This window comes from Dactylosporangium sp. NPDC000244 (assembly GCF_040300725.1).
In the GTDB taxonomy this organism is placed as follows: domain Bacteria; phylum Actinomycetota; class Actinomycetes; order Mycobacteriales; family Micromonosporaceae; genus Dactylosporangium.
In genome coordinates, this window is the sequence record NZ_JBEPEH010000011.1 from 1 (window position 1) to 56,739 (window position 56,739).

The window sequence follows — 56,739 nt, forward strand, 5'->3', positions numbered from 1 at the left end:
AGCGTTGGTGACTCGGCGGGGACGGTCGGCCGGCGGACGTAGTCGGCGGGTGAGTGCGGCAGGATGCCGTCGATGACGCAGGTCCTGTAGAAGCCCGTCACGATCGACAGGCGGCGTGAGACGGTAGACGGCTGGTAGCAGCGCACGTCCTGCAGCCAGCGCACATACCGTTCGATGTCGATCCGGACCGTGGCGAGCGGATCGAGGTCGTGGTCGGCGCACCAGCGTCGGAAGACCCGCAGGTCGGACTCGCTGTGCTGCCGGGTCAGGCCGCGGTAGCGACCGAGGTAGGCCGCCACCGTGGCACGCAGGACAAGCTCACCCGAAGGCTCGAGATGAGAGCTGAGGACAGGAAACACAGCCATGTACTACGGTGCGTCACCGGCCTTGATGAACGCCAGCGCTCCCGCCGCGGCAGATCCGGATGGCTCAACTGGGCTGTGTCACGCGTCGCGGTTGGTGCGCCAGGCGCCGAGGACGAGCGCGGCCACCAGGTAGATGAGGAGATCGAGGTACGCCAGGCCGAGCGAGGGGAGGCGGGGTTTGACGGCCAGCGCGTGTACCTGGCCGAGGACGTCGGCGGCGTTGCTCAGGACCAGCTTGTCGGGCAGGTACGACCAGGTCTCCATGGCCCGGGCGGCCGGCCAGGCCAGGAAGATGACCCCGAACATGACGGCGATACCCGCGGCGGTGTGTCGCAGGAGCGCTCCGACACCGTAGCCCACCATGGCCACCACCCACAGGTAGAGGCCGGCGCTGGACACGGCACGCAGCACGCTCGGATCGGTCAGGCTTACGTCGAGGTGGTTGGTGGTGAGCACCGCCTGGCCGAGGAGGAAGGTGCCGAATGCGAACGTCTCGCCGAGTAGCAGGGCCACGGTGCCGACAACGACGGCCTTGGCGATGTAGAGGATGCCGCGGCGGGGTGTCGCAGCCAGCGTGGTCTGGATCATGCCGGTGCCGTACTCGGTGCTGATCGCGAGCACGCCGAGCACTCCAAACGCGAGCTGGGCGAAGGCCAGTCCGGTGAACGAGTTACCAACCGGGTCGAACGCGGCCCGGTCCTGGGCGCTCATGGTGGTCCAGTGGTGTGCGACCGAGGTGGTGTCCAGGAAGCCGAGCCCGGTACCGAGCGCAAGAGCGCACAGCATCGTGAGGTAGGTGGACCGCAGCGAGCGCAACTTGATCCACTCTGCGTGTAGGGCGGCGGTCACCGGTTCACCTCCGTGCTGCGGTACTGCACGGCGTCCTGGGTGAGCCGCAGGTACGCGTCTTCCAAGGTGGACGCGCCGGCCGAACGGACGAACTCGTCGATGCCGGCGTCGGCCAGGAGCCGACCCTTGCCGATCACCAGCAGGTGGTCGGCGGTCAATGCCATCTCGCTCATCAGGTGGCTGGAGACAAGGATCGTACGGCCCTCGGCCGCCAAGGCCCGCATGAGCCCACGGATCCACGCGATGCCTTCCGGATCGAGGCCGTTGACCGGTTCGTCGAAGATCAGGATCTGCGGATCGCCGAGCAGCGCGGCGGCGATGCCGAGGCGCTGGCGCATGCCGAGCGAGAATCCGCGGATCCGTTTGCCGGCCACGGCATCCAGGCCAGTACGGTCGAGGACAGCGGCGACCCGGGCGTGCGGCAGACGGTTACTGGCGGCCAGCCACGCCAGATGCTGCCCGGCCCGCAAACCGCCATGCACCGCACCGGCATCCAGCAGCGCACCGACTTCCCGCAGGGGGTACGGCAGGCGGTGGTACGGCCGGCCAGCGATCAGCGCGCGGCCGCCGGTGGGGGTGTCCAACCCGAGGATCATCCGGATCGTGGTGGACTTGCCGGCGCCGTTGGGGCCGAGGAATCCGGTCACCCGGCCAGGTCGGACCTGGAAGGACAACCGGTCGACGGCGACCGTCGCTCCGTACCGCTTTGTCAGTTCCTGTGCCTCAATCATGGGCAATACCGTGCCGGCCCAGGCCATCCCCCGTCATCGGTCCGCAGGCGTGGGCCGCTCGGACTATGCCTTGCGGCAGATGACGCACCCGGGCCGTGTTCGTAGGCTGGGCGCATGCAACCCCGTCCGCCGCTGTCGCAGCGGCTGCGACCCGGCCAGAGATTCGTCGTCGAGGTCGCCGCCGGTCTCGGGTACGGCCTGGTGGCTTGGGTGCTGTTCGCTCACAAGATCGTTCCGTGGCCGTTGGCGTTCGGTGGTACCGCTCTGGTTGCCCTGCCTGTAGCGATCGGGCAGCGCCGGCTGCTGCTCGGCTTTGCCTGCGCGCTGGTGGGGTTCTGGCTGGCTCCGTGGGCGCCGCTGCTGCCCTTCCTCGCCGTGGCTCCCCTGGGGTACGTGCTCTACCTGGTCGCTGGCCGATACCCGGCGCGGACCGGGCTGCCCGTGCTGGTCGTCGCGCTGACCGGCCCGGCGGCCACCGCGCTGACCGGGCGCGCCGGCGGCGTGCTGCCGTTCGCGGTCGTGCTCGTGCTGTGCTGGACGGTCGGGTACGCCCGGGGTGAGCATCGCCGGTACGGCGACGAGCTGGTACGCCACCATGCCCGGATGGCACAGGTCGAGCGGGAACGGGCCAGGCGCGGGGCCGCGGAAGAGCGCATGCGCATCGCCCGCGAGTTACACGACGTGGTGGCGCACAGCATGAGCGTGATCACCGTACAGGCCGGGTTCGGGCGGCTGATGGTGCGGGAGCGGCCGGACGAGGCCGGTGCGGCGCTGGCCGCCATCGAGACCACCGGCCGGCAGACCCTCGCCGAGATGCGCCGGCTGCTCAACGTACTGCGCGCGGACGGCGCCCCGGACACCCCCGCCGACTTGACGCCCACGCCCGGACTGGCCGACCTGGAGCAGCTCGTCACGCGGACCGGCCAGGCCGGCATCCGGGTCGAGCTGACTATCACCGGCCAGCACCGGCAGCTGCCCGCCGGGGTCGAACTGTCCGCGTACCGCATCGTCCAGGAGGCGTTGACCAACGTCGCCAAGCACGCCGCCGCGACGACCGCCAACGTCGCTGTCGACTACCTCCCGCACGAGCTTGTCATCGAGGTGACCGACCACGGCAGGGGCGGTCCCGTCGCATCGACCGGTCTCGGGCTCACCGGCATGCGCGAACGGGTCCAGCTCTACGGCGGCCATCTCGACGCCGCACCCTTACCCGGTGGCGGGTTCCGCGTTGCGGCCCGGCTGCCGACGCCTGCCCTCGACGCCGTCGAGGAGCCGGCGACGTGACCCTGCGAGTCCTGGTCGCCGACGACCAACCCCTTGTCCGTGCGGGCCTTTCCGGCATTATCGGTACCGCACCCGACCTCGCTGTCGTGGCTCAGGCCGGCACCGGCCGGGAAGCCGTCGACCAGGCCCATCGGCACCGACCCGAGGTCGTGCTCATGGACATCCGGATGCCCGACCTCGACGGCATCCAGGCCACCCAGCTGATCACCACATCGGGTATCGCACGGGTGCTGGTACTCACCACGTTCGACCTCGACGAGTACGTCTACGCCGCACTGCATGCCGGAGCCAGCGGCTTCCTCCTCAAGGACACTCCACCAGCTGACCTGCTCGCCGCGATCCGCACCATCGCCGCCGGCGACGCGCTGCTGGCCCCCAGCGTGACCCGCCGCCTGATCGCCCGGTTCACCGCTTCACCCGCACACCTGCCCGGGCATGAAGCAATCGACGCCGACCCGACCGCCGCCATCACCCGCCAGGTGCACAGCGACACGCCGATGCCCGACGGTACCGGCCCAGTGCCCGCGGACCGCGTACGGCTCGCGCCGGGCCGGCTGGAGCGGATCACCGACCGCGAACGCGAAGTGCTATTGCTTGTCGCGGAGGGCCTCTCCAACCCGGAAATCGCCGCCCGGCTACACATCACCCCCGGTACCGCCAAGACCCACATCGCTCACCTACTCACCAAGCTGGACGTCCGCGACCGAATACACCTCGTGATCCTCGCCCACCGCAGCGGGCTGATCACGTAGTCATCTGCACGGCAAACAACTGCGCACCATGATGCGCGGTCATCGCCAGTACGCAGATAGTCCGTACGGAGTCGATCATGGCGTCGTTTCGTCGGCAACGAACAGCCAGCCCACGGAATCCAAGATCGGCTGCACGCACATCGGCAAGACAGGAAGCGTCTGCCTCGCCGAGCCGGTCACCTTCTGTGACGAACACTGGCCGGCCGCCGCGCAACACCAGCGGCATGTGCGGAAGCCAAGATCGGTTGCGGTCGTATACCGCCACGACCGCACCGTTCCGTTCGCCCTCGGCCATAGGCCGCATTGCCGGACATGAAAGCGCGTTGCGCTGTCGGGATCGGGCTGCAGCAGAATCTGGGCCGAAGCTCCCTGGTCAGCACCGGGCTCGTGCGGGCCGGCGAGATCCTCGACGGGGAGGCGCTGCGGGTGCTGACCTCGGCCGCCACGGGAGGGCGATGAAGTGGCTTATGAGATGAGGTTCTACTGCCAGCAGCCGGACGCGGCGTCCGCGGTCGCGGCGATGGTGCAAGGTGGCGTGCTGGCGCGCTATCCGGGCGCGAGCTTCCGGCAGTACCCGCCGCAGGCCGACATTCGTGAGTTCGACATCGATGCGTCCACCGGGGCGACGCTGTACGTATTTATTGACGTCGACGAAGCGAGAGTTGCCACGGCCACGGCCGACATGCCCGATGCTCCGGCCGGGTTGTCGGCGACGACGTCGATCGCTACGGTCGTCGCATCAGGCGCCGCCGACCCCGCGTTACTGATGGCGTGCGCCACAACATTCGTGGTTGATCTCTATGCAGTGCTGTGGGACGAGATGGACGGGTTCGACGTCTCACTCTCCTGATGCGTTGTTCCGTGCTCGTAGGTCGTCGGCAGGGACGCCGCGGCCTTGCCGAGGACATTCACCCGCGGTGACGAGGACCTGCCGACCGTCGTGCAACAACGGCGGCTATGTGCGCGCACATGATCGAGGCAGCGGTTCGGTTGGGGCTCCGAACTCGTTCGGAAGCATGAACGGACGCCAAGGTCGGCGCCGTGGGCAGTGGGATGAGGATGCTCAGTCGGGGTGCCCGCCCAGTGGGTCGATGGTCATCGTCTGGCGCTGTGGATCGAGCGACAGCCAACCTGCCCACCGCTCGCCGGGCAGTAAGGCCGACCAGTCGATAGTGTTACGCGCACGGGTGTCGGGATCGACCAGCAGCCTGAACTCCCACGGTTGCTGTCCGTCGGGCCCGAACCAGGCGCGGCCGCGGATAACGGGCTTCGGCTGCACCAGCTCGTATTCCTCGGCGACGAGACCGTCGCACCAGTTCCCCCGCAGCTGGAGGTCGTCGAGGCCGCGAACCTCGGCACAGATGCGGAACTCCAGCGCGCCCAGTACTCGTCTTCTTCCACCTGAGGGTCCTCCACAGCAACCGCGCTCAGCTCAAAATGCCACAGAACGCACGCCTCCGAAATCCGCGACGCCATCCACAGCCGAGCATCCGATCGGCGGCACGAGTGTGCATCCGCATCCTGCCGCCATCGTGACCGACCTGCATCGAGTTCTGCACGTCGGCGCTCTTTATCCTTCGGGGCGTGACTGGACCTTCGCCGGTGCCCGAGTTCGAAAGCCTGCGGTTCCTGTGGAACTGCGCCGCCGACTACGGGGCGGACGGCGAAGTACCCGAGGACGCACCGCTCGGAGTTGAGCACCTTTCGCATCTGCTACGTGTCTACAACTCTGCGATGGGCGGTGGTTTGGGCTTCGCCATCGAGGTCAACGAGGAGTTCCGGCTGCGACGCGCCGTCGACGCCGCGCGGTACCTCGGCCTGGTCGGCTTGGCCGAACTGCTGGAGGACCTCATCGCCCGCTACGGAGACGACGCGTATGCCGAATCCAGGGATTCCGATCTGGTGACCATCCTCGGCCAGCGGGACGAGCACCTCGAGGCCGCGTTCCGCGCGAAGGCTGCTGAGTCGCCTGCCGACTTCGGCCTTAGCTGACGACCCGAAGAACCCGCAGCCGGCAATGACCGCCGCCTTCCGCCGCGCGACATCCGCGGCAGGAGCGGACGGGTTAACGAAAGATCAGTAGAGCCACCGGTCGAGCATCGCGGGCCAGAACTGCTGCTCATGATCGCCGTCTCCGATGGCGGCCGGATCAATCGCTTCGATCCGACGGAGGAGATCGGCAAGTTCGGCGAGTGCCTGCTCCTCCGCCTCGGCGCTCTCCCGCCAGCAGCCGATGACCGCCGACGCAGCGAGCCAACTCCCGACCATGTGCAGGGAGCAGAGCCACTGGTTAATCGAGGAGTTTACGAAGGAACTGTCGCCTTGGCCGCCCGCCGACCACAGGCGTACCTCGCCGGTCTCCGGCACGGCGCCGTATTCCCAGCCCGGGTGCGCCGACCCGCCATCGGATAGGAGCGCCAGCCGGTACATAGTCGATGCGGCGCGGAATGCAACCTCGTGAACGACTTCGTCGAGCAATGGCACGCCGCTGGAAAGCAGCGCAGCCTTCGCCGGTTGCGGGAGTCGCCATGCCGCCACATCTGACCCGGTCGCGCACAGTACTCTTCCGCGGCCAGCCCATGACTCGAGCTCTTCCATCGTTGGAAGCGCCAGAGCCTGATCGGAATTCATCGCCAGACGATAGCCCGGGCACTATGCCGCAATGCGTCTGCTGGATCCGCTCATCGGCCAGATCCGCGCGCCGAGCCGCCAGCTGGACCGTCACGGCCTGTAGCGCGCGGATCGCGGCATGTGCGGATGCCGCTCACGGCGGCCGCGCAACTGCGTGCCCGTCATGCTGCGGCGAACTGTCCGGCAAGAGGTCCGGTCAGCCGGCGAGGGCGGGGGCGGCGGCGAGCTCGCGGGCGAAGCGCATCCGGGGCGCGGCAGCCTCGGGGTGTTCGCCGTACTCGCGGGCGAGGATGTGGACGCAGCCCTGCGCGCCGTGGCGGGTGATGGCGTCGGCGACCGCGGCCCAGACCTCGGCGGGGTGACGCTCTGCGACGGCTGCAGGGTGGAAGCGAAGATCGCTTCGGCGGTGAAGCCGGTGACGGTGCCGATCATGTCTGCCCCCTGCTGTGCAGTCCCATGTGCTACTGGTCACCAGTCAACGCCGGTCACGCCCAGGGCGGCGTCACCGAGAACTTCAGCAGCGGTTCCACTGTGTTGGGGTGTGCCCGTCCGCCGGCGAGCAGCGCGGTCACGACGCGGACCGCCGGAAAGGTGGCCGTGTCCGGAAACCTTGGTGCAGCACGACATGGTCCAGGTGATGCAGCGGCGCCCGGCGGGCCTTGGCGTCTCCGAACTCCAACGTACGCAGGTGCCCTGGCGTGTCGCTTGCCCGGCTGTACGCGTGTTCCAGCTGCCACCAGTCAACCGTCACCATGATGCTCGCTCCCGCCAGGCAGACACCGATGATCTCAGCGCTCGCCCAGCCGCCGAGCGCGACACGATCGCGGTCCCGCTCGACGTCGAGTCCTTCGAGGACGTCGATGCCTTACTGGCCTTGGGTTTTCCGGTCGACCCGAGCGAGCGGATCGGTGACGGCGACGACCGGGTGCAGTGCTTCGAACGCGGCCTGCGGAACGTCCGCGACGGCGTCGTCCAGCACTGGATCGCATCGTCAGGGGACTTGCGGTTGGAACGGGATGGAACACCTTCTGGGACATGAGCACCTTGCGCACGAGCGGCGCCGCCGCACTGGCCGCCCTGACCACGATCGGCACCCTCCTGGTGAGCGCCGGGCCGGCCCACGCCGACATCACCGTCGACTCAGCCATCTGCCTGCAGAACGCGACCGGCGCCCTGACGTCGTCGAACCCGGTCGTCGCGGCGCCCGGGCATCCCACCTTCCAGTGGACCGCGTCGCTGCCGTACACGCAGTGCGCCCAGTCCAACGGCCACCTGTACCTGGTCGACAACGGCGTGGCGACGCTGTTGCCGGCCAACTCCGGCAACGGTGTCGAAGGCGGCCCTGGGCGGCACGTGCTGATTCTGCGCGTGAAGACGTCGCTGGGCCAGCGGGACCTGTCGTCGGTCACGCTGACCACGGTGTAGCGATCGCGGCGGAGGGCGGCCGGTCAACGGGGCCGCCCTCCGCCAGTTCGTCGGCCAGTCCGTCGGAGGCGACACCGGTGCCCGGGCTGGCCTAGTGATCTTCCCAGCGTCAACTCCTCCGAGCTGGACGCGACGAGCTCGGCGTTCGCCGCGATCGCCTCGGCGAGTCGGCCGTGCTGCACGAGCCGTACGACCACGTTCCGCCAGGTCTCGGTGGTGATGGGGTCGGCGTCGCCAAACACGTTACGCCTGTTGGGCGAGAATCCGGCGCAGGTCACTCAGGGCAGCGGCTCCGCGCTGCGGATGGTCACAGAGGATGTCGGCGATCGCGCCGCGCGCCTGCAGCATCAGCCGATCGGAGGGCCCGAGCCGGTCGTACAGCGGCCACAGCATCATCGATATGCGCGTGTCGTCGCGCCAACGCTCGCTCAACCGCATCACCTCATAGAGGTACAGGCAAACGTTGGCGACGATGCTAAGAACATGCTCGGACGGATCTTGATGCGCACCCGCACCCAGTTACGCGCCGACCTTACCCAGAACGCCATGGCCCAGGGCCGCCGACAGCGACGACAACACTGAGCGCAACCATCGCGAACGCGCTGTCCGCGGCATGAGTGCGCGCGTGACCTTGAGGGCTGGCGTTGGCACAGGTGGGTCAGTCGCGCGCCACGGCGTAGCCAAGGATCACTGCGGCGGACACGACGATATGGCCTGGGGCGAGGTCCTGGGCCGTCGTCGCGGCAGCTTCGGCGTGGCTGCGGTAGCGGGCAGCGCCCGGCTGCTCCGGATCCACGTCCTCAATGTGCAGAACCATGCCGACACGAACGCCCGCGGCCTCGGCGTACAGGTCGGCCTTTGTACGGGCCGCGGCCACTGCCTTGCGCCGGGCCTCGGCCCGCAGTTCACGCTTGCCGATGACATCGAAGTCGACGCCCTCGATCTCATTGGCGCCGGCCGCGACGACGTCGACCAGCAGCGGCTCGACATCGTCCAGCGCACCGGACTCGACCGCAAAGCGGCCTGACACTGGTAGCCGACGAACTTACGCGACCCCCACCAGGGTTCTCCTGGGGAGGCCCGGCAACGGGTTCCTCCCGGCGTACCCGGGCGTGCGTCAGGCGTTCGGGTCGCGGTTCCGGCGGTTGCACGACCTCGGTGAGGGCTGGCAGCGGGTCAACGTGCTCCCGTTCTACCGTGAGCGGCCGCGGTTCAGCGCCGGTATTCAGGAACTGGCCGCCGCGAGCGGCGCCCCGGCGCTGGCCGCATACGTCTCGGAAAGCTGGTGCGCCCACATCGAGGCGCGCACCCCGCAGGGCGTGGCCATCTCCGCCCATCTCCCCAACATCCAGGATGCGTGCCCGTATCAGCACCGGGAGGGCCAGCCCGAACCGTTCGCGCCCCACCTCGTCGTGGAAGCGTTCGAGGCCTGGGCGACCGAGGCCGCGCGGTCACCGGACCCGGCGACCGTCGCGGCCATCGTCGGCGGCGCCTGGAACGACAGGCCATTCATGGAGGGTCGCGTGCTGGCGTTGATCGCCGCGCTCGGCTTCCCGCCCGGCACGGAGATCCCGCCGCTGTTCGACCCGGACGACAACGCTTTCTGGCAATCCCGCCAGTTCACCTTCCTGGCCGATGCCCGCGCGGCCAACCTGGTCTCCATCGCCGAGCGCGGAGAGCTGCCCGAGCCCGGATGGGATCTGTCCCCGCGTGACATTGACTACCTGCGGTTCAGCGAGACACTCGAGGCCTCGCTCTACGGCGAGGGACTCAGCCGCGACCAGCTGATCGCACAACGCGCACAGCTGGCATCACGCTGGCCCGCCGAGCCGCCCCCATCGCTGGACGAGCTGCGGCGCCAGCGGGCCGAGGCCCGGAAAACGGACTCGTAGAGGATCGAACATATCGCCAGCACGCAATATCAGCGGCAGATCCGGACGTTCGGCATGCGCATGCTGTGCTTACCGGGTCGTTGCGACGACAAAGGCCGTCAAGGGCGGCAGCTCCGCACGAGCGGCATCCATCACCGCTGCCAGGCTGCGGAAGACGCGGCCGGTGTACCGCTGCGCCAGCGCGACGAGTGGCGCGACCGGCTCTGGAAGGCGATGGACGCCGTCGACCGGCTCCAGTGGCCCGACACCGTGTGCCAGGAGCCAGAGGTAGTCGCCCAGGTCCCGAGCGAGGACGCACAGCTCACCTTCAGAACCGAGGAACACGATGGGCTGCGTCTCGATCTCCATGCCACCCGTACGGTCCCAGAAGGCCATCTTCCCGCCACTGCCGTCAACCCCAAACACGCGCAGGGGCGGCTCTCCGGCCGCCGGGTCGCCCGTCCACAGGCGCCACCACTCGGCCGTCTCACCGGGCCACTCGAACTCGGCCTCCGGCTGGAAGTCGTGCCCGTCGTGATCCTCGAAGAACCCCAAGCGGTGCGCCTCCGCCAGCACGACCGGCAGCGCCCGGCTCTCGTCAGCCATCGACGGATCGTATGTGACCAGCGATAGACAGCCCCCGCAGAACGGCACAATCGGAACCTCCGGCTTCCTCAGGCAGCTCACCTGCCGTGACGAGCGCCGACCGGCACCGCGCTCCCGCAGCGGCATGTTCGCGCACCTGATCTTTGGTGGTTGATCACTTTCGTTACGGTGATTGGGTGTTGGAGACTGTGGCCGAGGCGTTGTTCGAGTGCTTGATGTTCCTGGAGCTCAGTGACGACGAGGCGGTGAATCCCGATGATGCGGTGCGGGTGATGGAGACAGTGATGCATCTGCTCGGTCGGTTGTCCATCGCTGACCGGTCCGAGCTGATCCGGCTTGCTCAGGCGCAGGCGGACAGGGAAGTCTCGGCAGTCCGCCGCGAGTTTCTGCTGGCGCTTCCACAGGCGTTCGGCCTCGTCGGCGAGGACTGACTGCAGACGTTCGAGGCGACCGAGGTTGCGCGTAGGTCGGGTGCTCATACCAGCGCTGAGGTCGGGTAAGGCTGGAAACAGAAGGCGGCGTGGGTATCGATCGGTTCGGACGGACTGTCGCTCTCGGCGCGGCAGATTCGCGCACGGGACCTTGGACTACCTGCCGTCGAAGCCGCAAAGGGTGCCCGGCTCGTCCACGGCGTCGGCAAACTCGTGAAAGTCCATGTTCGCGATGCTGAGATTGGCCGAAACGTCGGCATACCATCGGGGCCGAAAGCCGGAACGTCCGACCGGGCTCGTCGTACAGATCGACAGCAAGCAGCGTGCGCTCGGCGTCGGCCATAGTCGTCGCGTCGGCGAGGAACCGCTACGTCAGCTTGTCATCGTCAACCGCGGCGGCATTCGCATCGATGAGGGCGTGAATGGTTACGCCGGCGTGGCGGACGTCGCTGACGTAGGTGGCTCCGCCTACGCCGATGGCGGCCTGGAGATCGGCCCAGGCGGCGTCATCGTTGAAGTCGGTTCGTAGGACGAGCGAGCTCAGTTTCCGGGGGCTGGGGCAGCGACAGCACGTCGACGATCATTTCACTCCAGAGCATCCCCGACGCGACCATGTCGAAGCACACCGTGGTCTGACGTGGCGCGAACTTCAGAGACGACCGCGTCGCGGCTATGTGTGCGCACCTGATCAAGGCCGTCAATCGCCAGCAGCGGCGATGCGTCGCGATGCCGGTGATGCCCAAGGTGAAGTGGGGCACCGACGTGGCCGCTCGTCACGGTACGGTCGTTGGCGTGGTGCGGGTGATGGACGATCCGGGCGAGGTTGCCGTGGCACTGCGGGGAACAGCACTCGATGGGCATCCGGTGGAGCAGGGACTGGGCGACACGATGCTGGTGGAGGGTGTTGTGCCGGCGCGGGTCCTGGAGTCCTGGCGGGCGGCCCGATCGGTGGTGGCGCTGACTGGCCGGTGGCCGGTGCTGACGGGTGTTGGGGAGTTGTACCACGAGCCGGAGCCGCACGAGATCGCCTTGCTGGAGCGGGCAGCTCGCGCCGTCGACCCCTGGTCGATCTACCGTAACTGGGGCGACGATGACCCGGTCGGTCCGAACGACCTGTACCTGCACATGGGCAGCCTCGGCTACGTCAACCTCGCCGCGCGGGCCGAGCGGGAGTTGCCGTTGCCCACGACCCGGCTGGCCGTCGAGGGGTGGCTCTGGGAGACGATTATCGCGGATCCGGATCTCATCGAGCTGGGGCATGGCGTCGCGGCGCACTACGTCGGCACGCGGACCTGGTACACGCCGCGGGACGTGCAGCTCGTCCTCCTGCCAACACCGCATCAGTGGCTGGCACCGGTCTGGGTCAGCTACTACGCCGCTGCTCGGCCCGGCGGGCCGGCGGGGCTGGCGGCGGCGATCCGGCAGTGGGAACGACACTGCGGTGCCGAGTTGGTGGCCTGCTGGACGACGATGTTGCAGTTCGTCGTCGCCCGGCCGCCGACGCTCGGTCCAGACGCATGGCGGCTTGCCAAGCAGCTCAAGGCGGTCGGTGGCAGTCTCCAGATGCCGCCGTGGGCGCTCGCGCTCGCCGTGACCCGCAGCGACGCGTGGTTTCTGCACGACCGTCCGTGAACGCGCTCGACATTCTGCTCTCGGCAAGCCCGTAGACGACACCTCGCCCGACGAGCAGTCCCACGACAGTCCAGCGGACTGATCGCGGCAGATGAGGATGCCGTCGCTCGATGAAGTCGGTCCGTGCGAGGATCGACGGCGTGTCCGAGGAGCAAATGCCGCCCGTGGTCCGAGAGGTGCTGCTCGACGAGGATGCCGTGACGATCGATCCGGCGCTGCCTGCGTTCCTGGCGCCGCCAGAGGACGCGCCCGCGTACCACGGGTTTCCGGTCATCGCGGAGTCCGAGGTCGACGGGTGGCGGCTCGGCATGATCACCGGTTTCGGGGTCGAGGGCGACGGATACGTCATCGCACCCGACGACGGGCGTGCGGGGCTGGTCTGGACGGCCGAGGGCGCGGGGTACTTCCGGGCCGGGCGTCCGCAGTTCTGCGATGAAGTGTGCGGGCCGGACGAGTACACGTGGGGGGTGTTCTCGGTGGGCGTGAGGCTGCCGCTACGCGGCCCCGGCGACGCGCGTGCCTACCTGGCGGCGTTGGTACCGCGGCTGCGCCCGTTCTGGGCGGCGCGGACGGCGCGCCCGCTGGAGGCCGGTCAACTCGACCCGGCGTCCGACCCCCGGCCGAACGGGTTGCAGGCGGGGAAGCAGCCGTAGCCCTGCAGCGGCCGCGGCACGTTGAGGATGACCTCCTCCAGAGACGCCCGGACGCTCCGATCGGATGCGCCGTTCAGCTATGAACACGTGTGCCCACATCGGCTAGATCCGCGCACCGAACCGCCAGCCGGCCACTCACGGTCTGTAGCGCCCGGTCACCTATTAGATCAGGACGACTGACGGGTTAGGACTCGAGAAATGCCTCGTCGTACCAGACGTCCTCGTATCCGGGAGCAAGTACCACTCCCCATCCGGCTGGCAGGGCCAGATATGCAGCAGGTCCGGAAACCGGTCCGTCGCATGTTCGACGTGAACCGGGCTGAAGAATTCGTCATCGTCCTGCGGGATGGGACCGCCTCGCCACACATACCAGCCATTGGTCTGGCCTACCGGCGGGTGGCGGATGGCGTTCAGCGGAAGCAGCTCCGGACCTCGCGCCTGTGCAACGCCGATCATCGTGCCTCTGCCGGGAATCAGAGGCTCAACTCCGAAACGACGGCAAACTCGACGTTGCGCCTGAGAGATCCGCACCCCGCACCTCCCATCGTGTCCACGTGATTCGTTCGGAAGAGTACGGCTCAGCGATGCCCGCCCGCCGGACTCTTCGCGCATTCGGCGCATGACCACGTGCGCGCTCATCGGCTATGTTCGCTCACCCGATCATGGTTACTCGGCCCCGGGCGGAGCATCGTTGAAGCCGATGCGGCGCGCGTCGAACGCGAATCAACTCGACCCCTTCAGCCGAATCTCGTTTCGCCCACGGATCGCGGCTATGAGCGTGCACCTGCGGGGCGCGTCTCCGATACGGTTGCGGGATGCGGCGGGTCACCGATGAAGCGGTTCTGGCAGTCGGCAGGCTGACGTTGGCCGCGACAGAGCTCGAGTATGTCCTGGCGTGGATCGGAGCTGATCAGGCGGGCGGCGACCAGGCGGCGGTGTTCGCTGTTACCGGGGAGCCGTTGCGAGCCGCGCGCGGGTCGGTCCAGTTCGCGCCACCGCAGAACAGGGACGAGTTCATCGGACTGGTCGACGCTGCGGGATCGTACTTGGCGCAGAGTCAGGCCGCGGTGCGGGCGATGTGGTTCGACAACAGCACGGTCAACGCGGCGACCTTCGATGAGATCGCCGGGCTGTTGCTGCGCTGCCGGGATCGGCTGCAGGTGCTCCTCGACGAAGCGGGGCGCGCATCCACCGTGTAGGTCATGGCACGGAAACGCGGTCGGGCAGCCGCGCCTCGCAGGCGCACGGACATCGGCATGTCCGCAAGTTCGGCATGGGGCGGCCGGTGACGGTTCGTGTGCGCACCCGGCCCCGGAGCACTACGACGTCAGTGCCGGGGGTCCGGCCGGAGTATGGGTGGTCCGGAGCCGGCTGACCCGCACCGCTCGTCGCGGCGCCGCCGCACTCGAGAACCGATCACCATCGGTACGGTCGGCCGCGTACTCGGCCGAGCCGGACCGCATCCACGTCTGCGGCAGTCCAGGAGACCGGCGCCCCCTGGCAGGGCGGGATGACGGGCGCCAGGCCAGACCTCGACGGTGTCGTGTCCCGCCGTGCCACCGGCGCGTGCGGCAACACCGACGGCGGCCACCACGGCAACGAGTCGCGTCCGAGGACTCGCCGAGCGCCGTCCGAACTTCTTGCTGTTCTCCCCAAATTTATGATTTTCCCATGCCTGGACCCGAGCGATCCCGGCGACCGAACCGCACCGCGGCAACGCCCCGAACACGAGCGTCGCAGGACGCCGACGCGGGCGCGGGCGGTCATACCCCGTGCCGCGCCGGGCTCACGGCAGGGCGCCGGCCAGCCGTCGGGCCTCCGTGACCAGGCGGGACGATCCCTTCCGGGCGGCCAGCTCGCGCAGGCCCTCGATCCGCGTCCCCGCCGGAGCCGCCGCGGCGGTCTCGGCGGCCAGGGTCAGCAGGTCCGGCGTGCCGCGCGGCGGAGGCTCGGCTGCCAGGAGCGCCGGCAGGGCCGCGGCCAGGAGCCGGAACACGGTGCGCGGGGCCCCCGCGGCGGCCGCGTCGCGTAGCGGCTGGACGGTCCGGTTCACGGTCACCGCGCCGCCCGCCGACAGCAGCCCGAGGTGGTGCCCGGTCGTCTCGGCGTCGAAGGCGTCGCCGGCGGCCAGGAGCAGCAGGGCGTCCACGGCGGCCAGGCGGTCGGACTCGTGCCGGGCGGCGAGGGCGTAGGCGACGGCGATCGCGAGCGCTGGGCCGCCGTCGCCCTCGGTCTCGGCCAGCAGGGGCAGGATCACGGCGCCGCCGCGCTCGTCCATGTCGGCGGCCGCTGCCGTGGCCGGCAGGGCGAAGACGGCGACCAGGCCCCGGTGACGGGGCAGGACGCCGGGCCAGAGCACGTGCCAGCCCTGGCCGCCGGGCATGATCGGGGGCGGGGGCGCGCCGAGCAGGCCGAACGTCTCGCCGCCGCCGTCCGCCTCGGCCGGCGACGTCGTCACCTCGACGCGCAGGGCGGGGAAGCCGGCGTGTGAGTGGTCGTATCTGTGCTTCTGGGGCGGGCGGGGCCGCACGTCGACCCGCCACTGCGGTGCCGGCAGGCCGCCGCCGCGCAGCCACGTCGCGAGGCGGGCGCCGGCCGGGGTGCCGAGGGCCTCGGCCCGCCCGGCCGCGGCCGGGTCGGGACCGGGCGGCAGGCGCAGCATCGCCTGGGCGAGGTCCCAGGGCCACGGGTCGCGGCCGGGGGACTCCCGGTCCGGCGGCTCGTGGGCGGCGCGGGCGGCGAGGCGGTCGAGGAGCACGTCGGTGTCCAGGGCGCCGCTGGTCCACCCCGGGGCGCTCAGCAGGCCGTCGCCCGGGAGGGTCTGCGCGTTGAGGTGCAGGCCGATCTCGGCCAGCCGGGCGCGCAGGAGGCGCTGCGGCGGCGGGATGCGGCGGTCCGGCGGCGCCTCGCCCAGCGACAGGAACCGGCGGGCGGCGGTCAGGATCGCGGCCCAGCCGGAGGGGGACGCCGGCTGCGCGTGCGGGTCCACGGCGGCCTGGAGGACTCCGGTGAAGGCGCCGCACAGGCAGTTGGGGTCCCAGCGGTGCTCGCCCATGCCCTCGCGGTGGCGCTCCAGCACCGGCCGCAGGGCGGCGGCGAGGGCCGGTCGGTCGGCGGCGGCCAGGCGGACGGTGCCGTCGAGGATGCGCTCCATCGGCAGCAGCGCGCTGAAGGGGCGGCCGCTGTAGAAGGCGGCCACCTCCTCGGCCAGCTCGTCGGGGTCGGTGATGGGCGGCGGGGCGGGGACCGGCGGTGGCGGCGGCGGGAGGTCGTCGCCGCGGGTGGGCGGGGCGGCCGGGTGGGCGGGCGACGCGGCCGGGGCCGCCGCCGGGGCGTGCTTGGCCAGCAGCGCGGCGGCTCGCTCGCGCAGGTCGATGGCCGGGTGGTCCAGGGCCTCGGTCAGGGCCGCGGCGATGTCGGCCCCGCGGTCCGGGTGGTGGCGGATCAGCTGCTCCAGCCACGTCAGCTGGGTGCGGACCAGGGTCTTGTCGGGGCGGCGCAGGACGGCCCGGGAGGACTCCAGGACCGCATCGAGGTCCAGGTCGCCGGCGGCGCGCAGGGACTTCTGGGCGGCCGTCGCCACCGGGACCGGGGCGTCGGACAGCAGGCGCAGGTAGTCCCCGGCGTGGCCGGCCACCTCCGCCGGGGCTGGGGCCAGGGCGGTCAGCAGGGCCAGGTAGGCGCGGGTGGCCGGGCGGCGGTCGGTGCCGCGCAGGAGCCGGGAGAGGGTCGAGGACAGCAGTGCCGCGCGGTCGAGGCGGCCCTCCCGGGACAGCTCGGACAGGGCCTCGACCAGGGCCAGGGTGCCGCCGGGGCGGCCCTGCAGCTGCCAGATCAGGAGGCGTTCGCCGGCGCCGTCGGCGGTGAACAGGCGCGGGACGATGTCGTCCAGGAAGGGGTCGGCGCGCAGGCGCTCGGCGACCGGGACCGAGCGCAGGCGGTCCTTGCGCGGATAGCCCACGTCCATCAGCCAGCCGAGCACGAACCAGTCGCCGGGCGGGGCGGGGGCGCCGGTGGCGGTCAGCAGTGCGGCGACGAAGTCCCACGTGCCGTCCCACAGGTTGTCGTCGGTGCGGTCGCTCAGGCGGACGGCGAGGTCGGGCAGCCAGGTGATGCCACGGTCCCGGGCCGTGGCCACCACCGCGGCGGCGGTGGTGGGGATGGGGGAGAAGTCGCGGCGGCGCAGGATGCGGGCGGCGGCCGCGGCCGACGGGGCGGTGCCGACCGCGGCCACGGCCACGGCGGTATACGCGGGGCCGCGCCAGGGGGCGCGGGAGCGGCTCTTGACGTGCGCCTCCAGGGCCTTGAAGGCGGCCGGGCGGCCGGGCTCGTCGAGCGCCGCGACGGCCGCGGCCACGTCCTCGACCTTGCCGTCGGCGATCAGGCCGAGGTCGATCATGCGGTGCTCCCGGCGCTGCTCCCGGCGATGGTGACGGCGAGGGCGTGCTTGCAGGGGCCGCGGGTGCCGCGGTGCTTGCCCCACCAGGGGCAGGTGCAGGTCGTGGTGCCGTCGCGCAGGACGCGGACGCGGTAGGTCTCGGTGCCGCTGCGCACCGTCGCGGCCGTGACGCCCTCGGCGGAAGCCGGGCCGTCGAAGGTGACGGCGCCGGACTCGGCCAGCGTGCGGGCGCCGACCAGGCGCGGGTTGTCGCGCTCGGCCCGGGCCGCGTCGTAGGGCATCACGCGGTGGAAATACGCGGCCTCGGTGACGTCGTAGCCGACCCGCCCCGCGGTGCCGAGCTGGGCCAGGGCGGCCCGGACGCGGCCGGGGTCCAGGGCGGCGGCGTCGGCCAGGGCGGCCACGTCGATCGCCGGGTCCCAGGCGAGGAGGGCGCCGACGAGCTCGGCGTCGTCGGTGACCTCGTCGGTGGCCAGGGACGTCAGGGCGGCGCCCTCGCCGGAGAAGCCGCGGTGGACCTCCGGGGAGAGGGTGAGGGTCAGGCGCAGCGCACCCGTGCGCAGCTCCCAGGCGCTCGCCACCGGCGGGGAGCCGGCCGCGACCGGCGGGCCGTAGACGCGCAGGCTGTGGCCGTGGCGCAGCAGCGGCCGCAACGCGGCGAGCCGTCCGGCGCCGGCCAGGCAGACCGCGCCCGGGACCGGGCGGGAGGTCAGGCGCAGCGAGCGGCCGGCCGGGACCGCCCACAGGGCCGAGCGGTCGCCGGCGGCGGGCAGGCGGCGCAGGAACGCGGCCGCCTCGGCCGCGGGCAGCTCGGCGCGCAGGTCGAAGCCGGCCGAGAGCACGTGGACCTCGGCGAAGCCGCGCAGCCAGCGGGCCGGGAGCGGCACCTTCTTCTCCACGATGGTGCCGTCGAGGGTCGAGGCGGTGAGGGCATCGGGGCCGACGGACAGGTGCAGCGGGTCGAGGCCGGCGATGCGGGCGAGGGCCTCGCGCAGCGGCGGGTTGACGTCGACGTTGGTGGTGCCGTGGCCGAGGACCTCGCCGTCGAGGCCGGGCGGGATGATGTCGAGGCGGGCGTAGACGCCGCAGCAGCCGGAGAACGACTCGAAGCGCAGCCGGTCGTCGCTGCCGGTGACGACCGGGTCGAGGCTGGCCGGGTCGCGGGGCTGGTAGTAGCGGGTGCGGGCGACGTCGGCGACGGCGAGCAGTCCGGCGGCGGCCGCGGGGGGCGTGGTCAGGAAGCCGGAGAAGAAGCGCGGGTTGGCCGCCGGGCCGCCGCTGGTCTGCAGGGCCACCCCATCGGCGCCCGCGGTCGAGGGGGCGAGATACCGGAACTGCTGTACGACGCTCACGTGGCCGACCCTAGCCGCCGGGTGTGACAATTTTTCCCGATGACCGACTTCGGATGCTTGCGTGACAGCCTGGACGGGCTGAGTGTGGGAGACGCCCTTGGGGCACAGTTCTTCGTTCCCGGTACGACCTTCGACGACCTCCTCGACGGCACGGCCCCCGCGGGATCGTGGCCGTGGACCGACGACACCGAGATGGCGAGCGTGCTCGCGGCGCAGCTGATCCAGGACGGCGCCGTCGACCAGGACCGCCTGGCGCGGGCCTTCGCGGACCGGTTCGAGCCCTACCGCGGCTACGGCGGCGGCGCCGTGGTGATCCTGCGCCGCATCCGCGAGGGCGAGCCGTGGCGGGACGTGGCCAGAGACGCGTTCGGCGGGCAGGGCTCGATGGGCAACGGGGCGGCGATGCGGGTCGCGCCGCTCGGGGCGTTGCACGCCGGGGACGCGCGCACGGCGGCGCTGGAGGCGATGCGCTCGGCCGAGGTCACGCACGCGCACGCCGAGGGGATCCTCGGCGCGGTCGCCGTCGCCGTCGCGGCCGCCGAGGCGGGCTGGGCCCGGCTCGTGCGCAACCGGCCCGAGCCGCGGGAGCTGCTCGACGCCGTGGCCGGGTACCTCGTCGACGGCGCCGTCCTCACCGGCGTGCGCCGGGCGCGGCGGCTGCTCGGGGCGAGCGTGGCCGAGGCGGCCTACGAGCTCGGCAACGGCTCGCAGGTGCTCGCGCAGGACACGGTGCCGTTCGCGCTGTGGGTGGCCGCGACCCGGCTCGACGACTATCCGGCGGCGATCCGGGCGTGCGTCGAGGCCGGCGGCGACGTCGACACCACGGGCGCGATCGTCGGCGGGATCGTGGCCGCGTACACGGGCCGGGCCGGGATCCCGCCGCTGTGGCTGGCCCAGCGTGAGCCTTTGCCGCACATCGAGAACGCGGCCTGACTCCGGTTGTGAGCCGTCAGACCACCGACTCCATCTCCCGGGCGAGCGCCGCGACGGTACCGGGTGCGAAACAGGCCGTGTCCACGTCGAAGAGCAGCCGCACGGCCCCGGGCACGCTGTCCACGTGCAGGAACAGGGGCTCGGTCGGGCCCGCAGGAGCCGCGGACGGCGGGTCGGTGAGCGCGAGCGCGCGGCGGTCGTTGAAGCAGGGGGTCTGCGGAGAGGGCACCCGGTCCGGGTCGTAGTAGGCGTACTTGCGGGCCGGGAGGGCGGCCCGGGCCACCGCCGCCACCGCGTCCGGGAACGACGGGGGCACGTCCAGCGCGCACAGGCCGAACTGGGTCAGGGGTGTGACCACATCGGACAGTCCACTTCGGAACCGGTTGGACACCACCTGCCGGACCGCGATCGTCGCGCGGCCCGTCACCCGGGCCAGGGCCGCGAAGTATGCCGCGAGCAGGACCGTCGACTCGTCGGTGCCCAGGCGGGCGGCGGCCCCGGGCAGGCGGGCCGACAGACGGGCGGAGTCGTGCAGGCATCGCTGGTACCGCTGCAGCATTGCGCGGCTCGTGAACGGCACCAGGCCGCCGGCGTGGCGGTCCCAGTGGCGCCGGGCCGCCGCGTGCTGCCGTTCGCCCGGCGGCGACGCCTGCCACGCCGCGATGTCCAGCGGCTGCGGGCCCGCCGGCGGCGACGCGACGCGGCGGGCCGACTCGCCGAGCATGACGGCCGCGCCCAGCCCGTCCGTGACCAGGTGCGGCATCACCGCGACCAGGTGCGCCGGCCGGCCCCGGTCGCAGATCACCGCCATGCGCAGGGGCCAGTCGGCGGCGAGGTCGGGCGCGGCCGCGCGGTATGCGGCCTCGACGGCCGCGGCAGCCTCCATCCCGCCGTCGGGGAAGACCTCGAGCACGGCGACCCCGTCCGCGGCGACCTGCTGGCGGCCGTCGGCGATGCGGGTGCGCATCGACTGCCATCGTTCCATCGTGTACCGCAGCTGCGCCGCCACGTCCGCGACGGTCGTACCGGCCGCGACGGGCCGGTGCCCGCCCATCGGCAGCCACGAGTGCTCCCGCGCCATGGCCTGCAGCATCGCCTGCTGCCCCCAGGTCAGGGCGGACGAACCGGATCCGGCGCCCGAGAACGGCACCGCGATGCGAGAAGACATCCGCACAGGGTCGGGATCGCGGACCCCCGCGACAAGCCTTGCGGCGAGCGAATGCGGTCGATATGTTCGAGGGTTCTCAGGTGGCCGGGCGCACCAGGCCGGACTCGTAGGCGAGGACCACGGCCTGGACGCGGTCGCGCAGGCCGGGGTCCGCGCCGCCGGCGACCACGCCACGGCTGCCACCCCGACGCGACGGCGAAGGGATGAGCGGCATCCCCACCTCGTTTCCCACGCGGACCACCCCCGCCAGGGCGGACCGGCGAGCCCGCCCGGTTCGCCACCCGCAAGGCCGCGGCCTGACGCAACTGCCAGGGCCGGGCCGGTCCTCGGCGCGTCTCCTTGTCCGCGGTGCGTTCGCGCGTGCCCGGTGGGCGACATGCGGGGCTGCTGGAGGTGTCTGCGGACGGCGTCGAGCGGGCCGGCCAGGAGATCGGCGAAGCCGAGTTCGCCTGCGCCGATGAGGGTCGCGTTGTCCGCCGGCGCGGCGCCGACTTCGTCGTCCGGTGCGCGGCGGTGACGGTGACCCGGGAGGGCGCGGACCCGCCGCGGCGGAGCGCGCTCGGCTTACGGCTCGCCTTCGGCCACGACATGCACCGCCACGCCCGTTCAATGCGACAGGGTCGCCATAAGAAGCGGAACGCACGGCATCTGCGTTACCCGCCTGAGGCATTCTTCCGAGCCTGGCCACGCCGATTTTCGGCAAGCCGGACGAAATGCCGTGCGCGGACTCACACCCTTTCCCGAAAAGCCGTGTCACCTGGCGTTTCGCCACCCGGCTATTTCTCTCAATGCTGGGTACAGGAAACAATTCCGTGCCCTTCGGTAACCGTTCCGTAGCATCGATGGCGGCATTCTGGAACACCGCATTCGTACGTTCCTTCGCGCACTGAAGCATTTCAGTGCGTGAAGGAGAGCGCATATGTTTCGTTTCGCCCCGTCACCGGGTCGACGCCGACTGGCGGCCGCGGTCCCGGTCGCGATCCTCGCCGGCTGCATCGCCGCATCCGGCCTCATGGTCACGCCCGCCGGCGCCGAACCCGGCGACGAGACCGTGAACACCAACGGCTTCACCGTCGAGAATCTCGCGGACGGCGGCGCACGGGTGTCGCTGCGCCTCGACGAGCCGCTGCCGGTCCGCGACGCGGTGCCGGAGCTCGCCGTCGACGGACGCGTCATCGGTGCCGCCAAGGAGTCCGCCGACGGTCTCACCCTCACCGTGGAGACCACCGACAGCAGCGTGGCCGACGCCAAGCGCGTCGACGTCGCCTGGAACGGCGTGGTGCCCGGCTCCCAGGCGGCGCCGCCGAAGTCCGCCGCCGCGCCCACCACCCCGAAGGGGCTGGCCCGCAAGCAGCTGTACACCGACCCCGCCCAGCCGGGGCCGTTCCAGGTGGAGCGGCTCGACTACGACCTCGGCGACACCGCCACGACCCTGTCGGGCCTCAGTGACCTGCCCGTCGAGCTCCGCGCCGCGGTCTACGCGCCGGCCGGGGCGAAGGGCGCCCGTCCGGTCGTGATCTTCCTGCACGGCCGGCACTCGGCGTGCTACAACCCGGCCACCCGGCAGACCAACAACACCAACTGGCCGTGCGCGACGGGCTTCCAGCCCATCGACAGCTACCTCGGTTACACGGAGACCGCGCAGGCCCTGGCGACGCACGGGTACGTCGTCGTGTCCGTCAGCGCCGACGGCATCAACGCCAAGGACGCGAGCTTCACCGACGACAACGGCGCCCTGGCCCGCGGTCAGCTGGTCATGGACCACCTCGACCTGCTCGCGAAGTGGAACGCCGAAACCGGCCCGGCCAAGCACCCGCTGGCCGGCCGGCTGGACCTGACCAACGTCGGCCTGATGGGGCACTCGCGGGGCGGTGAGGGCGTGGTCGAGGCCGCGCTGCTCAACGCCGACCGGGCGCACCCCTACGGCATCCGCGCCGTCCTGCCGCTCGCCCCGGTCGACTTCGGCCGGCCGACGCTGCCCGACGTGCCGATGCTGGTGATGCTGCCGTACTGCGACGGCGACGTCTCCAACCAGCAGGGGCAGCACTTCTACGACGACACCCGCTACTCGGTGCGGGACGACGTGCTGCGCTCCTCCCTCATGGTCATGGGAGCCGACCACAACTTCTTCAACACCGAGTGGACGCCGGGCGTTTCCGTCGCGCCTTCGAGCGACGACTGGTCGGCCTCCACCGACGGGGTCTGCGGCAGCAGCGCCCCGACCCGGCTGACGAGCGCCGAGCAGCGCGCCGTCGGCACCGCGTACATGGCCGGCTTCTTCCGGCTCGTGCAGGGCGGGGAGACGGCGTTCCTGCCGCTCTTCGACGGCACGAACGGCACCGTCCCCTCGACCGGTCGCGCCGTGGTGTACGCGCAGGCACAGCAGCCCGGTTCGCGCCGGCTGGACCTCGCGCCGCTGGAGCACGCGGCCGGCAACGTATCGATCTCCGGCTTCGACCTGGGCGCGTACTGCTACAGCGTGGCGGCGCGCGTGCGGCCCGGCGACACGCCGTGCTCGTCGACCACCGCGACGTCCAAGGTCCCGCACTGGACGCCGGCGACGTTCGCCCCGTCGGTGCCGATCAGCCCGCTGCTGCGGCTGCAGTGGAGCGCGTCCTCGGTGAACCCCGAGGTGCGGGTGGCCCTCGGGCCGGCCGACGCGAACATCACGAAGTACGACGCGCTGACCTTCCGGGTCGCCCGAGACGACTCGGCGGACGGCGACGTCGACCTCGACGTCACGCTGGTGGACCGCGACGGCGGCTCGGCGACCGTGCGCGTCGGGGACGTCAGCCCGGCGCTCACCCGCTTCCCGTCGTCGACGAACACCACGAACGGCATCAACCTGCTGGGCAAGACCTGGTTGCGTACCGTCCGGGTGCCGCTCGCCTCGCTGTCCGGCGTGAACCTGCGCAACGTCCGCTCCCTCAGCGTGCGCCCGGCCACCGCGACGGGTGGCGCGTACCTGTCCGACATCGCGTTCGACACGCCCGGCGTCGGCGGCGGCGTCGCCACTCCGGCCGTGCAGGTCAGCATCGCCGACGCGACGGTGCAGGAGGGCAACGGCCCGGGCGTCGCGACGATGCGGCTGACCCTGAGCGGCAAGCTCAAGCAGGACGCGACGATCCAGGTGCAGACGGCGGCGAGCGGCTCCGCCACGGCGGGGCAGGTGGCGCTCGGGTCGTTCCCGGTCACGCTGCCCAAGGGCGCGACCGCCGCGACGGTCGAGGTGCCGATCGTCGGCAACACGGTCGTCAACACCGCATCGCTGCGGTACAAGATCACCATCTCGGCACCCACCGGCGCCGTGATCGGTGACGGCTTCGCGTGGCTGACGGTGCTCGACGACGACACAGCCTGAACCACAAGAGGGGGCGTGGCCGGCGACACCGCCGGTCGCGCCCCCGTGCGTGGCTCGAACCCGGCACCGGCGTCGTGCCCCATCCAAGCCCGGGCGGCACACCGGACTGCATCACCGACGTCGACCCCAACGGCGGGCTGCACCGGGACTCCGACAAGGCCGCCGACGTGACGGGCGCCGTCGGGGCCGGGGTCATCACCGCCGGCGCGTCGGCGGTGGCCCGGGCGATGACCGAGGCCGAGATCCGCGCCGCGTCGGCGAGGTGGTGTGCCGCGGCAGCTTCGACTGGAGCCTGCGCCGCCGCTGAGATCCGGCCCGTCACCTGACCGCGCTACGGTCGTCGCCAGCGCATACGACAGGGAGTGCCATGGCGAGCATCGCGGTCATCGGTGACGTCGGCGGCTGCGCGAAGCAGCTCGCGGACGCCGTCGAGGGGCTCGAGGACCCCGACACGGTGGTGATCCAGGTCGGCGACCTCGTCGACCGCGGCCCGGACAGCCCCGGCGTGCTGTCCTACGTGGCCGGCCGCCTCGACCGCGGCTCGTGGGTGCAGCTGGTGGGCAACCACGACGCGCAATACCTCGGCCTCCCGCCGTTCTGGCCCGAGCGGCTCGCCGACGCCGACGCGGCCCGCCTGCGCGAGTGGTGGCTGCGCGAGCGGCTGCGGGTCGCGGCCGCGGTGCGCACCGCCGACGGCGAGGAGCTGCTCGTCACCCACGCCGGGCTCACGCCGTGGGCGTGGCGGGAGCTGGGCGCGCCGGTCACCGCCGCCACCGCCGCCGCGCTGCTCAACACCCGGCCGGAGCCGCTGCTGTGGCACGACGACGGGCCGCTGTGGGCCGAGGCACCGACGAAGCTGTACCCGGCGTGGCTGGAGTCCGGCCCGCCGATGCCCTTCTCGCAGGTCCACGGCCACTCCACGGTCGTGGACTACGACCGGCGGACCTGGCTTTGCCGCGAGCGCGTCCGGGACCGCACGAGCGTGGACTGGGACGCCCGGCATACCGTCACGCGGGCCGGCGGCGCCCGGTTCATCGCCGTCGACCCGCGTCACGGCCGGCACGGCGCCCCGTCGTGGTCCCCGCTGATCCTGCGCGACGCCGCGCTGCTGGACTGAGATCGCCGGCCGTCTACACCCGGCTGGTCTCGCGGGCCGCTCCAACCCGCACCGGGCGGTGGCCAGGACCGGTGCGCAACAGCGTGTGTGGCGAACGACCGAAGCGAGTGCGACTGAGGCGAAGTTGAACGTCCTGGCGCCAGTCGGCCGGATTGCGTACCTGGTCAGTGAACTCATGACGTTGGGTCTGCATGCTGTGCCCACTTCGGCATCCACACCTTCTCGTCGGGTGTGCCGACTCGTCTGGAGCTGAGGTGGTCGCGAAGTTCGCTGAGCGCGGGATGCGGGTTGTCGTCGCGCCAGATCAGTGACATCGGGTAGATCGGTGCCGGGTCGCGCACCGGTATGCGGCGTAGGTCGTAGCTGTCCGGCCACAGATATCGCGTGCGTTCCCCGGCCAACGTCGCCAGTTCCGCGGAGTCGGCGATCTCGGCCAGCAGTACCTCGTTTCCGAAGACCGGCCCGACCCGGTCGATGGTGAGGCCGAACGCGACGGCGAGTTCGTCGTAGTAGGCGGCCCATTCGGTGCCGGGAGCCATGCCGGGCATCCAGATGCGGTGTTCGGCGAGTTGTGCGGGCGTGACGGCGCGGGCGTTGGCGAGCGCATGGCGTGGCCCGACGAGGATCTCGTGGTGTTCGTCGATCACGCGGGCGGTCCTGATCGCGCCCGGCAGTTGGTGCGCGGGAACGGTGACGGCGTGGAAGGTGGCGTCGATCGTCCCTGCCTCGACGGCGGCGGTCGCGGCCTGGACGTCGGCGTCGAGGGTCACGACATCCAGCTCGATCCGCGGATGCGCACGGTGGAAGTCCTGCAGCAGTACCGCCGGTGCAGTCCGTCGACTGTGGACGTCGACGCGCAGGGCGCGCCGACCGGGGCGCACGGATGCGTCGGCGCGCGCTTCCACCCGGAGCAGTTCACGGGCGTGGGGCAGGAATGCCTGGCCGTCGATCGTGAGCCGGGCGCCGCGGGCCGTGCGGGTGAACAGCCGTACCTCCAAGTCTTTCTCCAGTGCGGCGATGCGCTTGGACACGGCCTGCTGGGTGATCGACAGCGCGGCGGCGGCGTCCTGGAACTGGCCGGCATCCGCGGCGGCGACGAAGGTACGCACGGCGTCGAGATCCACGCACCGAACCCTACTCCTACAACATTTGATTGTGGCTCACCGGAGGTGCGGTTGTTTGATCTGCCCTTTCAGGTCTTGCTTTGATCGCAGCGGTCAACGACGAGTTGTTCATAGCGGGAGGTGTGGGGCTTGGCGGCGAGACGATCCCTCGGTCGGCAGTTCGGATGGTTGTGGGCGGCGTACGCGGTCAGCGCCTATGGCTCTGGACTGGGATTCGGTGCCCTGCCGCTGGTCGCCGTGCTGGTACTGCATGCCAGCCCCGCTCAGGTGTCCGCACTCTCCGCGGTGGGGCCGGCAGTTGGCGCACTCATCGCGTTGCCGCTCGGGCCGTGGGTGGAGTTTCACCGCAAGCGGCCGGTGATGATCGCGATGGACCTGGCCCGGTTCGCGGTCATGCTGACGATCCCGGTCGCCTACGCCCTCGGCCGGCTCACCTTCGTCCAGTTGCTCGTCGTCTCGGCCGTGGTCGCCGCGGCCAAGATCGCCTTCAACGCGGCGAGCGGCACCTACCTCAAGGCCCTGGTCCGGCCGGACGATCTGCTCGTGGCCAACGCGCGGTTCGAGTCGACGACGTGGAGCTCCATCGCGATCGGGCCGCCGCTGGGCGGCGCGGCGGTCGGCCTGTTCGGGCCGGTGACCACCGTGGTGGCCGACGCGCTCAGCTACCTGTTCTCCGCGCTGGGCATCACGGCGATCCCCGGCCGAGAAGAACACCCGCGGCGCACCGGCAAGCACCGGGTCCGGACCGGCGAGTTGCTGGACGGCTGGCGGCACCTCCTGACCCATCCCGGCCTGCGGGCGCTCTACCTCAACCAGCTGCTCGTCGGCGGACTGATCATGGCCACCGAGCCGCTGTTGGCCGTGCTGATGCTCGGCGAGCTCGACTTCCCACCCTGGCAGTACGGCCTCGCCTTCGCCGCGCCCTGCGTCGGCGGACTCATCGGCTCACGCCTGGCCCCTCGTGTCGTGGCCCGGTACGGCCAACACCGGATCCTCCGTACCGTCGGCACGCTGCGCGCGGTCTGGTTGATCGGCCTCGCCTTCGTCCAGCCCGGAATCGCCGGCCTTACGACGGTGATCGCGGTCGAACTGGCGATCATCATCAGCATGAGCCTGTACAACCCGGTGCTCGCCACCTACCGACTTGAGCACACCCCCAAAGACCGCACGGCCCGCACCCTGTCGGCCTGGTCGATCAGCAGCAGCGCCTCTATCGCCATCCTCAGCGCGCTCGGCGGCCTGCTCGCCGAAGCCACCAGCCCGCGTACCGCCCTCACGATCGCGGGACTGCTCATCCTCGCCAGCCCTCTGCTGCTACCTCGCCGCCCGGGTCCCGGAGCTGTACCAGACCCTGAGCCGGCAACAGCCCATGCCGCCGATGCAGAAAAAGGAACAACTCATGACTATCACCGCACTTGACCCGTCCAGCGCACTGGTCATCATCGACCTGCAGAACGCCGTCGTCGGCGCTCCCGTGGTCCCCTACACCGGCCCCGAGGTGGTAGCCCGAGCGGTCGATCTGGCCCGCGCCTTCCACGAACACCGCGCCCCGGTCGTCCTGGTCCGGGTCACGGCCCGCGCGGACGGATCAGATGCTGCTCCGGGCCGCACCGAGACCCCCAGCCGGCCCGGCTCCTTGCCCGGAGGCTGGGATGCCATCGTCGATGACCTCGCCGGCCACTCCGACGACATCACGGTGACCAAGCGCACCTGGGGCGCCTTCTACGGCACCGATCTCGACCTGCAACTGCGCCGCCGCGGCGTCACACAGATCGTGCTGGCCGGGCTCACCACCAGCATCGGCGTGGAGTCCACCGCCCGCGCCGCCTACGAACACGGTTACCACGTCACACTCGCGACGGACGCCATGGCCGACCTGGACCTGGAGGCCCACCGCAACAGCATTCAACGGATCTTCCCTCTCCTCGGCCAGACCGGCTCCACCACCGAGATCGTTGAAATGCTCGCCAAGGCCCGCACCACGTGACTTCACCAACGATCAGCAAGCCGCGTACTCGAACAGGTGGAACCCCGTCGCCGAGAACCCCATAGACATGGCGCCAGCATGCAGGGTTGACGCTGCGTCAAGGTCAAGCCCTCGGGAGTGGGCAGTCTGGTCACGCTCCCGGAAACGGCGTCAATGTGCGGGGCCTGGCGTCAGCCTGGCCCTTCCTGCGTGCAGCTCAGCTGGCCGTGGGGCGGGGGAACAGGCGCAGGAAGGCCGCCGCCGTGGAAGGGTCGCCGCGCACCTCGTCGTCGTCGAGCGCGGCGCCGGTGAAGAGTGCCGCGCGCAGCCGCGAGGCCGTGCTGCTGATCGCCGCGCCGGCTTCCGCAGCGGTACGCCGAGCGATCGTCAGCCGTCCGCCGCGGACCTCGGCGGTGAGCTCGTCGCCGTCGATGGTGAGGGCGATCGTGAGGTCGCCGTCGTGGCCGGCGAACGTGCTGCGCATCGCCATGACGAGTGCGTCGACGCTGAGCTCCTCGTCCGACGTGAGCGGGCGGCGGCTGCCCCAGTTCGACAGGGCGAGCAGGACCGGGTCCAGCGCCCGGCCCTGCTCGGTCAGCTCGTAGACGGCCGCGCCCACCGGCGGGCCGAGCCGCCGCCGGGTCAGCACGCCGGCCTCCTCGAGCTCCCCGAGCCGCTGCGTGAGCACGCTCTGGCTGGCCCCGGGCAGGCCGCGGCGCAGGTCGGTGAAGCGCTTCGGGCCGAGCATCAGCTCTCGCACGACGAGCAGCGCCCAGCGCTCGCCGACCAGGTTGAGCGCGCGGGCGATGCCGCACGGATCGTCGTAGACGCGTCGCATGCCGACCATAGTACGGTAGCTAATCCGCACTGCATGGTGCTAAATTCACGCCATGAGCACTTACGCGCTGATCCCGGGGGCTGGCGGCGACGCCTGGTACTGGCATCGCGTCCAGCCCATCCTCGAGGCGGCCGGGCACCGGGCCGTCGCGGTCGAGATCCCCGGCGACGACCCGGCGGCCGGCTGGGAGGAGTACGCGAAGGCCGTCACCGACACGCTCCCGCCCGATCCCGGCGAGCTGGTGGTCGTCGGCCAGTCGATGGGCGGCTTCACCGCGCCGGTCGTGGCCCAGCGCCTCGGTGCCCGGCACATCGTCCTGGTCAACGCGATGATCCCGCGGCCCGGCGAGACCGGCGGCGCCTGGTGGGACAACGTCGGTCAGGGCGACGCGGCCCGCGCCTACGCGATCGAGCAGGGCCGTGACCCCGACGCCGAGTTCGACCTGCGGGAGATCTTCTTGCACGACGTGCCCGCGGACGTCACCGAGCAGGCCATGGCCGGCGGCAAGGAGCAGGCCGACACCCCGTTCGGCCAGCCCTGGCTGCTGAACGCCTGGCCGGACGTCCCGACCACGGTGCTCACCGGCGCCGACGACCGCCTGTTCCCCGCCGACCTGCAGGTGCGGGTGGCCCGCGAGCGGCTGGACCTGCCGGCGACCGTGCTGCCGGGCGGGCACCTGATCGCCCTCGGCCACCCCGAAACCGTGGCCGCCGCACTCCTCGCGGCCTAGCACGGGCAATTCGCTGTACGAGAGCAGCCCGATGAGCGCCGCCAGGTCACGAGCCTGGCAGCTGCGCGGCGCCGGCCACGGAGGGGCTGCGGGAAGCAGCCCCTCCGTGTGCGTCAGTGCGGTGTCACCGGAGCTTGAACAGGGCGGTGATGCTCGACCCGTCCTGGGCCGTGGCGGTCACCGCGTAGCAGGCGCCGGGGGTGGCCGGGGTCTTCCAGTTGTACTGGAACTGGCCGTCGGCGTAGTTCAGCGTCGTGTCACCGGTGGCGAGCGTCTCGATCTCGGCCGTCGGCGCGCCGTCGTCGCAGGTCACCTTCCGGGCGCTCATCGTGACCATGGCCGGGTCGGTCAGCTCGGTGGTGCCGGAGTACACCTGGAACTTCATCGGCACCGTGCTGCCGCCCTTGACCGTGTTGACCACGCCCATCTCGACCGGGCGGTAGAAGCCCCGCACCGTCCACGGCAGCACCGTGTACGTGTGCTCGATCGCGGTCACGTTGCCCGCCGAGTCGGTCGCCGTCGCGGTCAGGGTGTGCGTGCCGACGGCGGTGCTGTAGCCGGTGACGGCGCAGCCGGCCGGGCCGGAGGTGAGGTCGATCGCGGTGCATGCCGGGGCGGCGGGGACCGCGCCGAAGTACACCTCGCCGATGGTGGCGGAGAACGTCACCGCCGGCGCGACCGTGTCGACCTTGACCGTGGCCGACTTCGTCGCCTCGACGTTGCCCGCGGTGTCGGTCGAGCGGTAGTCGACCTGATGGGTCCCCTGGGCGTCGATCGTGACCGGCGAGCCCGGGTAGGCCATCCAGTCGCCGCCGTCGATCCGATACTGCGTGCCGGCCGTGGCGACGTCGTCCTTGGCGTCGAGCGTGAAGGACGGGGCCGTCGTGTACCAGCCGTTGTTGCCGTTCGGCTGCCCGGGCGACCAGGCCAGGGCGGTCGTCGGGGGCACCTCGTCCTTCGAGACCGGGGTTACCGTCCACCGGTCGAAGTCGTAGACGACGCCTTCGCCGCCCACCGACGCGGTGAAGGTGGCGCCCAGCTTGTCCTGCTGCAGCCACGGGGTGTCGAACAGCTTGAACGAGTCGTAACCGATCGGGGTGCCGTTGATCAGGTGCTTGGCCCCCGGGGCCTGGGCGGGGCTGTCGTAGGTGATGTCGAGCGTGTCGCCGTGGATGCTGTGGTATACCAGGCGCGGGTTCTCGTCGCCGACATGGCTGGTGTCCAGGCTCGTCTTCGTGGTGACCGCGGTCGCGAAGGCGTCGAGGTCGGCGTACTCGGACTTGTCCGCGGTATCCAGCACCCAGCCGTTGCGGTCGGCCTGGCTGCGCAGGATGTCGTAGCTGTAGGTGAGCGTCGCCGTCGGGTGGTTCTGCGCCGTCGTCTTCACCTTGTTCGACGGGTCGCTCGGCGTCTGGTGGTACCAGGTCCCGGGCTGCGCCATCTTGAAGGCGAAGTAGGAGGTTCCGGTGTTGACGATCGACCATCCGCCGATGTCGCGCCGCTCGACGATCGAGCCGGTGTCGGGGAACAGCGCGTTGAGGTAGTTCTCGGTCGGGTCCCCGGCCGACTTGAAGACGCCCACGGCCGCGGGACCGTCCTGCATCACCCGGTGCTGGGCCGGATCGTCGTAGGTCCCGATCGGGGCGTTGCCCACGTCGATCGACACGCGGAACACCGATTGCGGGGCGCCGGAGTGCCAGCGCAGCACCATCGGCATGTCTTCGAGCCAGTTGTCGACCCTGCGGTACTGTACCTCGGTGCCCAGCCCCCAGGTGGGGCGGACGTAGGTCGTCCGGTAGATGTCCATCGCGCGACCGCTCGAGTTCTGCAGGTTCGCCTTGTACGAGGTGTAGGACTTGTCGGTCGTCTGGCCGAGCTGCACGGCCAGCGGCGGCGGCGTGTACTTCATCCCCGGCCAGGCCACCAGGCCGGTGTACTCCAGATCCGGGCGGTAGGCCGACGGAGCCAGGTTGTCCGACTCGCCGACGCCCTGCTGCGCCCGGAAGGCGCCGAAGTACGTCCAGGCGAGGACCGAATGGCTGGCGGCGCGCCAGGTCGGGTCGTCGGCGAGGGTCGAGTCGCCCTTGGCCCGGCTCTCCGTGGAGACCCGGTAGCCGTCGATCCAGTCGTTGGCCCACTCGAACCACATGACGTCCATGGCCATCTTGGCCTTCTGCACCAGCTCGGGGTCGTCGGCCCACTGGTAGACGGCGTTGAGCCCGAAGTACGTCATGAAGGTGTACTCGCTGCTCTCGTACTCTGCCCAGCCACGGTGCACGCCGGCGTCGATCATCGCGAGGATGGCGGCCTTGTTGATGGACTTCAGCTGGTCGCCGGAGTTGCCCTTGAGATCGGACACGTCGGGGAGGTACTGGCCGACGAGGTATCCGGTGACGTAGTTGCTCATCCGCAGGTTCTCGGTCTGCGGGAGCGGCCCGTAGGCGTACTGGGCGAAGTAGCTCCGTACGTGGGTGACCATCGCCGGGCTGTACTGGTCGCCGACCATGAGATACCCGTACATCTTTGACAGGGTCTTGTACTGCTCGGCGTCGTAGAGCTGGTACAGCCTGTCGAGCTTGCCGAGGTTCGTGGCTACGTTCTCGTGGTCCCCGAGCTGCGCCACATACGACGCGGTGTTGATGGCTCCTTCCTCCTCCAACATCGCCTTCGTCTTGTCCCACAGCCACTGCGACCGGCTCTGCTGGTCGCCGGGGTACGGTGCGGGCGCGGTGGGTACGTGCGGGCTGGTGGTCACGGCCAGCGGGGCGCTGGGCGCGCTGACATTCCCGCTGGCGTCCTTGGCCCGCACCGTGAACTGATAGGTCGTGGACGGCACGAGGTTGCCGACGACCGCCAGCGTGGTGCCACCTGTGGTGGACGTGACCGGATAGCCGTCGCGGTAGACGTCATAGCCCGTCACGCCGAAGTTGTCGGTTGACGGCGTCCACGTCAAGGAGGCGCTGGTTTCGGACACCTGCCCCTTGGCCAACCCGGTCGGTACGGTCGGCGGCTGATTGTCGATGACCGGATCGGGCAGTTCGACGACCGAGGGGTTGTCGACCACGATCGCCTCGTCGGTGCCGGTGGTGTTGACTCGGACCTGCCAGCCGAGCTCGACCGTGGTGACGAGACGCTGCCCCCCGTTGGGCACGACGGTGAACGTGTACTGCGGGATGTCGGTGTCGCTGACCCGGGACAAGGCACCGGAGGTGTTCTTGTACGCGGCGGTGGTGGTGAGGGTCAGCTGCGGCGGCACCGGGAACCGGGGCACCAGCTTGTTGTCATAGTTGCCGAACGCGATCTGCGCGAAGATGTCCTTCGCGACGGGCTGGTCGCTTGCCGCACTGCGCTTGAGGTCGAACGACAGGCTGAACTGCCTGGCGGGACTGCCGACCGGCTGCTTGTACACGGCGTTGACCGCGTCGATGAGAGCACCGGTGGAGAAGCGGCGGTAGAAGTAGCTGGGGTTTGCCGCCCCCAGGGCTGCGTCACGCAGCTCGAGGGCGCTGTTGCCGTTGACGCTGACGATCTGCTGCCCGGCTCCGCTGGTCGCGCTGGCGATCGAAAGCGGGCTGGTCGGGCCGTTGAACTCGGTGTCCATGTCGCCCGCGAGGAGATTGGCGGGCGGGGAATCGATTGCGGGTGATGCGAACGCGACGCAGGCCGGTGCCGCACGACCAGCGCGGCGGCACACAGGGACGACACCATCCCTCTCAGGATGTTCATGGCTCATCCTTCTCTTTGGGGTGTGCGCATGTGCGGGGGTGTGCTACTTGACCGCCCCCGTGGCCAGTCCTTTGCTCCAGAACGACTGCAGCGACAGGAACATGGCGACGACCGGAATCACCGAGACGAGCGCGCCGGTGACGACGGTGGTGTAGCTGATCGGATAGCCCTGCAGTTCACGCCAGCTGACGAGCCCCACCGTCACCGGTTGGAGCGAGGTGTCGGCCAGCATGAGCGAGGGCAGCAGGAAGTTCGTCCAGATCGCGACGAACTGGAACAGGAAGATCGTGACCATCGCCGGTGCCATCAGCCGCACGCCGATCGTGAAGATGCGAAACTCGCCGGCGCCGTCGAGGCGGCCGGCCTCGATCAGCTGGTCGGGTACCGACGATGCGGCGTAGATCCGGCTGAGATACACGCCGAAGGGGCTGACGATGCTGGGGATGAAGACGGACCAGAAGGTGTTGACGGTTCCGGTGTAGCTGAATACGAGATACAGCGGGATGGCCAGGACGGGCGCGGGCAGCAGGACCGCGGCGAGCACGGTGCCGAAGACCGCCTCGCGCCCCGGGAACGAGAACTTGGCCAGCGCGTACCCGCACATGGACGCCAGCAGCGTGGAGACGAGGCCACCGCCGACGGCGTACAGCAGCGAGTTGAGCAGCCAGCGCGAGTAGATGCCACCCTGGGCTCGGAACAGCGTCTGGACGTTGTCCACCAGCGCAAAGTGGCCGCCGAACCAGAAGCCGTTGCCGGAGAACAGCTCGCCCTGGCCCTTGGTGGCCGAGACGACCAGCCACCAGACGGGGACCAGGAAGTAGACGGCGAACAGCGACATGATCAGCAGCACCAGCAGGCGCGTGGCGGGGTTGACCGTCGTGAGTGGACTCGTCCGGGGCCGTCGCCGCCGCGTTGCTGTGACGACGGGCTCGGTGGGTGCCGGGGTCTGCAGGGTGGTGGTCATGAGTCGACGCTCCGGGCCGATGCGCGGAAGACGAGCACGGACAGCACGCAGATGACGGCGCCGAGCACCACGGACTGCGCGGCCGCGTAGTTGAAGTCGTTGGCCGACAGGGACCGCAGCGCGGCCATGATGGGGGTATAGGTGGACGCCAGGTTCGGCGCCACGGCCTTCATGGTCACCGGCTCGTTGTAGAGCTGGGCCGTGCCGATGATGGAGAAGACCAGTGTCAGCAGCAGGGCCGGCCGGATCAGCGGGACCTTGATCAGCAGCGCGGCCTTCCAGCCGGAGCAGCCGTCGAGGGCGGCGGCCTCCATCGTCTCCTCGGGGATGGCCTGCAGGGCAGAGAAGATCAGGATCGTGTTGTATCCGGTCCAGGCCCAGGTCAGGATGTTCGCGATCGAGAACGGCAGGGCGCCGTCGGTGACGAAGCTGACGTGGATGCCCATCGAGGCGAACAGCCGGGTGATGGGGCTCAGCGTGGGGGCGTACAGGAACGACCACACCAGGGCCGCGATCACGCCGGGCAGCCCGTACGGCAGAAAGTAGGCGACCCGGAAGAACTTGCGCCCCGTAGCCACCGAGGAGTCGATGAGCAGGGCCAGGATGAGCGCGATGCCGAGCATCACGGGCACCTGGATGACGCCGATGAAGGCCACTCGCCCCAGGGAGCCGAGGAACTCCCCGTCGCCGAACACCCGCGTGTAGTTGTCGAGGCCCGCGAAGACGGTCTCGGCGCCGCCGAGGCCGAGGCCCGAGCGTTTCACCGCGAAGAAGCTCTGCGCGATGGAGTAGCCGGCGGGTATCAGGTACACCACCACGAAGAGCACCAGGAACGGCAGGACGAACGGCGCGGCTCGCCGCAGCTCGCGCGCGCGGCCGCGCCGCCGAATCGTCACGTGGGACACGATCAGCCTATCTGTGAAGGACCGGAGGTGCGGGTCGCGGGGACGCCGGGGCGGCGCCCCCGCGAGGCGCTACTTACTGACGGAGAACCCCTGCGCCTGCAGCGCGGAGAGCGTGGACTTCTGCGCCCCGCTCAGTGCGTCCTGGTAGGTGCCGCCCTTGGTGGGCACCTTGCCGAGACCGTCGCCCAGCGACGCCGCCGTGGCGCTCATGACCGGGCCCCACTGCCAGTTGGGATTCACCTTGGGGGCCTCGTCCCGGAACAGCTGGTAGATGGCCTGGCCGCCGTAGTAGCTCTCCGGCTTGTCGAGTGCGGCGTTGGCGAGGCCGGACTTCGAGGCCGGAAGGATGGCCGCGGAGGCGATCAGGTTGGACACGGACTGGTCGTTGGTCGACATCCACAGGGCGAACTCGGTGGCCTGCTTCGGATACTTGCAGCCCTTCATGACGGCCGTGGACGACCCGCCCGAGTTGCCAACGGCGTCGGTGGTGCCCCAGCGGGGCATGGGCGCGACGGACCACTTGCCCGCGGAGTCGCCGGCGTTGTCTCGGATGAGCGAGGCCGACCAGACCGGACCGACCTCGGACCAGACCTCGCCCTTGCTCCACGCGGAGTAGAGCGCCGCATCGAAGGCCGGGTAGGAGGTGACGAGACCCTGGGTGAAGAGTCCCTGCCAGTACTGGCCGACCTCGGCGTTGGCCGCGCTGTCGATGGAGACGGTCCACGAGTCGCCCTTGACCCCGAACCAGGAGGCGCCGTGCTGCCAGGCGAATCCGGAGTACAGGTAGGGGTCGGTGGGCAGGTTCATGATGCGGGCCTGCGGATTGGCGGCCTTCACCGCCGCGGCGGCGGTGGCGAACTCATCCCAGGTCTTCGGGATCGCGATGTTCGCGCTCTTGAACAGGTCGGCCCGGTAGAACATGGCCATCGGCGCGGTGTCGACGGGCACGCCGTACGCGGCGCCGTTGACGCCGACGTTGTTCCACACCCAGTCGGGGAACTCGGACCGCTGCGGCTTGACGTACTGGCTGACGTCCTGCAGTACGCCGGCGGCGAGGAAGGTCGAGAACGTCTCGTAGCCGACCTGGGCCAGGCACGGGGCCGTGCCCGCCTTCGCGGCCGTGAGCATCTTGTCGTAGCCGGTCTGCCCGCCGCTGGGCAGGGCCTCGTACTTCACGTGGATGTCGGGGTGGGACTCGTTCCACAGCGCGACGGACTTGTCGTATCCCGCGGCCCAGCCCCAGAAGGTGACGTCCACCGGGCCGCTGGCCTGCGTCCCCGCGTCGCCGCTGCCGCATCCAGCCAGGGCAACGCCGGCGGCGACCGCGGCCGCGATGAGTCTCGCCGTTCGCTTCACCATGTGTCTCTCGATTCCTATGTAGTCCTGTGTGGACAGTTGAGCGTCACGCCGGGCCGCCCGGGGGTGTCTGAACGGGACGGCCTGCACGCGTGCACGGCTGTTCGCGCCGGATGCGCGTGCCTCCTGAGGCACGGCTTCCCGCGAGGCGTGGGATCGGCTGAGGGTCCGGGCGGCGCTCGGTGAACGTCCCGGGTGTCAGGTGGTTTCCAGGATCGGAGCCGACGCCGAACGCATGTGCGGGCCGGCGGGCACGTGTCGTTTCCCATCTACGTCGATCACGTTAACGTTCGGATACTTGCATACAAGTACACTGGCATGCAACGATCAATTTCATGAGCCCCCGACCCGCGCTCGCTCCCGAGCCGACACCCGCCCCGATCGGCCCGGCGTTGTCGCCGGTCGTCCGCGAGCGTGCGTCGGCCCGGACGTCCGATCGCGTCTACGACGAGTTGGTTTCCGCGATCCGTGAGCTCCGGCTCGCCCCGGGCACGTCGTTGTCCGAGACCGAGCTCGCCGAGCGGCTGCATGTCAGCCGCACGCCGGTGCGCGAGGCGATCGCCCGGCTGGTCGACGCGGGGCTCGTGCGCGTCGTGCCGCAGGTCGGCACCCGGGTCGGACTGATCAGCCTGCGCGAGGTGGAAGAGGCGCGATTCGTCCGCGAGAGCCTGGAGGTCTCGGCGTTCGAGGCCGCCTGCGCGGGCCTCGCGCCGGACGTCAGCGGGCTGCGCGAACTGCTGGAGCAGCAGGAGCGCAGCTACCGCACCGAGGACTACAACGCGTTCTTCGTCGCCGATGAGGCGCTACATGCCGGGATCTTCGCGCTCAGTGGCTATCCCGGTGCCTGGCAGGTCGTGCAGCGCACGAAGCTCCAGCTGGACCGGCTGCGGCGGCTCACCCTGCCGAACAAGGCCGGCGTGCGGGTGCTGATCGATGAGCATCGCGCAATTGTGGACGTCCTGGAGAAGGCCGACGTCGCGGCCGGGCGGGCACTGATCAGCCGGCACGCTCGGCGCGCTATGGAGCTTGCCCCGTCGTTGCGCGACAAGTACCCGGACTACTTCACCGAGTGACCCGACGACGGCCGCCGGGCCGTGGCCGACGCGCCACGGCCCGCGCCGGCGTGCGGCTTGAAAGGAATACCGGCAACGTGATGCGATTCGATGGAAAGACGGTCCTGGTGACCGGGGCGGGCTCCGGGATCGGCCGCGAGATGGCGCGCCGCTTCCTCGACGAAGGTGCGGCGGTGTACGCGGCGGACCTGGACCCCGCGGGTGTGCCGCAGGGCGCCGTCCCGCTCGTGGTCGACGTGACCGATCACGGCTCGGTCGCCGCGGCGGTCTCCCGGGCGGTGGCCGAGACCGGCGCGCTGCATGTCCTGTGCAACAACGCGGGGGCGTCCTCGACCACCGACCCGGTCGCGTGCACCGTCGAGGACTGGGACCGTACCTTCGCGGTCAACAGCCGCGGCGTGTTCCTCGGCACCAAGTTCGCGCTGCCGCACATGCTTGCCCAGCGGTACGGTGCCATCGTCAACACCGCGTCCGTGGCCGGCCTGGTCGGGCTGCCCGACCGCGCCGCCTACTGTGCGAGCAAGGGTGCGGTCATCGCCTTCACCCGCCAGGTCGCGGTGCAATACGCGGGGACCGGGGTCCGATGCAACAGCATCTGCCCCGGCACGGTCGACTCACCGTGGGTGGGGCGGCTGCTCGCGGCGGCCGGCGATCCGGACCGCGCCCGCGACCAACTCGTCGCCCGGCAGCCGATGGGCCGGCTCGGCACGCCGGAGGAAGTCGCAGCGGCCGCGCTCTACCTCGCCTCCGACGATGCCGCGTTCGTCACCGGCACTGAACTTGTCCTCGACGGCGGGCTCCTCGCCGGCTGAAAACCGCTACCAACGAACGGAAACGGCAGGATGGCCATCCGCATCAGCCTTGGTCACATCGATAAGTATGACTCAAACATCGCGACATTCGCCCACCAGCTCGGGCTGAGCAGCATCCAGTTGCACACACCCGATCTGCTGCCCGGCGTCGACGGCCACTGGAGCCTGCCGGAGTTGCGGGCACTGCGGGACCGCTGCGACGCCGACGGACTGGCAATCGACGGCCTGGAAAACGTTCCGCTGGAGCACTTCTGGAAGATCCAGCGCGGGCTGCCCGGCCGGGACGAGCAGATCGAGAACTACCACAAGACCATCCGCAACCTCGCCGCGGTCGGCATCGACCTGCTGGGCTACAACTTTCTCGGCACGTACGTCTGGCGCACCGACATGGCCGCACGCGGACGCGGCGGCGCCAAGGTCACCGCGTTCGACCTGGCCGACGTGCCCGCCGGCAACGCCCTCGCCGGGCACCGGCTCACGCCTGACCGGCCCGTCGGCGAGCCGATCACTGCCGAGCAGATGTGGGCCAACCACCAGTACTTCCTCGATGCGGTGCTGCCGGTGGCCGAGGAGGCCGGGGTGCGGCTGGCCCTGCACCCCGACGACCCTCCCGTCGACGAGCCGCTGGGCGGCATAGCCCGGATCTTCACGTCCCCGGCCGCCATCGGCAAGGCGCTCGAGCAGGCCGGCGGCAGCCCGTCATGGGGCCTGAACCTGTGCCTCGGGACCGTGTCGGAAATGGACGGCGAGCGCAGCGTCAACGAGGTCATCGACCTGCTGGGACCGGCCATCCTCTACGTGCATTTCCGGGACGTCCGCGGCACCGTGCCCCGCTTCACCGAGTGTTTCATCGGTGAGGGTAACTACAATCCGGCCCGCGTGCTGCGGCGCCTGCACGACGCCGGATTCGACGGGTTCCTCATCGACGACCACGTCCCGGCGATGATCGGCGACGTGGACACCTGGGGTGACATCTCGTCCGAGGCGTACTGCAGCCGGGGCCGGGCGCACGCGATCGGTTACCTGCAGGGCGTCCTGAACGGGATGGGGCTCGACGAGCGGGACGGCACACGCGCATGACGGCGCAATGGATTCGGTGGCCCGCCAACGTCGTCGCCCGGTTCGGCGGCCGGCCGGTGGCTTTCGGCGGCGACTACAACCCCGAGCAATGGGACGAAAGCGTGTGGCCGCAGGACGTGCGACTGATGCGCGAGGCCGGCGTCAACCTCGTGACGGTCGGCGTCTTCTCCTGGTCGGTGCTCCAGCCGGCGCCCAGCCGCTGGAACTTCGGCTGGCTGGATCGGGTGCTCGATCTGCTGCACGCCGGCGGCATCGCGGTCGATCTCGCCACTGCCACCGCGTCGCCGCCACCGTGGCTCACCACACGGTTCCCGGAGGTGCTGCCGGTCGACCGGCACGGCCGGGTGATGGCGCAGGGCGGCCGCCAGGCCTGGTCGCCGTCGTCGCCGGTCTACCGCGAACACTCGCTCGCGCTGGTGGAGAAGATGGCCGAGCGCTACGGCGCGCACCCGGCCCTTGCCCTGTGGCACGTCTCCAACGAACTCGGCGGCCACAACTCCCGGTCCTACGACGGCGCCACCGCCGTAGCGTTCCGGGCCTGGCTCAGGCACCGGTACGCGGACTCGCTCGACAAGCTCAACGCCGCATGGAGCACTGCCGCCTGGAGCCAGGCCTACTCGGCATGGGAGGAGGTCCAGCCGCCGCGACTGACCTTCACCGACTCGAACCCGACGCAGCTGCTGGACTTCGACCGGTTCAGCTCAGACCAGCTGCGCGAGCAGTTGCGAGCGGAGATCGCCGTGCTGCGGCGGGTCACCCCGGACATGCCGGTGACCACGAACCTGGTGCTGTTCGACGCCGGCAAGAACATGGACTACAGCTCGTGGACCGCCGACCTGGATCTCGTCGCGAGCGACCACTACCTGCGCCCGACGCCCGACGCCCAGTCCGAGCTGTCGTTCTCGGCCGACCGGGCCCGCGGCCTGTCGGCGGGCAAGCCCTGGCTGCTCATGGAGACGGCCACCGGAGCCACGAGCTGGCGTGCGGTCAATCCCGCGAAGCGCCCCGGGCAACTCCAGCGCGACGTGTTCTCGCACGTCGCGCGCGGAGCCGACGGCATCTGCTTCTTCCAGTGGCGCGCCGCCCAGGCCGGGGCCGAACGGTTCCACTCCGCGATGCTCCCGCACGCCGGGTCCGACAGCCGCAAGTTCCGGGAGGTCGCGGCGCTCGGCGCGCAGCTGGCGTCCTGCGCCGAGGTGCTCGGCACCCGAGTGGTCGCGGACTGCGCGCTGGTGTTCTCGGAGGAGTCGTGGTGGGCTGCCGACCGCGAAGGGCACCCGCACAACGGTCTGTCCTACATGGAGAACGCGCTGCGGTGGTACCGGAGTCTGCGCGACGCGGGCATCACCGTCGACATCGTGCCACCGTCGGCCGACCTGTCCGGCTACCGGCTGATCGTCGTGCCCATGCTCTACCTGGTCCCGGACCGCGACGCGGCCGCCATCGCGGAAGCCGCGCACGCGGGCGCGACCGTGCTGGTCACCTACTTCTCGGGCATCGTCGACCCGCTCGACCGGGTGCGGCTCGGCGGTTACCCCGGGGCGTTCCGGGAACTGCTCGGCGTGCGCGTGGAGGAGTTCGCGCCGCTGCCGGAGGCGGACTGCGTGGACATCGACGGGGTCACCGGAGCCACTGCGGTCTCGACCTGGCACGAGGAGATCGACCTCACGGACGCGGTGGCCGAGGCGTGGTACGTCGGCGGCGACTTCGCGGGCGCGCCGGCGGTCACCCGCGCCGTCCGCGGTGCCGGGGAGGCATGGTACGCGGGAGTTGAGCTGGACGACGACGCCCGCGCCCGCCTGGTGGCGGCGCTCGCCGATCGCTCGGCCGTGACGTCGGCCAGCACCCCGGATGGGCTCGAGGTCGTCGTGCGCCGGTCCGCCGAGCACGAGTACACCTTTCTGATCAACCATGGCGTCACCGCGACGAGGGTGGCGGGGTCCGGCACCGACCTGCTGGACGGATCCATCCACAGCGCAGAGATCAACGTGCCGGCGGGCGGGGTGCGGGTCGTCAAGGCGGGACGGGCACCTCGTCAGGGAGGACATCGGGAGCCCATGGAAGCGATGCGAGCCCGATGAGCCTGCAGGTCGACCACGCCCTCGGCCGGTCGGTGACCGTCTGCACCGGCGGCGTCGCGCTGCTCAGCTACGTGTACCGCCCGGACACCCCGCGGCTGGAGTCGCCCAAGCCCTATCTGCATCCGATCCGGACGCTGGCCGGTGATCTGGTGTCCCTGTTCCGTCCGCACGACCACGTCTGGCACAAGGGTGTCGCCTGGTCGCTGCCGCACGTCGCAGAGCACAACTTCTGGGGCGGCCCTACGTACGTCCGCGGCAGCGGCTACGTCCAGCTGGACAACAACGGCAGTGCCGTGCACCGGTCCATGAACCACGTGTCCGCCGACGGCGACACCGCATCCCTGGCCCACGAGCTCGACTGGATCTCCCGGCCGGGCGACATGGTGCTCGACGAGCACCGAACGCTGACCGCCGCCCTGGTCGACGACCGGACCTGGACGCTGGTCTTCGACACAGCCACGACCAACGTCTCCGACGGCACCCTCACCTTCGGCTCGCCCACCACCAAAGGCCGCGAGGACGCCGGCTACGGCGGTCTCTTCTGGCGCGGCCCCCGCTCGTTCACGGGCGGCATCGTCCAATCACCGGACGGCGTCGGCGGCGACGACCTTCGCGGAACCCGTGCCGAGTGGTTCGCCTTCCGCGGCAGGCACGACGAAACCGGTCGCTCGTCGACGATCGTCATCGTCGACGACGCCGGAAACCCCCGGCACCCGCCGCAGTGGTTCGCCCGCAGCGAAGCGTTCGCCTGCCTCAACCCGGCGCCGTTCTTCAGTGCGGAACTCGAACTGGCCCCTGGTGCGACGGTCGGCTTCCGGTACGCCCTCGTCGTCACCGCCGGCGATCACGGCGACGAGGGCACTGCCGCACTCGCGGACCACGGCCGGGCCGCGCTGGCCCGGCAGGGGGTGGTCTAGGTGACCAACCGGGGCGGACGCCTCCCTGCGGTACGGCGCCGGGCCATCCTCGATCTGCTCGCCGAACAGGAGTTCGTCACGATCGAGCAAGTGCAGGCGGCCACGGGCACCTCCAGCTCCACCGTGCAGCGAGACCTCGGAGCGCTCGCCGCCGCGGGCGCCTTGTCGCGGATTCGGGGCGGAGCCAGGAGGCGATCGCCCGACATCGCCGCACTACGTTCGGCGCTCAACCAGTTACGTCGCACGCTCGACAGCGGTGACCTCCACACGGTCGAACGCACGATGCGCTGGGCGCTCAGTCTCTGTGAAGGAGTTCGATACCGCGAGCGCTGGCCGGACGCCGGCAACGGGCCTGGCGCATGACGGCACCGGCGCCGACGTCACAGCCACCTGGACCTGTCCGGACAGCTCCGCCGGCCATGAAGCGCCCGGATACCTGGCTGTCAACGCCGGTCGAGCCGACTGTCCATAGTGGAATGTCGGGCGGGCGGCGCCACACGGTACTAGCGGCCGCAGACAACGTTGTCTAAACTCTGTTCCGCGCAGCTGATCAAGACCCGTCGTGGCGCGTCAGCTGCAGCGATAGTTCCCCAGCGCGGCTGACCCCCCGCGCCGCGCGCTGCGGGGCCCGCGAACGGCAGCAAGGAGTCCATTGTGGAGTTCGACGGCAAGGTCGCCATCGTCACCGGCGGACTGAGCGGCATCGGCCGCGCGACCGCCCAGGTGCTCTCGGCGCGCGGCGCGACCGTCGTCGCTGTCGGCCTGCCACCGGCGGCCGGGGCCGAGGCCGAGCTTCCCGGCGTCGAGTACGCCGAACTCTCCGTGACCGACGAGGCGGCCACGGCCCGGCTCATCGCTCGCGTCGCCGCCGACCACGGCGGACTGGACATCGTGGTCGCCGCGGCCGGGATCCAGCGCTACGGCACGGCGGTGGACACCACGGCCGACGCGTGGAACGAGGTGCTCGCCGTCAACGTGACCGGCGCGTTCCACACGGTCAAGCACGCGCTGCCGCACCTGCGCGCCCGCGGGTCGGGCTCGATCGTGCTCGTCTCCTCCGTCCAGTCCTTCATCACCCAGAGCGCGGTCGCGGCGTACACCACCAGCAAGGGCGCGCTCAACGCCTTCGCCCGGTCGCTCGCCATCGACGAGGCGAAGCACGGGATCAGGGCCAACACCGTCTGCCCCGCCTCGGTGGACACGCCGATGCTGCGCACCTCCGCGCGCATGTTCTCCGACGGCACCGACGAAGGCACCCAGGCCCTCGTCGAATCCTGGGGGCGCAGCCACCCACTGGGACGGGTGGCGCGGCCGGAAGAGGTCGCCGAGGCGATCGCCTTCCTCGCCGGCGACCGCGCCAGCTTCATCACCGGCGTCGCGCTGCCCGTCGACGGCGGACTGCTCGCCAACGCCGCCGTGGTGCTCCCCGAATGACGCCGGCGATAACGCCCGAGGTCGCGGTCGCCGGCCGGGCCCGGGTCGGCGAGGGGCCGGTATGGGATGCGCCCAGCGGCCGCCTGCACTGGGTGGACATCCCGGCCGGGCACATCCACACCAGCGACCCGACGACCGGGCAGACCAGCACGCTGACACTTCCGACGCAGGTCGGCGCTGCGGTACCCCGCCGCAGCGGGGGCTTCGTCGCCGCGGTGGCCGAGGGCTTCGCCAGCGTCGAGGCCGGCATGACCGTCCGGTGCGCGATCCTGCCGGAGGGGGAGCGCATGAACGACGCGAAGTGCGACCGGCACGGGCGGCTCTGGGCCGGCAGCACCACGATGGATTTCCAGCCGGGCCGGGGCGCCCTGCACGTGCTCGGGCCCGACTGGACGACTCGCGTGGTCCTGGAGGGACTGACGCTGCCCAACGGGCTCGACTGGAGTCCCGACGGGCGCACCTTCTACCTCGCCGACACCATGGCGGGCGAGATCTCGGCCTTCGACGCCGACCCGGAGCGTGCCACGATCGGCCGCCGGCGCACGTTCGCCCGGTTCCCCCAGGGCACGGGCATGCCGGACGGGCTCACCGTCGACGCCACCGGCTGTCTCTGGGTGGCGATGTGGGGCGGCGACCGGGTGGTGCGCCTCTCACCGGACGCCGACCTGCTCGGCGAGCTGCCCATGCCCGTGCACCAGCCCTCCTCCTGCGCCTTCGGCGGCCCCGCCCTCGACGTTCTGTACATCACGTCGGCCCGCGAGGGTCTGGACCTGGCCGACGACGACCCCGCGGGATCGGTGTTCGCGGTCAACGGGCTGGGCGTGGCGGGAACGCCGGCCGCTGTGTTCGCGGGGTGAGCATGCCGATGAGCGCCGAGAATCCCGCTGGCCCGGGCCGGCTCGCCGCGGTCGACGACGCGCTGCTGGGCGTGCTGGAGCGGGTCGCACCGGGCGCGATCCGGGCCCGTGCCAGCGATCGGCTGGGCATGGCCCATGACGCCTCGCACTACCTGCTCACGCCGCAGGCGGTGCTTGTGCCGCGCGACGCCGGGCAGGTGGCGGCGCTCATGCGGGCTGCCGCCGGGCTGCGGCTCGGTGTCACGTTCCGTTCGGGTGGCACTAGCCTGAGTGGGCAGGCCGGCACCGAGCATCTGCTCGTCGACGTCCGCCGGCACTTCCGCACCGTTGAGGTCCTCGACGGTGGCGCCCGGGTCCGGGTGCAGCCCGGCGCGGTGTTGCGCCAGGTCAACGCGCGCCTCGCGCCGTTCGGCCGCCGGCTCGGCCCGGACCCGGCCAGCGAGTCGGCGTGCACGGTCGGCGGTGTCATCGCCAACAACTCCAGCGGCATGACGTGTGGGACGCACGCCAACACGTACCAGACCCTGGAGTCGATGACGCTCGTGCTGCCCAGCGGCACGGTTGTCGACACCGCCGCACCTGACGCCGATGCGCGGCTGCGCGCCCGCGAGCCGGCCCTGACCGGCGCCATCGAGCGGCTGCGGGACCGGGTCCGCGGCAATCCGGACTCGGTGCGGCGGATCACGGCGCAGTTCGCGATGAAGAACACCATGGGCTACGGCCTCAACAGCTTCCTCGACCACACCTCGCCCGCGCAGATCCTTGCCCACCTCGTCATCGGCAGCGAGGGGACCCTCGGCTTCGTCGCCGAGGCCGTTTTGCGGACCGTCCCGGTCCACTCCGCGGTCTCGACGGGGCTGGTGGTCTTCCCCACGCTGCGCGAGGCGATGGCGGTCATGCCGGAGCTGGTGGCGGCCGCACCCGCGGCCGTCGAACTGCTCGACGCCGAGTCCCTTCGGGTCGCCGGGGCGCAGGACGCCTCGGCCCTCGATCTGGTTGTCGACCGTCACGCCGCGCTGCTGGTCGAGTGGCAGGAGCCGGACGCCGGACGCCTCACCGAGCGCGAACGGCGGGCCGAGCAGCTCTTCGCCGGATGGAACCTCGCCGTCCCGGCCCGGCTGAGCCGGGACGCGACCGGACGGGCCGGGCTGTGGCACATCCGCAAGGGGCTGTACGCGGCGGTCGCCGGGGCCCGGCCGTCCGGCACCGTCGCGCTGCTGGAGGACGTGGCCGTCCCGGTGCCCGCTCTTGCCGACCTGTGTGACGACCTCGCCGGCCTGTTCGACCGGCACCGGTACGAGCGCAGTGTCATCTTCGGCCACGCCAAGGACGGCAACCTGCACTTCATGCTCAACGAGAAGTTCGGCGCCGGCGACGACGTGCAGCGCTACGCGGACTTCACCGAGGAGATGATTGACGCCGTCCTGGGCCGCGGCGGCACGCTCAAGGCCGAGCACGGCACCGGCCGGGTCATGGCCCCGTTCGTCGGCCGGCAGTACGGTGACGAGCTCTTCGACGTCATGCTCGAGGTCAAGCGGCACTGCGATCCGGCCGGCACCCTGAACCCCGGGGTGCTGCTCACCGACGATCCGCGGGCGCACCTGCGTCACCTCAAGCCGGTCGTCACCGTCGAGCCCGAGGTCGACCGGTGCGTCGAGTGCGGCTACTGCGAGCCGGTGTGCCCCAGCCGCGACCTCACCACCACCCCGCGGCAGCGCATCGTCCTGCGCCGGGAGATCACCGCCGCCGTGGCCGGTGGCGACACCGCGCTCGCCCGGCAGCTGGAGCGGGAGTACCGCTACGACGCCGTCGACACCTGCGCCGTCGACGGCATGTGCGCCACCGCCTGCCCCGTGCTCATCAACACCGGCGATCTCACCAAGCGGCTGCGCGCCGGGCACAACGGCCGCGCCGCCCGGCAGGCGTGGAGCGCGGCCGCGAAGCACTGGGACACGGCGACCCGGGCCATGAACCTCGCCCTGGACCTGGCGGCGGCGGCGCCGCCCGGCGTCGCCGAGGCCACCACCCGGGCCGCCCGCCGCATCGGCAACCCCGATGTCGTGCCGGCCTGGAGCCGCGACCTGCCGCGCGGCGGCATCCGGCGCCGCGCCGCACCCGATCCGGCCGCCGGTGCCGTCTACCTGCCCTCGTGCCTGAACACCATGTTCGCCCCGGCCCGCGGCGGCGACGGCGTCATGGCCGCGGTGCGCAGGCTTGCCGACCGGGCCGGCGTCCGGCTGCACATCCCCGCGGGCGTGGGCGACCTGTGCTGCGGCACCCCATGGTCGTCCAAGGGCCTGACGGACGGGTACGAGATCATGCGGCACCGCGTCCGCGACGTCCTCGCCACCGCGACGGACAACGGCCGGCTCCCGGTCGTCACCGACGCCGCCTCCTGCACGGAGGGTCTGCACCGCCTCCTCGCCGAGGTTACCCCGGCCGTCGAGGTCATCGACGCCGTGACCTTCGCGGCCGAGCACGTGCTGCCGCGGCTGCCCGCCGGCCGGCGCCTGCCCTCGCTGGCGCTGCATCCCACCTGCTCCTCCACCCGTCTCGGCCTCGACGCCGCGATCGCCCGCATCGCCGGCGCGGTGGCCGAGCGCGTCGTCGTCCCGGACGACTGGCAGTGCTGCGCCTTCGCCGGGGACCGCGGCCTGCTGCACCCGCAGCTCACCGCCTCCGCCACCCGCAGCGAGGCGGAGGCCGTCGCCCGCGACGAATGCGCCGCCCACGCCTCGGTCAACCGCACCTGCGAGATCGGGATGAGCCGAGCCACCGGCCACCCGTACCACCATCTGCTGGAACTGCTCGACCGGATCACCGCATCCGACTGACGCGAAGGCTCGGTTCAATGCCGCTGCACATGATCGTCCTGCCCGGCGGCGGGTACGAGCACCACGCAACACACGAGGCCGAACCCGTGGCCGAGTGGCTCGGGTCGCTCGGCCTCGAGGCCGGCGTGCTGCGCTACCCGGTGGCGACCCGCCACCCCGGACCGTTGCTGGCGGTGCGGGCGGAGATCGCCGGGCTGCGGCGGCGCGGCGTGCGGCGCATCGGCGTGATCGGCTTCTCCGCCGGCGGCCACCTCGCCGGCCATGCGGCCCTGGCACCGGATGTGCGGCCGGACGAGCGGCCGGACCTGGCGGTGCTGTGCTACCCGGTCGTCTCGATGCTCCCCGAGCACCACGCCGGCTCGCGGGAGCAGCTCCTCGGCGCGGACGCGACGGCGGCGCAGCGCCGGGAGGCGTCGCTGGAGGAGCTGGTGACACCGCAGGCGCCGCCGTTCTTCCTCTGGCACAGCTCGGACGACGCGGTCGTCCCGGTCGAGCACAGCTACCGGCTGGCTCGCGCGCTGGCAGCGCACGACGTGCCGCACGAGCTGCACGTCTTCCCGCACGGCCGGCACGGGCTGGGGCTGGCCGAGGACGACGAGCCGGCCGGGCAGTGGACGCGGCTGTGCGCGCGGTGGCTCGCCGGGGTAGGCACCGCCGCGCCGGCCGCGCAGGGCACGGCCGGCGCTCGGTAGCCGGGTCAGCCGAGCGGCATGGTGCAGAACCCGCCGCCGACCAGACGGTTGCGGGGCGCGGCGGGGTCGGCGTCGCCGCCGGCCAGCGCCTGGGCGGCGTACCGTTCGGCGTCGTCGCGCGGGTGGTACCCGATGGCCTCCGCCTCGGCCGGCGACCACCACCGGCGGGTGTTGGCCGAGATGCCCCACAGGATGCGGAATCCGGCCGGCTCGACCCGCAGGCACGCCTCGACCAGCCGGACCGCGTCCCCGGGCGAGAGCCACCTGGCCAAGTCCTCGGGGACCGTCGGAAGCGGCCGGAACGCGCCGATGCGCAGGCACGTCACGTCGATGCCGAACCGCGAGTGGTAGAGGCTGCCCAGCGCCTCGACCGCGGCCTTGCTCACCCCGTAGAAGGTGTCCGGACGGGCCGAGCTGTCCGCCGGCAGCGGGCCGTGCACCGCCTCGTCGCGGGTGCGGAACCCGGCGGCGTGGATGCTGCCGGCGAGGACCACCCGCCGTACCCCGGCCTCGACCGCCGCCGCCAGCACCTGTTGCGTGCCGTCGATGTTGACGGCACGGATCGTCTCCCAGGGCGCCTCGCCTGCGCACCCGCCGAGGTGGACCACCGCGTCGACGCCCTCGCAGGCGGCGCGGATCGCGTCCGGGTCGGTGAAGGACGCCGTGTGGATCTCCACCCGTTCGCCCGGGGCCGCCGGCGGCTGCGGTTGGACGTCCAGCACCCGCAGCACCCGGCCCGGGCGGGCGAGTCCGGGCCGCAGCACGGTGCCGATTCGCCCGGCGGCGCCGGTGAGCAGGACCCGCTCGGACATCTCTGAACCCCCTGCGGTTACGGGCCGGCGATGGCCGGCAGGTCGGACGGTGCGTGGTACTCCTGCGGAGCCGTCCCCGCGGGCAGGTAGGGCGGCTCGTGGTACGTGTGTGTCCGGCGGAAGGTCAGCGGGACCGGTGGGCGCCAGTGCCGCCAACCACCAGGATCGGCCGGCACCGGCGCACTCGGCGGGCCGACGCCGTTGCCGTTCTCCGCGGCCACCGCGTACTCGTCGCCGGCGGCCGGCGCACGGTCGACGTAGGAGAACGCGAGCCCGGCGAAGATCTCGTGGTACCCGGCCTCGCCGCGGTGGCGGCGCAGCAGCCGATACCCGCTCGCGCCGAGCACCTCACCCCAGCTCAGCTCCACGCCGCCCGGGCCCGGCAGCGGAGCCAGCCCGTCCGGCGGGGCGGGCGGGGCGCCGGTGACGTACAACGGGTAGTCCGCGCCCGGCGGGGCATGGTGCCGGGAGTTCGCGGCGACGACCCGAACGTGCAGCTTGCGGCCGTCGGCCAGGCCGGTCAGCCGGCACGGGCTGGTCCGGGCGGTCGCGGCGGTGCGCCACGTGTCGCCGCCGTCGTCGCTGAGCTGGACCAGGTACCGTTCGGCCGCCGGCACCGGCGCGAAGTGCACCTCGGCGGCGCCGCCGGCGGCCACGGTGCGGTGCACCTCGGCGGGCGCCGGCCGGGGTGCGTGTGCGGTCAGCTCCCACCGGTGCCGACCCGCCGGCAGCGCCACCGTCACCTCGTCGGGGGTCTCGCGCAGTGGCCGCACGAGCGCGCCGTCGATGTGGAAGGCCGCGCCGCGACGGCCGGCCGGCACGCGCAGGGTCAGCGAACTGCCGGCCGCGGCGCGGTACGTGCCGTGGCACTCGTGCGCGTCGGCCCGGTAGCGCAGACTGATGCCCAGGTCCCGGTCGTCGGTGGTGAGCACCACGTCGCCGGTGCCGATCGCGGTGCCGTGGAAGAGCACCAGCCGCCGCTCGCCGTCGCGCCGCAGCCGGATCACCCCGGCTGTGCCCCGGAAGCGCAGCCCGGCGACGTCGAGCGTGACGTCGAGCGCCCCCGGTTCGTGATGGGCGGCCCGCTCGTGGCGGAACACGTAGTCCACGCTGTCCGGGCCGGTGATCCGGGCGCCCCAGGGCGTGCGGTGCTGCGGGTCGATCGTGAGGTCGTCGCGGTGGCTGACGATCGCCAGCGTGCTGCCGGTGGTGGCGTCGGGCGGACCCTCCAGGCGTACCCCCTGGGAGACCGGGGTGCGGAACTCGCCGCCGCCCGCGCCGTCGGTGCGCACGCCGCGCACCACGTGGATGAAGGGCATCCGGTCGGTGAGGTGGTCGATGCTGTTGGCGTCGTCGCCGGTGGGCCGGGTCAGCGTGGCCCACGTCCAGACCATCCGCTGGGTGGCCGCTACGGCGTCGTAGACGACGAGGTAGTCGCGGCCGACGAGGATGACGCTGCGGCCGAGATAGTGGCCGTGCACCGGGCTGTCGGGGGCGGGGGTGATCTCGGCGTACTGCGCGGTGTCCAGGTCGTAGTGCGGGCGGTCCAGCGTGTTGGGGCCGAGTGACCGGATCGCCCCGCCGCGCCAGATGCCGCACGAGCTGACGAAGGTGGCGTCCGGCGCGCGCCGGTCTCCGGCGTCCTCCCGGCCGTGCCCGCTGTAGGCGCGCCCGCCGGCGTAGTAGTACAGGTGCCCGCTGCCGTTGTCGTCCGCGATGCCCCACCGGTAGTTGGGGCCGCGGTCGGTCTGCTGCAGGTGGACCGACACCTCGGTAGGCTCGCCGACGCCGGCGCGCAGCGTGATCCCGTACCCGGTGTACTTGGTGCTGCCCAGGCGAGGGTTGGTACCCCGGTCACCGGGCGGGGGATGCAGCACCCGCCACGGGTCGGCGGCGCCGCGCGGCTGGTCCAGGCGATGTCCCGCGGCGTCGCAGCCCCACAGCAGGTGTTCGGCGACGAGCGGACGGTAGCGGCGCAGTTGCTCGCCGAGCAGCCGCATCTCGATGGGTGGCCGGCGCGGCCAGCTTGCGTGCGCGCCCTGCGGCGGGTGCATGCGCAGCGCGCCGGGCGCGGTGGCCGAGACGTCCCGGTCCGGCGCGTCGGCGGTCATCACCGGGGCGCTCAGCGCGTCGACCAGCCAGTCGCCCAGGGCCGCGTACTGCGGTGTGCAGAGCCGGTTGTGGCCGTCGGCGCGGATGCCCAGCGCGTTGCCGAGCGTGGCCGGGCGCAGGAACGCCCACACGTACGTGGCGAGGCTCTCCGTCCATCGGCCGGGCCTGGCCTGCCGGTCAGGCAGTGCCGGCCGGGTGTTGAACGCCCCGGCCAGCCGCAGGAACGTCTCGAACTGGTCGAGCCAGTCGCCGGCCGCGGGATGCTCGGGGTACAACCAGGCCAGGCAGGCCAGCGCCGCCTTGCCGTCGGACATGAAGTTGGGGTGGCCGCCGAACATCCGCCGCATCGGCCCGATCTCCTCGCCGGCGCTGATGTAGGCGGTCAGCAGCAGCAGCGCGTCGACCCGGGCGGCCTCCTGCGGCGTCAGCTCGCCGCGCAGCCGGTCGTAGCCGTCCAGCAGCCGGTCGTACAGCGGCCGCTGGCCGATGTTGAGGTAGCCGGCGACCTCGTTCACGCCGTGCGCGATCAGCCGCGGGCCCTCGGCGCCGGCGAACAGCGCGGTGCGCAGTTCCCGCCCGGTGCGGATCTCGCCGGTGGCGCACAGCCGGCCCGGGCGCCGCCCGCCGTAGGTGAGCACCCAGTCCTTGACGCGGTCGAGGTCCAGGGTGCTGTGCCAGTGGTACAGCTGCCGGACGTGGGTGGACTGGTAGCAGGCGGCTCGCCGGGCCGCTTCGGCTTCGATGCCGTACCGCGCCGACAGCGCGTGCGCGTTCTCGTGCTGCGAGCGCAGCACGTCTCGGTCGCGTTCGTGGTCGTAGAAGGCGACCCCGGTACGCCGGGTGCCGGTGCGCAGCGGCCACCGCCAGTGCAACTCCCCGTCGCGGTACCGGAAGTGCAGCTGCAGGTCCCGGGCCGAGGCCCAGGAGGCGTAGCGGCCGTCGTCCCACCGGCCCGGGTCGCGGACGAACACCCCGGCGGCGTCGCCGGTGCGCACGTTCCAGAACGTCGCATGTGGACGGATGTCCCAGGCGTACGCGGGCGCGTACGGTGCGACGGTGAAGGCCATGTCCGCCCGCGGATCCTCGGGCCGGCCCGGTCCGGAGAAGGCCGGATCCTCGCCGCTGTCGGCGACCAGCAGCGGCTCGTCGATGCCCGGCCACCGGTAGGTCTCCGGCGAGCCGGGGTCGAGGTGATCGGTGGCGTCCTGCGAGTACGGCCAGGTCGAGGAGAATCGGTGCGTGGGTGAGAAGCCGTCCCAGCGCAGCTCCCACCTGGGGGCGGGGCCGTCGATGCCGCGCATCCGCTCGGTCAGCTCCACGAAGTCGTATCCGTGCACGCAGCGCACGGTTGCGGTGTACCGGCCGCCGCCGGCGAGCCGGTACCCGACTTCGTAGGCGACGACCAGCGGCCCGGCCTGCATCTCGCGCACGTCGATCCGCTCCACCTGGGCTCGCACACCGGCGAGTGCGGATCGGCCCACCCAGCCGTGCCCGCGGTCCAGCGCGAGGATCGGGCCCGGCACCGGCGGGGCCTCGGGTCCGGCGCCGGGACGGTGGGATCGGGGCAGCCGCACCCGGATCGGTCCGGCGTCCACCACGATGCCGTCGTCGTCGTGTACGGCCGTCACCGGGTGGGCGACGCTCGCCAGTGGGATCGACTCGTCGGCACACAGCGTGTACTCGTGGGACTGGCCGGGCGCCAGGGCGGTGAGGAAGCCGACCACCGCGCTGCGCAGCCGTCCCTCGTCGTCGGTGCGCACCTCGGACAGCTGGAACGGCACCGGCGTGCCCGCGGTGTCGACCAGCCGCAGCCGCCGGGCCGGCAGGGCCGGCTCGGGCCAGCGCACCGGCCAGTGCAGCAGCGTCCGCGGCCACGCGAACTCGGGATGGTCGATCGGGTCGTGCAGCCGGAACGTGACGCTCGCCCGGCCCGGTTCCCACCGGGTGGTGTGCCGGTCGGGCCGGGCCGGGCCGCTCATTCGGTTCCGCCGGTCCGCTCGCCGGCCGCCGCCTGCGTCGGCGCGATGCCCTGGCTGCCAAGGCCCGCCCCGCCCGCTACGCCCTCGACGAGGTAGCGCTGCAGCAGGATGAACAGCACGAGGATCGGCGCCGCCACGATGAAGGTGGCCGCGGCCACGACCGGCCAGTTCTGGGTGTGCTCGCCGAAGAACGAGTAGAGGCCGCGGGTGACCGGCCACAGCGCGTCGTCGGAGAGCATGACCAGCGGCAGGATCAGGCTGTTCCAGGAGGCGACGAACCCGAAGATGCCGAAGGTGGCCAGCGCCGGCTTCATCTGCGGGATGATGAAGGTGAGGATGAACCGGATGTACCCGCAGCCGTCCAGCACGGCCGCCTCGTCGATCTCGCGGGGAATTCCCTTGATGTACCCGACGAAGAAGAAGAACCCGGCGCCGGACAGGCTGGTCATCACCAGATAGCCGGGCATGCTGTTGTACAGGTGCAGCGCACGGGCCTCGATGAACAGCGGGATCAGGCCGCCGGGCAGGAAGCCGGAGAAGATGAAGAACGTGTAGAGCGCGTTGGAGTGCTTGAAGTACCCGCGGGAAATGGGGAAGGCGAGGAAGACCCCGAGCACGAGGGTGATCGCCGTCGGGAACACCGAATAGACCAGACTGTTGATCATCTGGCGGCCGAAGTCGCCCTCTTCCCACGCCTCGGCGAAGTTCTGCAGCGTCCATTCCTGCGGCAGGCCGGTCGGGTGCTGCAGGAAGTCCGGGTAGGACTTGAACGCCTGCAGCAGCAGGTAGAACAGCGGCAGCGCGAACAGCAGTACCGAGATGAGGAAACACACCACGTTCGTGCGCGCGCCGCGAAGCAGCGCCCCGGCGCCGCGCCGGCGCCGAGGCGGCGTCGCGGCCTGGCTCCGGGTGCGCTCAGGCAGTACCGCCGAGGTCGTCACAGCGCCACCTCCCGCCGCCGCAGGGTCCACAGGATGCCGCCACCGACGACCAAGGTGAGGAAGAACTGCAGCATCGCCAGCATCGAGCCGAACCCGAGCTGGCCGTTGCCGCTGAGGAACGCCGAGTTGAACATGTACATGCCCAGCGTCAGGGTGCCGAAGTTGCCCCCGGTGAGCACGAGGATGAGCGCGTACTCGCCGAGCGCGCCCACCACGGCCAGGAACATGTTCACCGTGAAGGCGGGCGCCAGCAGCGGGAAGGTCATGCTGCGGAACATGCGCCAACGTCCGGCGCCGTCCATCGACGCCGCCTCGTACACGTCCGACGGGATGTTGCGCAGCCCGGCGATGTAGATGAGCATCGAGTACCCGGAGAACATCCAGACGTTGACCAGCATCACGATGGGCAGCGCCAGCTGGTTGGAGCCGAGGAAGGTGCTGGTGACCCCGAAGGCGCCCTGCAGGATCTTCTCGGCCGGGCCGGAGAACGGGTCGAAGATCAGCGAGAAGATCGCCCCCACGACCGCGACCGAGAAGATCTGCGGCATGAAGATGAGCGCCCGGTACACGGCGTAGGACCGGCCCCGCCGGTTGAGCAGCAGGGCCAGCCCGATGCCGATCGCGTTCTGCACGATCGCCACGCCCACCACGTAGATGAGCGTGACGCGCACCGCGCCCCACACCTCCGAGGAGAGCGCGGTGAACGCGTTGGAGTAGTTGCACAGGCCGCAGAGGTTGAGCGGCGTACCCGGCAGGCCGGAGTATTGCGTGAACGAGTACCCGATGGTCGCCAGCGACGGGTACAGCCCGAACACCAGCCACCCGAGTGCCGGTATCGCAATGCTCGCCCATGGAATGAACCGTCGGGTCCGTGGGGTGCCGAACAAGCAGCGTGACACGCCGCCCTCCCTTCTACCGTGAGGTGCGGACTAGCCGAGGGCCTTCTGGTAGGCGCCGGCGGAGCGGGTGAGGATGGTGTCCACGCTGTCGTTGCCGATCGGCGCCATCTTGTACAGGTCGGGGCCGGCCGCGTCCGTGGAGGCACCGGCGGGCGCCCACGGGACGGTCAGCGCCACGAACGAGTCGCTCATGTGCGAGTTCAGCCAGTCCATCCAGGGCAGTCCGGTGTTCTGCACCGCCGGCTGGGTGGAGATCGAGCCGGTCGCCTCCAGCCACTTCTTGTAGTTGTCCGGCTGGGAGAAGAACTCCAGCCACTGCATCGCGAGATCCTTGTGCGGCGCGCTGGTCGGCACCACCCAGGTCAGGTCCGGCTTGATGACCACCCGGTTGGCGGCGGGGTCGTTGGTGCCGGGCAGCATGAAGAAGCCCAGGTTCAGCTTCGGGCCGGCCTGCTGGATTGTCGCGCCGTCCCACGAGCCGTCCAGCAGGAACGGGAAGTCGTCCGGCTTGCTGGCCCACGCGCCCGGAGCGGTCTGCTGCGCGACGCCCGCCGCGGCGGGCTCGAGGTACACCATCGCCTTCTGATATTGCTCGGAGATGTCTTTGTAGACCGGGTCGGCCCAGGACTGGGTCTTCTGCCAGAACGCGGTGGCCCGGTCGGTGGACACCTTCACCGAGTCCGCGCCGGGGCGGCCCGCCATCAGCGTCTGGTTCATGATGCCGTGCCAGACGCCGGCGTGCATGCCGTCCTTGCCCGCGGCGAAGATCGGGGTGATCCCCTTGGCCTTCAGCGCCGCGCAGTCGTCGAGGAACTCCTGATACGTCTTCGGTACCTGCATGTTGTACTTGGCGAGCAGGTCCTTCTTGTACCAGACGGAGCCGGCGGAAACGTACTCCGCCGCCATCACGCCGTAGATCCCGCCGTTGTACCCGACGGCGGCCTGCTGCATGGTCGGGTCGTAGTTCTTCATGAACGGCTGGTCCTTGAGGTCGACCAGCTGGCCCGCGGCGACCAGCGCCGCCGCTCCGCCCGGCTTCAGGTTGGT

The 56,739-nt window shown here is 71.2% G+C and carries 55 protein-coding genes and 1 pseudogene (1 of these 56 only partly in view); 29 read left to right on the forward strand and 27 right to left on the reverse strand.

Annotated elements, in window-relative coordinates; all coding sequences use genetic code 11:
- The 3 genes from ABT369_RS16875 to ABT369_RS16885 form a co-directional block, all read right to left on the reverse strand.
- A partial coding sequence (locus tag ABT369_RS16875; protein WP_350612845.1) for a site-specific integrase occupies nt 1–299 on the reverse strand: 299 nt, incomplete at its 3' end.
- 144 nt (nt 300–443) lie between these two features.
- Nucleotides 444–1,214 carry an ABC transporter permease gene (locus tag ABT369_RS16880; RefSeq protein ID WP_350612846.1) on the reverse strand — a complete coding sequence of 257 codons (771 nt, stop codon included), beginning with the start codon at nt 1,212–1,214 and terminating at the stop codon, nt 444–446.
- Complete coding sequence (locus tag ABT369_RS16885) at nt 1,211–1,945, reverse strand: ABC transporter ATP-binding protein (RefSeq protein ID WP_350612847.1); 735 nt, start codon at nt 1,943–1,945, stop codon at nt 1,211–1,213. The genes ABT369_RS16880 and ABT369_RS16885 overlap by 4 nt, the downstream gene beginning before the upstream one ends.
- 114 nt (nt 1,946–2,059) lie before the next feature.
- Between ABT369_RS16885 and ABT369_RS16890 the strand changes: the two genes are divergently transcribed.
- Complete coding sequence (locus ABT369_RS16890) at nt 2,060–3,229, forward strand: sensor histidine kinase (RefSeq protein WP_350612848.1); 1,170 nt, start codon at nt 2,060–2,062, stop codon at nt 3,227–3,229.
- Nucleotides 3,226–3,981 carry a response regulator gene (locus ABT369_RS16895; RefSeq protein ID WP_350612849.1) on the forward strand — a complete coding sequence of 252 codons (756 nt, stop codon included), beginning with the start codon at nt 3,226–3,228 and terminating at the stop codon, nt 3,979–3,981. The genes ABT369_RS16890 and ABT369_RS16895 overlap by 4 nt, the downstream gene beginning before the upstream one ends.
- Here the strand turns inward: ABT369_RS16895 and ABT369_RS16900 are convergent.
- A complete protein-coding gene (locus ABT369_RS16900) occupies nt 3,974–4,246 on the reverse strand; it encodes a hypothetical protein (RefSeq protein ID WP_350612850.1) in 273 nt (90 codons plus the stop codon). The two genes, ABT369_RS16895 and ABT369_RS16900, sit on opposite strands and share 8 nt — an antisense overlap.
- Before the next feature lie 47 nt (nt 4,247–4,293).
- Between ABT369_RS16900 and ABT369_RS16905 the strand changes: the two genes are divergently transcribed.
- Both ABT369_RS16905 and ABT369_RS16910 read left to right on the forward strand, forming a co-directional pair.
- Nucleotides 4,294–4,440 (forward strand): hypothetical protein, encoded by a 147-nt coding sequence (locus tag ABT369_RS16905; RefSeq protein ID WP_350612851.1) that lies wholly within the window; start codon nt 4,294–4,296, stop codon nt 4,438–4,440.
- 13 nt (nt 4,441–4,453) lie between these two features.
- The gene (locus tag ABT369_RS16910) at nt 4,454–4,831 is read left to right on the forward strand and encodes a hypothetical protein (RefSeq protein ID WP_350612852.1); all 378 of its coding nucleotides are present in this window, start codon (nt 4,454–4,456) and stop codon (nt 4,829–4,831) included.
- 213 nt (nt 4,832–5,044) lie between these two features.
- On the opposite strand, the gene ABT369_RS16915 is transcribed toward ABT369_RS16910, so the two are convergent.
- Complete coding sequence (locus tag ABT369_RS16915; protein ID WP_350612853.1) at nt 5,045–5,260, reverse strand: hypothetical protein; 216 nt, start codon at nt 5,258–5,260, stop codon at nt 5,045–5,047.
- Nucleotides 5,261–5,565: 305 nt separating this feature from the next.
- On the opposite strand from ABT369_RS16915, the gene ABT369_RS16920 reads away from it, so the two are divergent.
- Entirely contained in the window at nt 5,566–5,973 is a 408-nt protein-coding gene (locus ABT369_RS16920; protein ID WP_350612854.1) for a hypothetical protein, read from the forward strand.
- Nucleotides 5,974–6,057: 84 nt separating this feature from the next.
- Here the strand turns inward: ABT369_RS16920 and ABT369_RS16925 are convergent, their stop codons facing one another.
- On the reverse strand, nt 6,058–6,612 hold the full coding sequence (locus ABT369_RS16925) for an SUKH-4 family immunity protein (protein ID WP_350612855.1): 555 nt from the start codon (nt 6,610–6,612) through the stop codon (nt 6,058–6,060).
- A gap of 625 nt (nt 6,613–7,237) precedes the next feature.
- On the opposite strand from ABT369_RS16925, the gene ABT369_RS16930 reads away from it, so the two are divergent.
- Nucleotides 7,238–7,651 (forward strand): hypothetical protein, encoded by a 414-nt coding sequence (locus ABT369_RS16930; RefSeq protein ID WP_350612856.1) that lies wholly within the window; start codon nt 7,238–7,240, stop codon nt 7,649–7,651.
- Nucleotides 7,648–8,037, forward strand: a complete 390-nt coding sequence (locus tag ABT369_RS16935) for a hypothetical protein (RefSeq protein ID WP_350612858.1) — start codon at nt 7,648–7,650, stop codon at nt 8,035–8,037. The genes ABT369_RS16930 and ABT369_RS16935 overlap by 4 nt, the downstream gene beginning before the upstream one ends.
- A 243-nt stretch (nt 8,038–8,280) precedes the next feature.
- Here the strand turns inward: ABT369_RS16935 and ABT369_RS16940 are convergent, their stop codons facing one another.
- Both ABT369_RS16940 and ABT369_RS16945 read right to left on the reverse strand, forming a co-directional pair.
- Entirely contained in the window at nt 8,281–8,469 is a 189-nt protein-coding gene (locus ABT369_RS16940; RefSeq protein WP_350612859.1) for a hypothetical protein, read from the reverse strand.
- 226 nt (nt 8,470–8,695) lie between these two features.
- On the reverse strand, nt 8,696–9,067 hold the full coding sequence (locus tag ABT369_RS16945; RefSeq protein ID WP_350612860.1) for an SIMPL domain-containing protein: 372 nt from the start codon (nt 9,065–9,067) through the stop codon (nt 8,696–8,698).
- An 82-nt stretch (nt 9,068–9,149) separates the two neighbouring features.
- Here ABT369_RS16945 and ABT369_RS16950 point away from each other — a divergent pair, with 82 nt between their 5' ends.
- Nucleotides 9,150–9,929 carry a hypothetical protein gene (locus ABT369_RS16950; RefSeq protein WP_350612861.1) on the forward strand — a complete coding sequence of 260 codons (780 nt, stop codon included), beginning with the start codon at nt 9,150–9,152 and terminating at the stop codon, nt 9,927–9,929.
- Nucleotides 9,930–9,998: 69 nt separating this feature from the next.
- Here the strand turns inward: ABT369_RS16950 and ABT369_RS16955 are convergent, their stop codons facing one another.
- Nucleotides 9,999–10,514 (reverse strand): SMI1/KNR4 family protein, encoded by a 516-nt coding sequence (locus tag ABT369_RS16955; protein ID WP_350612862.1) that lies wholly within the window; start codon nt 10,512–10,514, stop codon nt 9,999–10,001.
- A gap of 176 nt (nt 10,515–10,690) precedes the next feature.
- On the opposite strand from ABT369_RS16955, the gene ABT369_RS16960 reads away from it, so the two are divergent.
- A complete protein-coding gene (locus ABT369_RS16960; RefSeq protein WP_350612863.1) occupies nt 10,691–10,945 on the forward strand; it encodes a hypothetical protein in 255 nt (84 codons plus the stop codon).
- A 156-nt stretch (nt 10,946–11,101) separates the two neighbouring features.
- Here the strand turns inward: ABT369_RS16960 and ABT369_RS57970 are convergent, their stop codons facing one another.
- Nucleotides 11,102–11,170, reverse strand: a complete 69-nt coding sequence (locus ABT369_RS57970) for a hypothetical protein (RefSeq protein WP_502891780.1) — start codon at nt 11,168–11,170, stop codon at nt 11,102–11,104.
- Between the two features lie 103 nt (nt 11,171–11,273).
- A pseudogene (locus ABT369_RS57975) lies at nt 11,274–11,489 on the reverse strand (DUF6924 domain-containing protein); the annotation flags it as partial.
- A 128-nt stretch (nt 11,490–11,617) separates the two neighbouring features.
- Between ABT369_RS57975 and ABT369_RS16970 the strand changes: the two are divergent.
- The gene (locus ABT369_RS16970; RefSeq protein ID WP_350612865.1) at nt 11,618–12,577 is read left to right on the forward strand and encodes a DUF4253 domain-containing protein; all 960 of its coding nucleotides are present in this window, start codon (nt 11,618–11,620) and stop codon (nt 12,575–12,577) included.
- Between the two features lie 140 nt (nt 12,578–12,717).
- Complete coding sequence (locus tag ABT369_RS16975) at nt 12,718–13,230, forward strand: hypothetical protein (protein WP_350612866.1); 513 nt, start codon at nt 12,718–12,720, stop codon at nt 13,228–13,230.
- 162 nt (nt 13,231–13,392) lie between these two features.
- Here the strand turns inward: ABT369_RS16975 and ABT369_RS57980 are convergent, their stop codons facing one another.
- Nucleotides 13,393–13,869, reverse strand: coding sequence for an immunity protein Imm33 domain-containing protein (locus ABT369_RS57980; RefSeq protein ID WP_502891775.1), 477 nt, complete (start codon nt 13,867–13,869; stop codon nt 13,393–13,395).
- Between the two features lie 176 nt (nt 13,870–14,045).
- On the opposite strand from ABT369_RS57980, the gene ABT369_RS16980 reads away from it, so the two are divergent.
- Entirely contained in the window at nt 14,046–14,429 is a 384-nt protein-coding gene (locus tag ABT369_RS16980; protein ID WP_344507158.1) for a hypothetical protein, read from the forward strand.
- Nucleotides 14,430–15,016: 587 nt separating this feature from the next.
- Here ABT369_RS16980 and ABT369_RS16985 read toward each other — a convergent pair.
- Entirely contained in the window at nt 15,017–17,629 is a 2,613-nt protein-coding gene (locus ABT369_RS16985; RefSeq protein ID WP_350612867.1) for a DUF6493 family protein, read from the reverse strand.
- Nucleotides 17,626–18,981 (reverse strand): SWIM zinc finger family protein, encoded by a 1,356-nt coding sequence (locus ABT369_RS16990; protein WP_350612868.1) that lies wholly within the window; start codon nt 18,979–18,981, stop codon nt 17,626–17,628. Before ABT369_RS16990 ends, ABT369_RS16985 begins: the two co-directional genes overlap by 4 nt.
- A gap of 39 nt (nt 18,982–19,020) precedes the next feature.
- Here ABT369_RS16990 and ABT369_RS16995 point away from each other — a divergent pair, with 39 nt between their 5' ends.
- A complete protein-coding gene (locus tag ABT369_RS16995) occupies nt 19,021–19,914 on the forward strand; it encodes an ADP-ribosylglycohydrolase family protein (RefSeq protein ID WP_350612869.1) in 894 nt (297 codons plus the stop codon).
- Nucleotides 19,915–19,930: 16 nt separating this feature from the next.
- Here the strand turns inward: ABT369_RS16995 and ABT369_RS17000 are convergent, their stop codons facing one another.
- Complete coding sequence (locus ABT369_RS17000) at nt 19,931–21,082, reverse strand: condensation domain-containing protein (protein ID WP_350612870.1); 1,152 nt, start codon at nt 21,080–21,082, stop codon at nt 19,931–19,933.
- A 76-nt stretch (nt 21,083–21,158) separates the two neighbouring features.
- Nucleotides 21,159–21,314 carry a hypothetical protein gene (locus tag ABT369_RS17005; RefSeq protein ID WP_350612871.1) on the reverse strand — a complete coding sequence of 52 codons (156 nt, stop codon included), beginning with the start codon at nt 21,312–21,314 and terminating at the stop codon, nt 21,159–21,161.
- 687 nt (nt 21,315–22,001) lie between these two features.
- Between ABT369_RS17005 and ABT369_RS17010 the strand changes: the two genes are divergently transcribed.
- From ABT369_RS17010 to ABT369_RS17020, 3 genes are all read left to right on the forward strand, one after another.
- The gene (locus ABT369_RS17010; protein WP_350612872.1) at nt 22,002–24,443 is read left to right on the forward strand and encodes an alpha/beta hydrolase family protein; all 2,442 of its coding nucleotides are present in this window, start codon (nt 22,002–22,004) and stop codon (nt 24,441–24,443) included.
- Between the two features lie 74 nt (nt 24,444–24,517).
- Nucleotides 24,518–24,769 (forward strand): hypothetical protein, encoded by a 252-nt coding sequence (locus tag ABT369_RS17015; RefSeq protein WP_350612873.1) that lies wholly within the window; start codon nt 24,518–24,520, stop codon nt 24,767–24,769.
- Nucleotides 24,770–24,810: 41 nt separating this feature from the next.
- Nucleotides 24,811–25,560 (forward strand): metallophosphoesterase, encoded by a 750-nt coding sequence (locus tag ABT369_RS17020; RefSeq protein ID WP_350612875.1) that lies wholly within the window; start codon nt 24,811–24,813, stop codon nt 25,558–25,560.
- A 173-nt stretch (nt 25,561–25,733) separates the two neighbouring features.
- Here ABT369_RS17020 and ABT369_RS17025 read toward each other — a convergent pair whose 3' ends face one another.
- Nucleotides 25,734–26,684 carry a LysR family transcriptional regulator gene (locus ABT369_RS17025; RefSeq protein WP_350612876.1) on the reverse strand — a complete coding sequence of 317 codons (951 nt, stop codon included), beginning with the start codon at nt 26,682–26,684 and terminating at the stop codon, nt 25,734–25,736.
- 120 nt (nt 26,685–26,804) lie between these two features.
- Between ABT369_RS17025 and ABT369_RS17030 the strand changes: the two genes are divergently transcribed.
- Entirely contained in the window at nt 26,805–28,103 is a 1,299-nt protein-coding gene (locus ABT369_RS17030; RefSeq protein ID WP_350612878.1) for an MFS transporter, read from the forward strand.
- Nucleotides 28,084–28,671 (forward strand): isochorismatase family protein, encoded by a 588-nt coding sequence (locus ABT369_RS17035; protein ID WP_350612880.1) that lies wholly within the window; start codon nt 28,084–28,086, stop codon nt 28,669–28,671. Before ABT369_RS17030 ends, ABT369_RS17035 begins: the two co-directional genes overlap by 20 nt.
- A 196-nt stretch (nt 28,672–28,867) precedes the next feature.
- Here ABT369_RS17035 and ABT369_RS17040 read toward each other — a convergent pair whose 3' ends face one another.
- The gene (locus ABT369_RS17040; protein WP_350612881.1) at nt 28,868–29,488 is read right to left on the reverse strand and encodes a winged helix-turn-helix transcriptional regulator; all 621 of its coding nucleotides are present in this window, start codon (nt 29,486–29,488) and stop codon (nt 28,868–28,870) included.
- A 52-nt stretch (nt 29,489–29,540) separates the two neighbouring features.
- Between ABT369_RS17040 and ABT369_RS17045 the strand changes: the two genes are divergently transcribed.
- Nucleotides 29,541–30,218, forward strand: coding sequence for an alpha/beta fold hydrolase (locus ABT369_RS17045; RefSeq protein WP_350612883.1), 678 nt, complete (start codon nt 29,541–29,543; stop codon nt 30,216–30,218).
- 124 nt (nt 30,219–30,342) lie between these two features.
- On the opposite strand, the gene ABT369_RS17050 is transcribed toward ABT369_RS17045, so the two are convergent.
- From ABT369_RS17050 to ABT369_RS17065, 4 genes are all read right to left on the reverse strand, one after another.
- Nucleotides 30,343–33,819 (reverse strand): PxKF domain-containing protein, encoded by a 3,477-nt coding sequence (locus ABT369_RS17050; RefSeq protein WP_350612885.1) that lies wholly within the window; start codon nt 33,817–33,819, stop codon nt 30,343–30,345.
- A gap of 168 nt (nt 33,820–33,987) precedes the next feature.
- The gene (locus tag ABT369_RS17055) at nt 33,988–34,908 is read right to left on the reverse strand and encodes a carbohydrate ABC transporter permease (RefSeq protein ID WP_350612886.1); all 921 of its coding nucleotides are present in this window, start codon (nt 34,906–34,908) and stop codon (nt 33,988–33,990) included.
- A complete protein-coding gene (locus ABT369_RS17060) occupies nt 34,905–35,804 on the reverse strand; it encodes a carbohydrate ABC transporter permease (RefSeq protein WP_350612888.1) in 900 nt (299 codons plus the stop codon). Before ABT369_RS17060 ends, ABT369_RS17055 begins: the two co-directional genes overlap by 4 nt.
- 78 nt (nt 35,805–35,882) lie before the next feature.
- A complete protein-coding gene (locus tag ABT369_RS17065; protein WP_350612890.1) occupies nt 35,883–37,172 on the reverse strand; it encodes an ABC transporter substrate-binding protein in 1,290 nt (429 codons plus the stop codon).
- Between the two features lie 332 nt (nt 37,173–37,504).
- Between ABT369_RS17065 and ABT369_RS17070 the strand changes: the two genes are divergently transcribed.
- From ABT369_RS17070 to ABT369_RS17115, 10 genes are all read left to right on the forward strand, one after another.
- A complete protein-coding gene (locus tag ABT369_RS17070) occupies nt 37,505–38,242 on the forward strand; it encodes a GntR family transcriptional regulator (RefSeq protein WP_350612892.1) in 738 nt (245 codons plus the stop codon).
- 80 nt (nt 38,243–38,322) lie between these two features.
- The gene (locus ABT369_RS17075) at nt 38,323–39,054 is read left to right on the forward strand and encodes an SDR family NAD(P)-dependent oxidoreductase (RefSeq protein ID WP_350612893.1); all 732 of its coding nucleotides are present in this window, start codon (nt 38,323–38,325) and stop codon (nt 39,052–39,054) included.
- Between the two features lie 30 nt (nt 39,055–39,084).
- Entirely contained in the window at nt 39,085–40,134 is a 1,050-nt protein-coding gene (locus ABT369_RS17080; protein ID WP_350612895.1) for a mannonate dehydratase, read from the forward strand.
- Entirely contained in the window at nt 40,131–42,215 is a 2,085-nt protein-coding gene (locus tag ABT369_RS17085; protein ID WP_350612896.1) for a beta-galactosidase, read from the forward strand. The genes ABT369_RS17080 and ABT369_RS17085 overlap by 4 nt, the downstream gene beginning before the upstream one ends.
- Nucleotides 42,212–43,132 (forward strand): DUF6807 domain-containing protein, encoded by a 921-nt coding sequence (locus tag ABT369_RS17090; RefSeq protein ID WP_350612897.1) that lies wholly within the window; start codon nt 42,212–42,214, stop codon nt 43,130–43,132. The genes ABT369_RS17085 and ABT369_RS17090 overlap by 4 nt, the downstream gene beginning before the upstream one ends.
- Nucleotides 43,133–43,495, forward strand: a complete 363-nt coding sequence (locus ABT369_RS17095) for a DeoR family transcriptional regulator (RefSeq protein WP_350612899.1) — start codon at nt 43,133–43,135, stop codon at nt 43,493–43,495.
- 291 nt (nt 43,496–43,786) lie between these two features.
- On the forward strand, nt 43,787–44,566 hold the full coding sequence (locus ABT369_RS17100; protein ID WP_350612901.1) for an SDR family NAD(P)-dependent oxidoreductase: 780 nt from the start codon (nt 43,787–43,789) through the stop codon (nt 44,564–44,566).
- The gene (locus tag ABT369_RS17105; RefSeq protein WP_350612902.1) at nt 44,563–45,423 is read left to right on the forward strand and encodes an SMP-30/gluconolactonase/LRE family protein; all 861 of its coding nucleotides are present in this window, start codon (nt 44,563–44,565) and stop codon (nt 45,421–45,423) included. Before ABT369_RS17100 ends, ABT369_RS17105 begins: the two co-directional genes overlap by 4 nt.
- Before the next feature lie 8 nt (nt 45,424–45,431).
- Nucleotides 45,432–48,257: an FAD-binding and (Fe-S)-binding domain-containing protein gene (locus ABT369_RS17110; RefSeq protein WP_350612904.1), complete on the forward strand. Its 2,826-nt coding sequence runs from the start codon at nt 45,432–45,434 to the stop codon at nt 48,255–48,257.
- Between the two features lie 17 nt (nt 48,258–48,274).
- Entirely contained in the window at nt 48,275–48,949 is a 675-nt protein-coding gene (locus ABT369_RS17115) for an alpha/beta hydrolase (RefSeq protein ID WP_350612906.1), read from the forward strand.
- 5 nt (nt 48,950–48,954) lie between these two features.
- Here the strand turns inward: ABT369_RS17115 and ABT369_RS17120 are convergent, their stop codons facing one another.
- The 5 genes from ABT369_RS17120 to ABT369_RS17140 all read right to left on the reverse strand — a co-directional run.
- The gene (locus tag ABT369_RS17120; protein ID WP_350612908.1) at nt 48,955–49,761 is read right to left on the reverse strand and encodes an NAD-dependent epimerase/dehydratase family protein; all 807 of its coding nucleotides are present in this window, start codon (nt 49,759–49,761) and stop codon (nt 48,955–48,957) included.
- 17 nt (nt 49,762–49,778) lie between these two features.
- Nucleotides 49,779–53,852, reverse strand: a complete 4,074-nt coding sequence (locus ABT369_RS17125; protein WP_350612909.1) for a hypothetical protein — start codon at nt 53,850–53,852, stop codon at nt 49,779–49,781.
- On the reverse strand, nt 53,849–54,793 hold the full coding sequence (locus ABT369_RS17130) for a carbohydrate ABC transporter permease (RefSeq protein WP_350612911.1): 945 nt from the start codon (nt 54,791–54,793) through the stop codon (nt 53,849–53,851). Before ABT369_RS17130 ends, ABT369_RS17125 begins: the two co-directional genes overlap by 4 nt.
- Nucleotides 54,790–55,608: a carbohydrate ABC transporter permease gene (locus tag ABT369_RS17135; protein WP_350612913.1), complete on the reverse strand. Its 819-nt coding sequence runs from the start codon at nt 55,606–55,608 to the stop codon at nt 54,790–54,792. Before ABT369_RS17135 ends, ABT369_RS17130 begins: the two co-directional genes overlap by 4 nt.
- Before the next feature lie 114 nt (nt 55,609–55,722).
- Nucleotides 55,723–56,739, reverse strand: the 3' portion of a protein-coding gene (locus tag ABT369_RS17140) for an ABC transporter substrate-binding protein (protein ID WP_350612915.1). Its footprint extends 372 nt past the window's final position; only the last 1,017 of its 1,389 coding nucleotides appear in the window; its start codon lies beyond the right edge, outside the window — the gene reads right to left on this strand; the stop codon is at nt 55,723–55,725.

Coding starts and splice junctions, on each gene's coding strand:
- ABT369_RS17115 (WP_350612906.1), top strand. CDS start 48,275: ATGCCGCTGCACATGATCGTCCTGCCCGGCGGCGGGTACGAGCACCAC.
- ABT369_RS17110 (WP_350612904.1), top strand. CDS start 45,432: ATGAGCGCCGAGAATCCCGCTGGCCCGGGCCGGCTCGCCGCGGTCGAC.
- ABT369_RS17125 (WP_350612909.1), bottom strand. CDS start 53,852: ATGAGCGGCCCGGCCCGGCCCGACCGGCACACCACCCGGTGGGAACCG.
- ABT369_RS16980 (WP_344507158.1), top strand. CDS start 14,046: ATGCGGCGGGTCACCGATGAAGCGGTTCTGGCAGTCGGCAGGCTGACG.
- ABT369_RS16985 (WP_350612867.1), bottom strand. CDS start 17,629: ATGATCGACCTCGGCCTGATCGCCGACGGCAAGGTCGAGGACGTGGCC.
- ABT369_RS17045 (WP_350612883.1), top strand. CDS start 29,541: ATGAGCACTTACGCGCTGATCCCGGGGGCTGGCGGCGACGCCTGGTAC.
- ABT369_RS17055 (WP_350612886.1), bottom strand. CDS start 34,908: ATGACCACCACCCTGCAGACCCCGGCACCCACCGAGCCCGTCGTCACA.
- ABT369_RS16935 (WP_350612858.1), top strand. CDS start 7,648: ATGAGCACCTTGCGCACGAGCGGCGCCGCCGCACTGGCCGCCCTGACC.
- ABT369_RS17035 (WP_350612880.1), top strand. CDS start 28,084: ATGACTATCACCGCACTTGACCCGTCCAGCGCACTGGTCATCATCGAC.
- ABT369_RS57980 (WP_502891775.1), bottom strand. CDS start 13,869: ATGAGCGCGCACGTGGTCATGCGCCGAATGCGCGAAGAGTCCGGCGGG.
- ABT369_RS17010 (WP_350612872.1), top strand. CDS start 22,002: ATGTTTCGTTTCGCCCCGTCACCGGGTCGACGCCGACTGGCGGCCGCG.
- ABT369_RS17080 (WP_350612895.1), top strand. CDS start 39,085: ATGGCCATCCGCATCAGCCTTGGTCACATCGATAAGTATGACTCAAAC.
- ABT369_RS17070 (WP_350612892.1), top strand. CDS start 37,505: ATGAGCCCCCGACCCGCGCTCGCTCCCGAGCCGACACCCGCCCCGATC.
- ABT369_RS17120 (WP_350612908.1), bottom strand. CDS start 49,761: ATGTCCGAGCGGGTCCTGCTCACCGGCGCCGCCGGGCGAATCGGCACC.
- ABT369_RS17090 (WP_350612897.1), top strand. CDS start 42,212: ATGAGCCTGCAGGTCGACCACGCCCTCGGCCGGTCGGTGACCGTCTGC.
- ABT369_RS16890 (WP_350612848.1), top strand. CDS start 2,060: ATGCAACCCCGTCCGCCGCTGTCGCAGCGGCTGCGACCCGGCCAGAGA.
- ABT369_RS16925 (WP_350612855.1), bottom strand. CDS start 6,612: ATGAATTCCGATCAGGCTCTGGCGCTTCCAACGATGGAAGAGCTCGAG.
- ABT369_RS16970 (WP_350612865.1), top strand. CDS start 11,618: ATGTGTGCGCACCTGATCAAGGCCGTCAATCGCCAGCAGCGGCGATGC.
- ABT369_RS17020 (WP_350612875.1), top strand. CDS start 24,811: ATGGCGAGCATCGCGGTCATCGGTGACGTCGGCGGCTGCGCGAAGCAG.
- ABT369_RS17050 (WP_350612885.1), bottom strand. CDS start 33,819: ATGGACACCGAGTTCAACGGCCCGACCAGCCCGCTTTCGATCGCCAGC.
- ABT369_RS16910 (WP_350612852.1), top strand. CDS start 4,454: ATGAGGTTCTACTGCCAGCAGCCGGACGCGGCGTCCGCGGTCGCGGCG.
- ABT369_RS17075 (WP_350612893.1), top strand. CDS start 38,323: ATGCGATTCGATGGAAAGACGGTCCTGGTGACCGGGGCGGGCTCCGGG.
- ABT369_RS16885 (WP_350612847.1), bottom strand. CDS start 1,945: ATGATTGAGGCACAGGAACTGACAAAGCGGTACGGAGCGACGGTCGCC.
- ABT369_RS17065 (WP_350612890.1), bottom strand. CDS start 37,172: ATGGTGAAGCGAACGGCGAGACTCATCGCGGCCGCGGTCGCCGCCGGC.
- ABT369_RS17000 (WP_350612870.1), bottom strand. CDS start 21,082: ATGTCTTCTCGCATCGCGGTGCCGTTCTCGGGCGCCGGATCCGGTTCG.
- ABT369_RS16995 (WP_350612869.1), top strand. CDS start 19,021: ATGACCGACTTCGGATGCTTGCGTGACAGCCTGGACGGGCTGAGTGTG.
- ABT369_RS17085 (WP_350612896.1), top strand. CDS start 40,131: ATGACGGCGCAATGGATTCGGTGGCCCGCCAACGTCGTCGCCCGGTTC.
- ABT369_RS16905 (WP_350612851.1), top strand. CDS start 4,294: ATGAAAGCGCGTTGCGCTGTCGGGATCGGGCTGCAGCAGAATCTGGGC.
- ABT369_RS16930 (WP_350612856.1), top strand. CDS start 7,238: ATGGTCCAGGTGATGCAGCGGCGCCCGGCGGGCCTTGGCGTCTCCGAA.
- ABT369_RS17105 (WP_350612902.1), top strand. CDS start 44,563: ATGACGCCGGCGATAACGCCCGAGGTCGCGGTCGCCGGCCGGGCCCGG.
- ABT369_RS17040 (WP_350612881.1), bottom strand. CDS start 29,488: ATGCGACGCGTCTACGACGATCCGTGCGGCATCGCCCGCGCGCTCAAC.
- ABT369_RS16955 (WP_350612862.1), bottom strand. CDS start 10,514: ATGGCTGACGAGAGCCGGGCGCTGCCGGTCGTGCTGGCGGAGGCGCAC.